This window comes from Cellvibrio sp. PSBB006, assembly GCF_002162135.1.
In the GTDB taxonomy this organism is placed as follows: domain Bacteria; phylum Pseudomonadota; class Gammaproteobacteria; order Pseudomonadales; family Cellvibrionaceae; genus Cellvibrio.
The window spans coordinates 3,728,764-3,786,434 of record NZ_CP021382.1 but is presented as its reverse complement, the minus strand read 5'-3'; the positions used below and the strand labels follow the sequence as shown (position 1 = coordinate 3,786,434).

The 57,671-nt window shown below is 51.1% G+C and carries 44 protein-coding genes; 24 read left to right on the top strand and 20 right to left on the bottom strand.

The features are described 5' to 3' along the window. Positions 1-36 precede the first annotated feature (36 nt). The 7 genes from CBR65_RS22520 to CBR65_RS15700 form a co-directional block, all read right to left on the bottom strand. Positions 37-348, bottom strand: a complete 312-nt coding sequence (locus tag CBR65_RS22520; RefSeq protein ID WP_232461451.1) for a transposase — start codon at positions 346-348, stop codon at positions 37-39. Positions 349-368: 20 nt separating this feature from the next. Further along, on the bottom strand, positions 369-1,304 hold the full coding sequence (locus CBR65_RS15730) for a transposase (protein WP_232461221.1): 936 nt from the start codon (positions 1,302-1,304) through the stop codon (positions 369-371). A 144-nt stretch (positions 1,305-1,448) separates the two neighbouring features. After that, entirely contained in the window at positions 1,449-2,579 is a 1,131-nt protein-coding gene (locus CBR65_RS15725; RefSeq protein ID WP_087467735.1) for a macro domain-containing protein, read from the bottom strand. Between the two features lie 180 nt (positions 2,580-2,759). After that, a protein-coding gene (locus CBR65_RS15720) for an IS3 family transposase (protein WP_087465107.1) occupies positions 2,760-3,916 on the bottom strand; the annotation gives its coding sequence in 2 pieces (ribosomal slippage) (positions 2,760-3,658 and positions 3,658-3,916; 1,158 coding nt in all). 67 nt (positions 3,917-3,983) lie between these two features. Next, positions 3,984-5,177, bottom strand: a complete 1,194-nt coding sequence (locus CBR65_RS15715; RefSeq protein ID WP_087467734.1) for a DarT ssDNA thymidine ADP-ribosyltransferase family protein — start codon at positions 5,175-5,177, stop codon at positions 3,984-3,986. 146 nt (positions 5,178-5,323) lie between these two features. Next, positions 5,324-6,274, bottom strand: coding sequence for a hypothetical protein (locus tag CBR65_RS15710; protein WP_087467733.1), 951 nt, complete (start codon positions 6,272-6,274; stop codon positions 5,324-5,326). Positions 6,275-6,999: 725 nt separating this feature from the next. Continuing rightward, positions 7,000-7,635, bottom strand: coding sequence for a hypothetical protein (locus CBR65_RS15700; protein WP_157672105.1), 636 nt, complete (start codon positions 7,633-7,635; stop codon positions 7,000-7,002). A 334-nt stretch (positions 7,636-7,969) separates the two neighbouring features. On the opposite strand from CBR65_RS15700, the gene CBR65_RS15695 reads away from it, so the two are divergent. Continuing rightward, positions 7,970-8,731: a tyrosine-type recombinase/integrase gene (locus CBR65_RS15695; protein WP_087467730.1), complete on the top strand. Its 762-nt coding sequence runs from the start codon at positions 7,970-7,972 to the stop codon at positions 8,729-8,731. Between the two features lie 67 nt (positions 8,732-8,798). Here CBR65_RS15695 and CBR65_RS15690 read toward each other — a convergent pair whose 3' ends face one another. Next, positions 8,799-11,132, bottom strand: a complete 2,334-nt coding sequence (locus CBR65_RS15690; protein ID WP_087467729.1) for a Tex family protein — start codon at positions 11,130-11,132, stop codon at positions 8,799-8,801. 253 nt (positions 11,133-11,385) lie between these two features. Here CBR65_RS15690 and CBR65_RS15685 point away from each other — a divergent pair, with 253 nt between their 5' ends. From CBR65_RS15685 to CBR65_RS15640, 10 genes are all read left to right on the top strand, one after another. Further along, positions 11,386-12,177, top strand: a complete 792-nt coding sequence (locus tag CBR65_RS15685) for a GIN domain-containing protein (RefSeq protein WP_157672104.1) — start codon at positions 11,386-11,388, stop codon at positions 12,175-12,177. Between the two features lie 169 nt (positions 12,178-12,346). Beyond that, positions 12,347-15,193: an insulinase family protein gene (locus CBR65_RS15680; protein WP_087467727.1), complete on the top strand. Its 2,847-nt coding sequence runs from the start codon at positions 12,347-12,349 to the stop codon at positions 15,191-15,193. 10 nt (positions 15,194-15,203) lie between these two features. After that, positions 15,204-16,376, top strand: coding sequence for an efflux RND transporter periplasmic adaptor subunit (locus CBR65_RS15675; RefSeq protein WP_087467726.1), 1,173 nt, complete (start codon positions 15,204-15,206; stop codon positions 16,374-16,376). Next, positions 16,373-19,516, top strand: a complete 3,144-nt coding sequence (locus tag CBR65_RS15670) for an efflux RND transporter permease subunit (RefSeq protein ID WP_087467725.1) — start codon at positions 16,373-16,375, stop codon at positions 19,514-19,516. The genes CBR65_RS15675 and CBR65_RS15670 overlap by 4 nt, the downstream gene beginning before the upstream one ends. Further along, the gene (locus CBR65_RS15665; RefSeq protein WP_087467724.1) at positions 19,500-19,796 is read left to right on the top strand and encodes a DUF3144 domain-containing protein; all 297 of its coding nucleotides are present in this window, start codon (positions 19,500-19,502) and stop codon (positions 19,794-19,796) included. Before CBR65_RS15670 ends, CBR65_RS15665 begins: the two co-directional genes overlap by 17 nt. A 109-nt stretch (positions 19,797-19,905) precedes the next feature. Further along, positions 19,906-21,858: a sialate O-acetylesterase gene (locus CBR65_RS15660; RefSeq protein WP_087467723.1), complete on the top strand. Its 1,953-nt coding sequence runs from the start codon at positions 19,906-19,908 to the stop codon at positions 21,856-21,858. Positions 21,859-21,911: 53 nt separating this feature from the next. Beyond that, on the top strand, positions 21,912-23,186 hold the full coding sequence (locus CBR65_RS15655; protein WP_087467722.1) for a TIGR03862 family flavoprotein: 1,275 nt from the start codon (positions 21,912-21,914) through the stop codon (positions 23,184-23,186). A gap of 185 nt (positions 23,187-23,371) precedes the next feature. Then, entirely contained in the window at positions 23,372-23,764 is a 393-nt protein-coding gene (gene rnk / locus CBR65_RS15650) for a nucleoside diphosphate kinase regulator (RefSeq protein WP_087469111.1), read from the top strand. A gap of 70 nt (positions 23,765-23,834) precedes the next feature. Next, positions 23,835-24,845: a lipid A deacylase LpxR family protein gene (locus tag CBR65_RS15645; RefSeq protein ID WP_157672103.1), complete on the top strand. Its 1,011-nt coding sequence runs from the start codon at positions 23,835-23,837 to the stop codon at positions 24,843-24,845. A gap of 89 nt (positions 24,846-24,934) precedes the next feature. Next, positions 24,935-26,227 (top strand): glycosyltransferase, encoded by a 1,293-nt coding sequence (locus CBR65_RS15640; RefSeq protein WP_232461220.1) that lies wholly within the window; start codon positions 24,935-24,937, stop codon positions 26,225-26,227. A 5-nt stretch (positions 26,228-26,232) separates the two neighbouring features. Here CBR65_RS15640 and CBR65_RS15635 read toward each other — a convergent pair whose 3' ends face one another. From CBR65_RS15635 to CBR65_RS15610, 6 genes are all read right to left on the bottom strand, one after another. Then, positions 26,233-27,051 (bottom strand): transporter substrate-binding domain-containing protein, encoded by an 819-nt coding sequence (locus CBR65_RS15635; protein ID WP_087467720.1) that lies wholly within the window; start codon positions 27,049-27,051, stop codon positions 26,233-26,235. Positions 27,052-27,287: 236 nt separating this feature from the next. Further along, complete coding sequence (locus CBR65_RS15630) at positions 27,288-27,845, bottom strand: PA14 domain-containing protein (RefSeq protein ID WP_087467719.1); 558 nt, start codon at positions 27,843-27,845, stop codon at positions 27,288-27,290. 1 nt (position 27,846) lies between these two features. Continuing rightward, a complete protein-coding gene (locus tag CBR65_RS15625; protein ID WP_087469109.1) occupies positions 27,847-29,337 on the bottom strand; it encodes a phospholipid carrier-dependent glycosyltransferase in 1,491 nt (496 codons plus the stop codon). A gap of 554 nt (positions 29,338-29,891) precedes the next feature. Next, complete coding sequence (locus CBR65_RS15620) at positions 29,892-31,841, bottom strand: choice-of-anchor I family protein (RefSeq protein ID WP_087467718.1); 1,950 nt, start codon at positions 31,839-31,841, stop codon at positions 29,892-29,894. A gap of 82 nt (positions 31,842-31,923) precedes the next feature. Continuing rightward, on the bottom strand, positions 31,924-32,361 hold the full coding sequence (locus CBR65_RS15615) for a VOC family protein (protein ID WP_087467717.1): 438 nt from the start codon (positions 32,359-32,361) through the stop codon (positions 31,924-31,926). 42 nt (positions 32,362-32,403) lie between these two features. Then, entirely contained in the window at positions 32,404-33,231 is an 828-nt protein-coding gene (locus CBR65_RS15610) for an AraC family transcriptional regulator (RefSeq protein ID WP_087467716.1), read from the bottom strand. A gap of 163 nt (positions 33,232-33,394) precedes the next feature. Here CBR65_RS15610 and CBR65_RS15605 point away from each other — a divergent pair, with 163 nt between their 5' ends. After that, on the top strand, positions 33,395-34,873 hold the full coding sequence (locus tag CBR65_RS15605) for a cellulase family glycosylhydrolase (RefSeq protein WP_087467715.1): 1,479 nt from the start codon (positions 33,395-33,397) through the stop codon (positions 34,871-34,873). A gap of 89 nt (positions 34,874-34,962) precedes the next feature. Here CBR65_RS15605 and CBR65_RS15600 read toward each other — a convergent pair whose 3' ends face one another. The 5 genes from CBR65_RS15600 to CBR65_RS15580 form a co-directional block, all read right to left on the bottom strand. Next, positions 34,963-35,889 (bottom strand): hypothetical protein, encoded by a 927-nt coding sequence (locus CBR65_RS15600; RefSeq protein WP_087467714.1) that lies wholly within the window; start codon positions 35,887-35,889, stop codon positions 34,963-34,965. A gap of 12 nt (positions 35,890-35,901) precedes the next feature. Then, positions 35,902-37,116, bottom strand: coding sequence for a hypothetical protein (locus tag CBR65_RS15595; RefSeq protein WP_087467713.1), 1,215 nt, complete (start codon positions 37,114-37,116; stop codon positions 35,902-35,904). 177 nt (positions 37,117-37,293) lie between these two features. Continuing rightward, on the bottom strand, positions 37,294-38,886 hold the full coding sequence (locus CBR65_RS15590) for a general secretion pathway protein GspF (RefSeq protein ID WP_087467712.1): 1,593 nt from the start codon (positions 38,884-38,886) through the stop codon (positions 37,294-37,296). Between the two features lie 72 nt (positions 38,887-38,958). Then, positions 38,959-41,445: a LamG domain-containing protein gene (locus tag CBR65_RS15585; RefSeq protein WP_232461219.1), complete on the bottom strand. Its 2,487-nt coding sequence runs from the start codon at positions 41,443-41,445 to the stop codon at positions 38,959-38,961. Positions 41,446-41,579: 134 nt separating this feature from the next. Further along, complete coding sequence (locus CBR65_RS15580; protein ID WP_369825667.1) at positions 41,580-42,767, bottom strand: hypothetical protein; 1,188 nt, start codon at positions 42,765-42,767, stop codon at positions 41,580-41,582. A 508-nt stretch (positions 42,768-43,275) separates the two neighbouring features. Here CBR65_RS15580 and CBR65_RS15570 point away from each other — a divergent pair. From CBR65_RS15570 to ppk1, 12 genes are all read left to right on the top strand, one after another. Continuing rightward, the gene (locus CBR65_RS15570) at positions 43,276-46,038 is read left to right on the top strand and encodes a PD40 domain-containing protein (protein WP_157672102.1); all 2,763 of its coding nucleotides are present in this window, start codon (positions 43,276-43,278) and stop codon (positions 46,036-46,038) included. Positions 46,039-46,042: 4 nt separating this feature from the next. Further along, complete coding sequence (locus tag CBR65_RS15565) at positions 46,043-46,843, top strand: SH3 domain-containing protein (protein ID WP_087467709.1); 801 nt, start codon at positions 46,043-46,045, stop codon at positions 46,841-46,843. Then, entirely contained in the window at positions 46,813-47,487 is a 675-nt protein-coding gene (locus CBR65_RS15560; protein WP_087467708.1) for an outer membrane beta-barrel domain-containing protein, read from the top strand. Before CBR65_RS15565 ends, CBR65_RS15560 begins: the two co-directional genes overlap by 31 nt. A gap of 18 nt (positions 47,488-47,505) precedes the next feature. Then, positions 47,506-47,988, top strand: coding sequence for a TlpA disulfide reductase family protein (locus CBR65_RS15555; protein ID WP_087467707.1), 483 nt, complete (start codon positions 47,506-47,508; stop codon positions 47,986-47,988). Further along, on the top strand, positions 47,985-48,224 hold the full coding sequence (locus CBR65_RS15550) for a DUF4266 domain-containing protein (RefSeq protein ID WP_087467706.1): 240 nt from the start codon (positions 47,985-47,987) through the stop codon (positions 48,222-48,224). Before CBR65_RS15555 ends, CBR65_RS15550 begins: the two co-directional genes overlap by 4 nt. Then, complete coding sequence (locus CBR65_RS15545) at positions 48,211-49,410, top strand: DUF3570 domain-containing protein (RefSeq protein ID WP_232461218.1); 1,200 nt, start codon at positions 48,211-48,213, stop codon at positions 49,408-49,410. The genes CBR65_RS15550 and CBR65_RS15545 overlap by 14 nt, the downstream gene beginning before the upstream one ends. A gap of 48 nt (positions 49,411-49,458) precedes the next feature. Beyond that, positions 49,459-49,944, top strand: a complete 486-nt coding sequence (locus tag CBR65_RS15540; protein ID WP_087467705.1) for a hypothetical protein — start codon at positions 49,459-49,461, stop codon at positions 49,942-49,944. Continuing rightward, on the top strand, positions 49,941-50,252 hold the full coding sequence (locus CBR65_RS15535; protein ID WP_157672101.1) for a hypothetical protein: 312 nt from the start codon (positions 49,941-49,943) through the stop codon (positions 50,250-50,252). The genes CBR65_RS15540 and CBR65_RS15535 overlap by 4 nt, the downstream gene beginning before the upstream one ends. A gap of 214 nt (positions 50,253-50,466) precedes the next feature. Further along, positions 50,467-51,453: a YbaY family lipoprotein gene (locus CBR65_RS15530; RefSeq protein ID WP_087467703.1), complete on the top strand. Its 987-nt coding sequence runs from the start codon at positions 50,467-50,469 to the stop codon at positions 51,451-51,453. A gap of 93 nt (positions 51,454-51,546) precedes the next feature. Beyond that, a complete protein-coding gene (locus CBR65_RS15525; RefSeq protein WP_087467702.1) occupies positions 51,547-51,858 on the top strand; it encodes a DUF4156 domain-containing protein in 312 nt (103 codons plus the stop codon). 252 nt (positions 51,859-52,110) lie between these two features. Then, positions 52,111-53,844, top strand: a complete 1,734-nt coding sequence (locus CBR65_RS15520) for an RICIN domain-containing protein (protein WP_087467701.1) — start codon at positions 52,111-52,113, stop codon at positions 53,842-53,844. Positions 53,845-54,044: 200 nt separating this feature from the next. Next, positions 54,045-56,114, top strand: a complete 2,070-nt coding sequence (gene ppk1 / locus CBR65_RS15515; RefSeq protein ID WP_232461217.1) for a polyphosphate kinase 1 — start codon at positions 54,045-54,047, stop codon at positions 56,112-56,114. Positions 56,115-56,140: 26 nt separating this feature from the next. Here ppk1 and CBR65_RS15510 read toward each other — a convergent pair whose 3' ends face one another. After that, entirely contained in the window at positions 56,141-57,652 is a 1,512-nt protein-coding gene (locus CBR65_RS15510) for a Ppx/GppA phosphatase family protein (protein ID WP_087467700.1), read from the bottom strand. Positions 57,653-57,671 lie beyond the last annotated feature (19 nt).

Sequence of the window (57,671 nt, the reverse complement as noted above, 5' to 3'; positions counted from 1 at the left end):
AAATGCGAGCGATATCTTTTCCCAAGAAGCCGTTTATCACGCTATCGCACCGTAATTCATCAGCTTTTCGATATTATGTATCACACAATAGAGTCGCCATTGCCCCTGTACTTTGGACTTTCCGCGCAAGGTAAATCGATTAAGCCCCTTGTTAGTACCAATATTAGCAAAGACAGGCTCGACCGTAGACATGCGATGTCCGTAGATCACCTTGCCATAACGGCTATCGACTCGCCGTTTCATCCAGTCCGTCGCGGTTCGACCATTGGTGTAGGTGATGGAGACTTGCCGACCATGACCTTTACGCGTATTCGCTGAGTCCGGGTTGCACATACATTCGTGTTTGATCGCGCAATGTCGGCAATCAGTCAGCTTGCCTTCAAAGAATAGTTTATGCCTGCCGTTTTGCTCGATGATCTCATTCTTGAGTCACATTTCATTGCCTTGCGGGTAGTAGCAGGCTTCAGCGTATGGTGTTCCTGACCTTCATTGAAGGCGTAGGCATCCACAATAATCTGGTGCTTCTTATCGACAGCTGCTACGCCGTTGTAACCCTGGATGGTGCCTTTACTGGTGGTCATCTTGGCCGACTCGTTGTCGGTGATATTACTCTTTACTTCTTTCGGCTTTTTCCCTTGCCCCGTCCGTGGGGTTGCTGTCTTTAGGAATTGATTGATCCTTTCAAATTCTTTCTGAAGGGTATCAGCAGCTTTTTCCAGTTGTTGCTTGCGGGCTTTCTCGTTGGGTTTTCGACCATCCAGCTTCTTATGTTCTTTAAGACAGGTGCGGATTTTACGATTGATCTTCTCTCGCTTTTGAGCCAGCTCTTCCAGGGTACCGGAATGTTCTTTGGCTGCATTGGAAGACATCTTGCAACCATCAATGGCGAATAACTCATTGCCTAACAAGCCCTGTTGATCACACACCAACAATACCTGCTCAAAGACGGATTCAATCGCATCCGGATAGTTGCTGACAAAGCTGGCGATACTGGTGAAGTGCGGCACGGTATCGCAGGACAGCGCTTTGAAGATGATGTTGTGCTCACATTGCCACTGGATCTCGCGGCTTGAGGTGATGCCTTTGGCATAGGCGTACAGAATGATCTTTAGTAGAATCGCGGGATCATAAGCTGAACGGCCACCGCCGTCGTTTGAGTATTTTTCGTGGAAAACCGACAGGTTGATATGGTTATCGATTAACTTGTGAAGGGTAAATTCAAAGGTGCCAGGCTGCAGTTGCTCTTCAAAATCAATCACCACCATCGCGCTTTGGCTGTAGTTGTATTTTTTGAAGTTTGGCATGGCAGCTATCCCTTGAAATGATGCCGAATTTTATCAAAAAGCAGCTTGTTTTCGGAGTTTTTCTACAGCTTCAACGCCCGGCTCTGCGGCAGGCAAAAGTGGAGGCGAAGCCGGAGCTTTTGCCTGTCCGACAGCAGCCGATTGTTAGGGCCTGATCTTTGCTGAGAAATCATGACCGACCAGCTTCACCGGCTCAGAATGTATACTGATTGCTGCCAAATAGTCATCGTCCTGAAGTTCTTCATACTTAACGAAATATGAATGTATCTTATTTTTTAAAATGATATTTCTTTGCTTTTCAATCCATTTAAGCCTGTTGGTTGTAAAGAAAACCGATTTACAGATAAATATACGACTGAGAACAGATGGCATATATTCTCTTTTATCGAATGCTGTGAAAGGGTCACCTACGGAAAGAATTGATATGCGCCCACTTTCCCCTTTCTTCCGCATTTTCTCGGCAGAATTATAAATACCGCTCGGCAAGAAAACCCCTGTTTCAAGTCCCTTTTTCAGAGCTAGTGTAGCCATTCGCTTATCAAATGCAGAGCCACCAAACAAAACACTATAATTATTAGCCTCGCAATAGTTTATTATCTCACTGACTACAGACTTTTCTTCCTCGCTAGGCTTTGTGCTAGAGATTATTGCAATATCAAACTCTGTAACTAAATCCCCTAACACCCAAAGATCTTTTTCTGTATAGCGCATTAATCCAACCGGATAATGCTTTTCATTTTTCCTTACAGGATATACACCCAGATTCTCAAGTTCAGATATCTTGTCAGGAGTGTTTGACAGATTTCTTCCAGCCTTCTTAGAAGCATCAGGTTCAAATACAAGAATATTGTTTGACGTTTTTTCAAGATGTTTCAGGATAAGCCGCTTAACTCTTTCCCAATCCAGTCCTCCGTGTCCACAGCCAAGAGCAGGCAATGTTATCGTCAATCCCTCTTTATTGTTTAGGTAATTATAAAGCCAGATAAGTCCCTCTTCGATATACTCATACTTAGAAGGGTTTCTCCAATGATTTTTTGTAGGGAAGTTTATAATTTCCATCCCTTTCGAAAACATATCTTCTTGTTTCCAAACAGTAGGCTTTCCAGGGGCTATTTCTTTTTCCTTACATTGCCGCACATATTCTTTGAACATCTCAGGGTATTTGTTCTTAAAAGCCAGTGCTACACCTGCGCCCATGACACCTACGCAGTTAACCGTGTTGACTCGAATATCGGCATCAAAATCAAAAAAATCCCCTTTAACAAACTCTAGCATGCGTTATTACATCCTATAGCCTCGAGAACTCTATATTTCAAAGCCTCAATTGACTGATTATGAGTCATCACCCAAATTGGATTAATTGAGTTCATATCTGCCTTAGCAATAGCAACAAGCATTTTTAGATCATTCTCATTTTGAATAACACTGTAGTGGTCAAGTAAATTTGGCCACAGTTTAAGAGATACTCGCGTATGCTCGTTCAGCCATCACTGGCGATAAACCTCCGTTGTGACTGTGCGGCCTCGTTTGACTGTAATAACCCAGCACATAATCCGTTATTGAAAATTCAGCTTCTTTAAAATTTCGATAGCCGAATGTTGGCACCCATTCGGTTTTAAAACTTCTAAAGAACCGTTCCATTGGCGCATTGTCCCAACAGTTGCCGCGACGACTCATGCTCTGCTCAATCTGATAGCGCCATAATAATTGCCGATAACTTTTGCTGGTGTAATGGCAGCCCTGGTCTGAATGAAACATTAGGCCTTTCGGTCTTCCTCTGACCTCAAATGCCATCGCTAATGCACGTTTAGTCAGCTCACTATCGGGCGACAAAGAAAGCGCCCAGCCAATCGGTCTTCGTGCAAATAAATCCAACACAATGGCAAGATAAGCCCAGCGTGTACCGATCCAAATGTAAGTCACATCACCACACCAGACTTGGTTCGGCTTGTTAACGGTAAATTGCCGATCCAATTTATTCGGAATTGCCACATGCTCCTGCTCTGCTTTTTTGTAGTTGTGCGTTGGAACCTGGCAACTAACCAGTTCCAGCTTTTTCATCAGCTTTCCCGCGCGATAACGGCTCAAGGGGATGCCTCTGGTCGTCACCATGTTTGCAACAGTTCTGGCACCCGCAGAACCGTTGCTTTCAGCATGCACAGCGCGTACTTCACTCATTAAATGAATCGTTTCGGCATCAACATCGTCCGGCCTTTTCGACCAATATCGGTAGCTGCTCCGATGAATGCCAAACGCATTGCATAAAACCTTTACGCTGTAGCTCTGCTTGAGTTCTTCAACTATCGCAAATTGTTCAGCGAGTCGGACATCAAGAGAGCGGTAGCCTTTTTTAGAATTTCATTTTCCGTTTCTATACGTTTTATTTTCTTTTCCAACTCTCTAATGCGCTGTTGCTCGGGCGTTACAGGAGCACCCTTTACGGGCTGTCCGCCTGGTGCTGCACGAAGCTGTTTAACCCATTTATCCATCGTTGATAAGCCGACGCCCATCGACTCAGATGCTTCGCGGATGGTGTAGCCTTTTTCTACGACCAATTGCGCGGCTTCATGGCGAAATTCAGGGCTAAATGTGGGTCTGGTACGTTTGCTCATTGGACACCTATTAGTTGGATGAAGTGATAATATCACTTCCAATTAGGTGGCCAAATTCACTATGCCACTACACACCAAGCAATTGCTTCTCGTCACGCCCCCTGGCAACAATATCTCCAATCAGATCATCATAGGTCACCAAAATCACTATTTTCCTTATTGATTCCTCACTAAGCCCTCCAATATCTTCAGAGAGGATTCGCTTTAGCATAGGCAAGGACTTCACCGCATGATCATTATCAGCCCGAGTCATTCCTTCTTGTCCCCATCGAGATTTTGGCCCTTTCCCTATGTCGTGCAAATACGCTGATAACAGAACAATTTCTTTATACTCTTCTGATAACTCATTATATTCACACAACTGATCGAGGCCACCTGCCACTTTTCTGCTATGCGTGCCAACATCATCGGTATGCGGCCCGTAGCTGGCTCTTAATCCATCAATATCATCAAGCTCTTTTATCGATGAAAAGTTATGTGCTATAGCATCTAATGACGCACGAATACTTTCATACTTCTTCGGGCCATTTGTGCTTTTACATATGTCTGAAATCGTCTGATCCACTTCATGCTTTAGGTATCTCGGGCCAGTTACAATTGACTGCCTGCCACCGTCATAAAAATTTATATAATAGTGATCTTCATCATATTTTAGACTAGGAGGTTGTACCGCTTTGCTTTGGAATATCTTTTCTACTTCTCCCTTTACCCACTCATTCCAGACAACTATGTAAGAGACTTCAGAAATCTGAATGCCGCCAGGCACAAGCAACTCTGCCATTTTCTGATGACGATACTCATCCGTTGGGCATCCCCACTTTTTGTCATCAATGGCGCCCCAGTTTAAAGAATCAAGCATATTTGCTGACGATAAATTGTAGAAATTTGGCGGAGTATCGGTATTTGCTGATGCGTCGGAAAATACAACACCTACTTTTTGTTCGAGAATCTCTATCGGAACTGCAAAGTATATCAGTAGGGGCTGGTCTACATTCTTCTTATTAATTACGCCGAGTTGCATGGATGTTTTTTTTGAAAAATAAAAAGGAACGTAATCGTGAACAAAATTGCCCCCAGAGCACGGCACAGGCATTGTGCTCCTTCTCCCTTGAATCCCCTGCTCAGCAATGTTCTCGTGAGATACACCCAGAACACTCTTTAAGTTTGTACACAACAAACCACTATCAATGATCGATTCTAGGTTATCGATCAAAGTAAAATGATACGCATATCTTCCTTTTAATCCCTGTGGGATACTCATAAGTTATTCCTCGAAAATCCAATGTCCGATTGGAGCCCTAACGCTTTTGTAACCGGACCGAATTGCGGAGCGGCTTTTGTGTTAAAAGCGCAGCTAACACAAAAGCCACGCAGTAATTTGGTTCCGGCTAACAAACTTGTTAGAGATTAGTCCATTACACTTCTGTAGTCCGCTCCTTCAGGAACGGCCCAGCCATATTTCTTCGCCAATACAGCTTCTTTTTCAGCATTTTCGTGATCACCCAGCTCTCGGAGTACTAGCGACAGATTTCGATGGGGAAGCGGGTTTAAAAAGTCCTTTTCAATAGATAGCTCAAAATACCTCTTTGCCCGCTTGAAATCGCGCTGAATAACGTATGAATATCCCAAAACGTTAAATGTACCAGTGTCAGCGACATCATTTTTAACAGCATCAGACAACAGTATTTCAGCTTCATCAAATTTCCTGGACTCTACTAAAACATGGCCTAACTTATTAATAACCATAGTGTTTGAGCTATCATTTTCCATCGCAATACGAAACTGCTCAACAGCCTCAACATTTCGGTTTGCAGAGTGAAGATTGAGTGCGTAGATCGAACGCATTTCAACATTTTCCGGCTCTAATAGAGTTGCTTTCTTCATATAGTTTAATGCAGTTTCTATTCTGTCACGATCTTTTGAAATTATTGACCCTAAATAGAATAGTTTCTTAAATTCACCAATGTCGTTTCCGATTTCGTCAATGTACTTTTCGATCTCCCTTTCATCTTTTAGTTTAGATATAAAGAGAAGCTTAAGAGCCATAGCTGGTCCAGGATCTGCGCTTAGAGCTTCGAGCTTTCTTATGTTCTTCCATACTTGAAGCGAATCAAATTCCTCGTAGTCTTGCTGACCTCGAACATGCCATAAAGAGAAACTATCTGGACCTGAACTTTCAACACCCAACAAATTTGCTGTTTCGTAGTATAAATCAATAGCTTCTTTAAAATCATACTTGGATTGAGTGACTAAACTATTGCTGAAGCCCCAAATCCCGATAACTATCCCGATGAACCCGAATATCCAACCTGATAAGGCGAACACTAAATTTAATTTTTTCTCGCTAGATTTTTTCATTTTTTTCTCTAACGCCCGGCTATGGCGCCGGAGTGCAGTTGGATTTTTTTGTGGTAACTACCACAAAAAAATCCAACGTAACGGAGGTCGCACATGAGCCGATTGTTATGATTGTACACGCCGACACCCATGTTCGATCTCATATATATTTTCTTTGGCCATTTCAGCCGGGTTGCTCGAAAGCGCTTCGAAATTACACGACAGCCTCAGATCGGGAGCCCAAGAGGGAGTTCTAATGTGCGAGACATACCCCCACTTTTTTAATCCAGACGGGCTTACTACACACAAGTTGAAAAAAGCAATTCCATCAAGGGGCACAGCCCACCTTATAAGAGACCACTCATAAGTTGGCGCAAAAACGAAGTTACCGGTTAAATCGGTAACTGCTTCGATAGCCTCGTTGCTAGAACAAGCATCACTTACGTCGTATGCGAGATAGACAGCGTAACCACTTAACCCACCTGTACCGGAGTGAATATTTCCCTCAATCTTCGGTGTATCTATATTCTTCGTTGGGAATGGCACGCAAGCTGTTAAAGATCCCAAGGTAAATATCAAAATAACCTTACGTGCGTATCGGTACATGCGGTCCTCAAAAATCATAACGCCGTGTACAACGGCAGTTTTTAATTCGTGGTTTTGTGGGTTACTTTTGCGCAGCAAAACCACAAAGCCGCGAATTAAAAACTGTCCAGCGCACGAAGTGCGCGAGTTGATACACTTTGTTATGCTTTGTTCTTCTTGTTATATTCCACGAGAAATAATGATGAGCTCTTTTCTTTTCCAGAAAAAACGCTTACAAGTGAATCCATGAAAGAAATATGCCCCATATCCATGACCGATATTACGTAATTTCTTAATCTAAGATACCTACGTATATCTAACTCATATAATTTTCTCATGGATGAATCAACTTGAATCCACGCCGAGCTAAGCTCCAAATTATTTGAAATATATTTCTGGATTAATTTTTTGGCCTCTTCTTGCTTATTCTCTTTTATAAGGGCGTCATGATGCATGATGGTTTGCAACAGTATTGCCGTTACAGTTTTTTCAGATAATATAGAGCTGACCTTTTCAGTGTAGAGCCTAACATCATGATCGCACTCAAGGCTAATAGTGTTAGAAAGTTCATTTGCTCTAACTTTAGATTGCTCACGGATTTGAATAGCAAGAAACACTATAGATATAGTTGTTAAAATTGTTCCAAGCACTCCACCAAAAAAATCCCCCATTTTTGCCCAGTCATCATGACTCTCCCACAGCCCAAAGCCAAATTTTTTAACATATAGTGCTATTGGCGCAATAACTATGGCTAGCAGTGCGATAGAGATGATAATTTTTAAGATTCTATATTTCATATGTATTTGCATAACATTTGTATATCGCGCATGCGCGTTTTCCACCTCACATTTTTCATCAAGAAATTGCAGTAAGCACCTAATATACTTATATAAAATCTTGATCTTTCGAGAATCGCCAAGGACGGAAACGCGCATGCGCGTTATAACACCATCTATTGCGCGTTATCTCTCTGGGAGAGGATCTTAAGTGTCTGACTATAATAGTCTTTTCCAGAAACACAAGAAGATTAACGCGCATTCGGTAACGGCTAAACGCGCATAGATTTGAATCCAACATGAATATACTGTATAAAAACACAGTTATTGGTAATTTCTACAAGGAGAGTCAGGCATGGCCAAAAGCCCTTTTATAGAGCAGCTGCGCGGCGAGATGCGCCTACGTGGTTACAGCATCCGAACAGAAAAAACTTATCTTTTCTGGATCAAGCAATATATCCTCTATAACAATAAACGGCATCCCGCTGAATTAGCGGCTTCGGAGGTGAAAGCTTTTTTAACCTGGCTGGCGACTCATCGCCATGTTGCCGTCAACACCCAAAAAGTTGCTCTGAATGCTCTGGTTTTTATGTACCATAAAGTACTCAAGCAAGAACTTGGGGAGATGGATTTCAGCTTGGCGCGTAAGCAGCGCCATTTGCCTTGCGTTCTAGCTAAAGTCGAGATTGCCGCTATTCTCAAGGAACTCAGCGACCGTGACCGTCTCATTATATCTATCCTTTATGGCAGCGGACTGCGTGTTACCGAATGCTTGCGCCTGAGAATTCAAGATATTGATCTTAATCGATTGAGTCTTACCGTTCGAGATGGCAAAGCCAACAAAGACCGGCAGACACTTCTAAGCCCTTCCCTGGTACCTGCATTACAACTGGCTATCCAGAACTCTACTCAGCTACAACAAAGTGACAATAAACGTGTTAACTGTCATACGTTTCGCCATTCCTTTGCCACGCACTTGCTACAGGACGGCTATGACATTCGAAGTGTTCAGGAACTGCTCAGCCACAACGATGTGAAAACGACTCAAATTTATACTCACGTTATTAGCCAACATTATGCAGGAACTCGTAGCCCGCTTGATCAGCTCTATTGCTAGCTTTACGCTAATAAAAAAGCCGCACATTCCTGTGCGGCTTCTTAATTTCCATCAAGCAACAATCCAATTATTTTTTCTTCATCGCCTGCTGCAAAAGCGCGCCCATACTGCCCATAGCCGGGGCGGGTGCCGGATTGTTGCGTTGCGCATTGCGCTGCTGGTTCTGTGATGCGCGATACCCACCCTTACCGCCTTTGCTGTTACCTTCTACTTTTTCACCCGGTGTATCATCCAAACGCAATGACAACGCAATGCGTTTACGCGGCACATCAACCTCCATCACTTTGGCTTTTACGATGTCACCGGCTTTAACAACTTCGCGCGGGTCTTTAACGAAGGTGTTGGATAACGCGGAGATGTGTACCAGACCATCCTGGTGCACGCCGATGTCCACGAACGCGCCGAAGTTGGTGACGTTGGTGACAGTGCCTTCGAGGATCATGCCGGGGATCAAATCGGTAATTTCTTCCACGCCTTCCTGGAATTGCGCGGTTTTAAATTCCGGGCGCGGGTCGCGGCCGGGTTTGTCGAGTTCTTTGAGGATGTCGGTAATGGTCGGCAAGCCGAATTTTTCATCCACGTATTCAGCAGGTTTTACACCGCGCAGGAAGGTGGAGTCGCCGATAACGCCGCGAATATCGCGGCCATGTTTTGCGGCAATTTTTTCCACCACAGTGTAGGACTCGGGGTGAACCGCTGAGGCGTCCAGCGGATTTTCACCACCGGCAACACGCAAAAAGCCTGCGGCTTGTTCAAAGGTTTTTTCGCCAAAGCGCGGGACTTTTTTCAGTGCAGCGCGGGAGGTGAAGGCGCCGTTCTGATTGCGGAATTCCACAATGTTGTTAGCAAGCGTTGAATTCAAACCGGATACGCGCGCGAGCAAGGCGGCGGAGGCGGTGTTGACCTCTACACCGACGGCGTTCACACAGTCTTCTACTACCGCGTCGAGCGAGCGCGCCAGTTGCGATTGGGATACGTCGTGTTGGTATTGACCCACGCCGATAGATTTGGGATCAATCTTTACCAATTCGGCCAGCGGATCTTGCAGCCGGCGTGCGATAGAAATCGCACCGCGAATGGTTACGTCCAGATCCGGAAATTCTTTTGCGGCAAATTCCGAGGCGGAATAGATTGATGCTCCCGCTTCATTCACTACCACACTGGTAGCGTGAATATCGCTGTGCGTCTTTAACACATCTTTCACAAACTTTTCGGTTTCGCGCGAGGCGGTGCCGTTACCAATGGCGATCAAACCGACGTTGTGCTTTTTGCATAACGCCACTAACACTTTTTCTGATTCAGCAATTTTGTTGAACGGAGGTGTGGGGAAAATCGCGCAATGATCAACAACTTTGCCAGTTGCGTCGACGACTGCCACTTTTACGCCGGTGCGCATACCAGGGTCGAGGCCGATGGTGGCTTTTTGCCCTGCCGGTGCAGCGAGCAGCAAATCTTTTAAATTCGATGCAAATACTTTGATCGCATCCTCTTCGGCCTTCTCGCGCAGTTCGCCGAGCAAATCAGTTTCCAGGTGCGTTAATAATTTGACTCGCCAGGTCCAGCGCACGACTTCAGCCAACCAGGTGTCGGCAGCGCGGCCCTGGTCGCGGATTTGCCAATGTTCACCCACCATGGTTTCGCAGGGATGACCCACGCGATTTTCTTCGTCGCCCACTTTGATGGCGATGGTCAATACGCCTTCGTTGCGACCACGGAACATGGCGAGGGCGCGATGCGAGGGCGTGCTTTTAAGCGGTTCATCGTGTTCAAAATAGTCGCGGAATTTTTGCACTTCCTGCGAAGTATCAGCTTCTTTGCCAGTAGCGACTCGCGCGCTGATGGTGGCTTCCTGTTGCAGGAAGTTACGCAGCTTGCCGAGCAGTTCGGCGTCCTCACTGAATTTTTCCATGAGGATATATTTGGCTCCGTCGAGCGCGGCTTTGGCGTCGTCAATCTTGTGCTCGGCGTTGAGGTACTTGACCGCTTCGGCTTCGGGATTCAGCGTCGGGTCGGCCAGCAGGGCCTCAGCCAGGGGTTCGAGGCCGGCTTCTTTGGCGATCTGGCCTTTGGTGCGGCGCTTGGGTTTGTAGGGCAGGTATAAGTCTTCGAGGCGGTTTTTGGTATCGGCTTGCAGGATGTCGCGCTCCAGTTCGGGCGTCAGTTTTTCCTGTTCGGTAATGCTCTTGAGGATTGCGGCGCGTCGCTCTTCCAGTTCGCGCAGGTAGCGCAGCCGTTCTTCCAGGGTACGCATCTGGGTGTCATCCAGCCCGCCAGTCACTTCTTTACGGTAACGGGAGATAAAAGGAACGGTGGCGCCTTCATCCAGCAGCGCGACGGCGGCGCTGACTTGCTGTTCGTTGACGCTTAATTCTTCGGCAATGCGTTGGGAGATACTGTTCATAGCGGGTAACTCTTAACTTATTAACGGAGCAAACCTGATTAACGGAGCCTGATGTACACCGGCGTGTGAGGTGCATTATCCGCAAAACGGCGGTCCAGACCAGTCTTGTATTTGCCGGGCAAGTGTGCGTTTGGGCCGGCTTCACAGCAGCGCTAGAGATTCCTGCGAAAGCTGAATCCAAAAGGCGCGCATCTGCATCCAAGGAAGTATGGCCATCGTTTTACGCCCTCTTACTTTACTGACGGAGCATGACATGAATACCTTCAAATTGATCGCGCTATTGCTGTTGTTGTCGCAACCGCTGCTGGCCAGCGCCGACGACAAGTCCACGCGGGCATTTGCGCTGGACAATATCACTCACATCGACCTGCGCGGTTCCGGTCAGATGCTGTTGACCCGGGGCGACCAGGAAGCGCTGGTCATCACCGCTACCGATAAGATGATGAAGAACGTGGAGATTCACCAAAAGGACGGCACCCTTTACCTGAATAACCGTTCGAACGGTTGGAACTGGTTCGATTGGGACAACAGCGAGGAGGTCACCTTTGCCATAACCCTCAAGCAACTGGAGCGTTTGACGCTGACGGGCGCCGCACAGGTAAAAAGCACTGACTGGACGGGCGACCGTTTACATATCGAGGTCACGGGCGCGGGCCATATCAATGTCGGCACCTTACATATCAATAAGCTCACCATGAACCTGACCGGCGCGAGCCATGTGAATATTGACCAACTGCGCGGTGAAGAGCTGCGTGCGGAGCTGACCGGTGCCTCTCATCTTTCATTTAAACAAGCCGGTGAGGTCGATAGCCAGCAGGCTACCCTGGCCGGTGCCAGCCATTACAATGCGGCCCCGCTGAAGACGCGTGCAACCCGCGTGACCGTGGCCGGCGCATCCAACGCCGATGTCTATGCCACCGAAACGCTGGAGATAGAGGCGGCCGGTGCGTCGAATGTCGGTTACTACGGCACTACGCGGGCCAAAACCAGTGTCAGTGGTATCAGCAATGCCAAGTATCGCGGTGAAGCGCCGGATGCCGACTAAACAGCACCCGCCGATGATTTATCCCTCAAACACCGCGTATCCCGTTTGACCGCACGTCGTATTTGCCGCTAACCTTCTCCGCGATTAACTGGCGGCCGCTCCGAGGAACCGGAGTGGCCGCCGGCGTGTCTGTAAAGCCTCCCGCCGTTATCAGATAAAGGACCTCCGCATGCGTCATTTCTCGCTCACACTGTTGTTGACTTTGTTACTCACCGGGTTCGGCCTGACGGCCTGTGAACACGTCGGAACAACAACACCGGCAGATGTTCAGCAGCCGGTTGCCGAGACGGTTATCCGCAAAAGCCCCAACGATGATCGTCGCTACGCAGTGATGACCTTGCCGAATCAGTTACAGGCGGTGTTGGTGTCTGACCCGAGCGTGGAAGTGACGGCGGTGTCCATGGGTGTGGGTGTGGGCAGTTATCAGGACCCGGATGCACATCCGGGGCTGGCGCATTATCTGGAGCACATGCTGTTCCTCGGCACTGAGAAATATCCGGAACCCAACAGCTTTCAAAAATTTGTCGACCAGAATGCGGGTATCTGGAATGCGTTTACGGCGGCAGACCACACCAATTATTTTTTCCAGATAAATGCCGGCAAGATTGATCAGGCGCTGGATTACTTCAGTGATTACTTCAAAAAGCCGACCTTTGATCCGCAGTACAGTGATAAAGAGCGTAACGCTGTTGCCAGCGAATGGTCGTCGGGCCGCTCGCAGGATAACTGGATCATGTACCGTCTCAACGGCATTACCGCCAATCCCGAACACCCGGCGGCGCGCTTTAATGTCGGCAACCTGGAAACCCTGACCGATAAACCGGGCTCGCGTTTACAGGATGCCTTGCTTGCGTTTTATGACCGCTACTATTCAGCCAACAACATGAAACTCACCATTGTGGGCCGCCAGTCATTGGATGAATTAAAAGCGCTGACAGAGAAACATTTCGCGAGCATTCCCAATAAAAATATCCAGCCGCCAGTTGTTACCACACCGGGTATTACTCCGGCGCAAATGGGCAAGACAATTCATTACCAATCACTCAAAGACACCAAACAATTACTGGTGGAATTTCCCATCGCCGATAACTCGGCCCAGTGGCGCCTCAAGCCTAATGAATTCATCAATAATTTAATTACCTCAGAAGAAGAAGGTACGCTCGGCGAAGTGCTACGCCGGGACGGTTTGGCCAATGCAGTGTACGGTTATGTCGTGCCGGATAATTACGGTCCCGACGGCTTCCTGCGCGTGATCGTAGAAATGACCGATAAAGGCATGAAGCAGCGCGATACTATTGTCGCCTCGGTGTTTGCCTATATCGACCTGATTAAACAGGAAGGGATTGAGGAGCGTTACTTTCAGGAATTGAAAGCCATGCGCGAAAAAGATTTCGCCAGTCAGGCGAAAGCGCAACCGGTTCAGCAAGCCATTGAACTGTCGCGTCAGCAATTTGATTATCCGGTTGAGCACTTGCTGGATGCCAATTACGTCTATGAACGTTTTGACGAAGCCGCTGTTCGCCAGGTGCTGGAACAATTACAACCACAACGGTCGCGCATCTGGTATGTCAGCAAGACTGAAAAAGCCGAGCAAACCATTCCGTTCTATGAAGGCCGCTACGCCATGCGCGATACCACGGCGGCAGAGTTTGAACGCTGGCAAACCTTGGGCGAGAACATGCATTTTAAACTGCCGCCGGAGAATCAATTATTTTCCGATGAAACCGCCGAGATTGTTACCGCCGTTTACGATCACCCGACTTTGATCATGGAGCAGCCCGGCGCGGAAGTCTGGCTGATGCATGCGCAACATTATCGCGAAGACAAGGCCATGCTGGACCTCAACCTGAATGTCACTTTCGCGCTGGACAGCACGCGCAATATTGTGCTCGCGTCGCTGCTGAATGATGTCTTCGCGTTGCAAACCACTACCCTGCGCGATCGCGCCGGTCGGGCCGGGCTGGATATCACCATCGATCTGACGCCGGAAAAAAGCCAGATGATTCGCATCACCGGTTATAGCAGCCAACAACCAACACTGTTCACCGACCTGATTGATCACTTTGCGCAATTGAAGATCAACGAACAGGATTTTACGCAGGTACTGGATCGTTACCGGCTGGAGCGCATCAACGCGCGTAAGGCAGCACCGACACAACAATTGTTTAATCATATGTGGCGCTTGCTGTATGTCGCCAACTGGACCGACGAAGAATTATTGGCGGCGGCCAACCAGCTGACCCGTGCGGATCTGGTGGCCTATCACCAGCGCGTATTGCAGGAAAATTTATTGCGCGGTTATGCCTTCGGTAATTTTACCGAGGAGACGGTAAAAACCATCGCGCAATATGCGATGCAACAATTTAACAGCCAACGTCTGCCGCAAGAGCGTTTTATCCTGCCGATGATTACGCCCAACCCGCAGGTGGCGATTAATTTCCGCGAAGCCATTGACCAGACGGATAACGCGCTCCTGTCGGGCATTATCGGTACCGAAAAATCCGTTGAGCAACATGCGCAACTGGTATTGTTGAACGGTATTTTTTCCAATGAATTTTTTACCCAGCTACGCACCAATGAACAATTGGGTTACACCGTTGGCAGCGCGCCGATTAATGTCGATGACTACCCGATGTTCGCGCTGTATGTGCAGAGCACCAATACTGATTTGCCAGACATCAAGGCGCGGATGGATCGCTTTCGCGAGGAATTTTTTACCCAACTGCAAGCGCTGGACGAGGCGACGCTGGAGCAAATGAAACAGGCGGAGATTGCGCAGCTCACGCAAAAACCTACCGACTTCACCAGCGAAGCTCGCGAACATTTATATGACTTCAAATTCGGTCACCTGGATTTTGCACGCAAGGAAAAAATGGTGGCGGCGTTAAGCAAAGCCACCAAGGCCGATATTCTGCAAACCTATGAAACGCTGTTGCTGCAACAGCAGGGCATGCCGGTGCTGATTCAATTAAAAGGCACGCATTTTATTAACAGTGCCTTCGTTAAAAAACCTTAGGACATTCTCTATGGGCGCCAGACACCGATGGCAATCTATTCCCCTGGCTGCCAAATTACTGGTTATCGGCGTCGCGATTATTGCGGCGCTGGTACTGCTCAAACCGCGCCCTGAACCTCGCCCCTTTGTCGCGCAGCCGCTGCCGGAGGTGGCCGTGGTGTTGGCTCAACCGCACACCACCACGCTGAATGTCAACGCACAGGGCACGGTCATGCCGCGCCGCCAGATTGATGTCATCAGCCAGGTCAGCGGGCGCATTACCCAGGTGGCGCCAGCCTTTGTCGACGGCGGTTTTTTTGCCGCCGATGATTGGCTGGTACAGGTTGATGAACGGGATTATCAATATGCCTTGATACAAGCGGAAGCCAATGTGGCGGATGCGCAACGCGCACTGACCAGCGAGCGCGGCCTGGCTCGCCAGGCGCAACGGGAATGGCGCGACCTCGGCAATGACGATGCCAATGATTTGTTCCTGCGCAAACCGCAGATCGCTGCTGCCGAAGCATTACTGGCTGCCGCACGCGCGCAACGGGATCAGGCAAAACTTAATCTTGAACGCACCCGCATCACCGCGCCGTTTAACGGGCGCATCAGTGAAACCTTTGTTGATCTCGGGCAATTTGTAACCGCCGGCACGCGCATCGCCTCGGTGTACGATGCCGCCGTGGCCGAAGTGCGCATTGCGCTCACGGATTTGCAGGCCTTATTGATCGACTTGCCCGTGAATAATCATCCCGCTGCAATTCCGGTCACGCTGACCGGCACCATTGCCGGCACAGAATATCAGTGGCAAGGGCAGATGACGCGTACCGATGCGAGCCTTGATCCGCAGTCTCGTATGTATCAGGTGGTCGTGGAGATTCGCGAGCCGTTTAATCGCGAACATCATCCGGCACCGATGTTGATGGGTATGTATGTTGAAACCGAAATTACCGGCAAACCCATCGACAATATTATTCGCCTGCCCAAAACGGCGGTGTTTCGGCGCGATCAGATTTATACGCTGGATGCCGAAAATCGCGTGCACCTGAAAACCGTGCAAGTGCTGCGCAGCGATGAACAATTTGTGTGGCTGAGAGGTGATATTGCCGAGGGCGAAGCCGTGGTACTCGAACGCCAGGGTTATCTCAGCCCCGGCATCAGCGTTACCATAAAAGATCAACCGCCTGAGGTCGCACCGTGAATCGTTTGATTCAATGGTTTGTTGAAAACCGGGTCGCGGCCAACCTGCTGATGCTGTTTATCTTTATCGGTGGTTTCGCCAGCCTTGGCCATCTGGATAAAGAAGTCTTTCCGATGGTCGCGCGCAATATCATCGAAGTGGAGATGAATTATCCCGGCGCGGGCCCCACCGAAGTTGAAGAACAAATTGCGATTCGGATTGAAGAAGCCATCGCCGATCTTGACGGCATCTATGAGATGACGTCCCGCTCACGTCAGGGCCGCGCACTGGTTACCATTGAAGTGACCGAAGGTTACGACCCGCAACAAATCCTTAACGATATAAAAACCCGCGTCGATGCCATCAATACCTTTCCACCGGATGTCGAGCGGCCGATTACGCGTCGGCAGTTACGTCGCAGCCCCTTGATGAGTCTCGCCTTGTACGGCGATGTGGATGAAGCAGCGCTGAAAGAAACCGGTTGGCGCGTACGCAATGAACTGGCCTTGTTACCCGGCATATCACTGGTGCAACTCAACGGCACGCGGCCGTACGAAATGAGTATTGAAGTCAGCGAAGCTACCCTGCGCCAGCATCAATTAACCTTTGATGCCATCGCTCAGGCAATTCGCGGTGCTTCATTAAATTTACCGGCTGGGGTGATCAAGACGCCGGATGGTGATATTCAAATCCAGACCCGCGCCCAGGCAGACAGCGCTGAGGAATTCGGTCGCATTCCGGTGTTGACCCGCGCCGATGGCAGCAAATTATTGCTGCGCGATATCGCCGACATTCGCGATGGATTTTCCGATCAGGATATCGTGGCACAATTCAACGGCAAACGCGCCGTGTTTCTGGAATTATCCATCACCGAAAACCCCGACATCATCGCCGCCACCGCCGAAGTTGAAGCCTATCTGGCGCAGGCCAAACATACACTACCCGCTGGCATTCAACTGGAAGTCTGGCGGGATATGTCCAAACTGTTTGAAGGGCGTTTGAATTTATTACTCAGCAATGCCTTCAGCGGTTTGATCCTGGTATTTATTATCCTGATGTTGTTTCTGCGCCCGTTGTTGGCCATCTGGGTGTGCGTCGGAATCGCCACGGCGTTTGCCGGCGCTATCTGGTTGTTACCGTACCTGGGTGTGAGCATCAATATGATTTCGCTGTTTGCCTTTTTATTGGTGCTCGGCATTGTGGTGGACGATGCGATCATCGTCGGCGAAAGTATTTACACTCGCCAGCAACATGGCATTCGCGGTAACGCCAGCGCAGCCAGTGGTGCAAAACTGGTGAGCGTGCCGGTCTTTTTTGCGGTTATCAGCACCATGATTTTCTTTGTGCCCATGCTGTCTGTGCCGGGCACCATGGGTTCCATCTCTTACCCGATACCGGTGGTGGTGATCCTGTGTTTATTTTTCTCGCTGGTGGAATCACTGCTGATCCTGCCCGCGCATCTCGCGCACATGAAATCCGAAAGCCCCAGTCGGTTTGCGGCACTGCGCTGGTTGGCGCAGCAGCGTCAGTGGTTGGGCAATAAGCTGGATTATGTTGCGGGCACACTGTATCAACCGGCATTGCGGCGCATGCTGGCTTATAAAGGCGCAGTACTGGTTGGATTTGCGCTAGCCTTCGCCATCACGCTCGCGCTGTTTGCCGCCGGCTGGTTGCGCAGCAGTTTTATGCCGCATGTGCCGGGCGATTCTGTGGAAGCGCGCGTGGTGTTGCCGGAAGGTACATCTTTTTACGAAACGCGCCGCATCATGCAAAAAGTACAAGACGCTGCCTTAACGCTGCGCGACGATGAACAATTGCTCGCCGACAACGAGGATCAACCATTTATCCAGGGCATCCAGACCTGGGCTTACGGCGTGAATATTTATGTGGCCATCGCGCTACAGGATGCAGAGCAACGGCAGGTCTCGATCATTGATGTCAATCAACGCTGGCGTGAGTTAATCGGTGCAATTCCCGAAGCAAAAGAATTCCGTCTCGACTTCACGGTAAATTCAGTGGATGACGATATTCGTTTGAATATGAGTATCAGCAGTAATGATTTGAAAGAACAGCAACGAGCCACTGAAGCCGTGCGCGCCGAGCTGGAAAAATATGTGGAAGTCTTTGATTTACGCACCAGCCTCGAAGCCTCGCGCCCGGAGATTGATCTGCGCTTAAAACCCAACGCGGAAATGCTCGGCGTGGATTTGAATCTGATCGCGCGACAAGTACGCCAGGCATTTTATGGTGAAGAAGCACAGCGAATTCCACGCGGCATTGAAGATGTGCGCGTATTGGTGCGCTACCCGGAAGCAGATCGACAAACCCTGGAACAATTGGATCAAATGCGTATTCGCACCGCTAACGGCGCCGAGATTCCGCTCACCGAAGTGGCAGAGATTGTGTTTGTGCCGGGCTACACCGTGATTGATCGCCGCGATCGCAAACGCAGCATCGCTATTACGGCCAACGTGCAGGAGACCGGTGAACCCAATGCAATCGTCGCTGATCTGCTTGCACGCCATCTGCCGCGATGGCAGCGGGAATTTCCCGGCTTTACCTTGCGCCCGGACGGCACCATGCGCGATCAAGCCGACTTTATGGCGTCGGTGAAGAAAAATTTTATGCTGGCGGTATTATTTATTTATGGTTTGATGGCGATCAGTTTTCGTTCCTACTGGCAACCGTTATTAATCCTCACCGCCATTCCGTTCGGTTTTATGGGCGCCGTCTTCGGACATATGATTATGGGGCGTGAAGTGAGCATGTTATCCATGCTGGGTTTCGTGGCCTGTGCCGGCGTCGTCGTGAACGATAATCTGGTGTTGCTGGATCGTATCAATCAATTGCGCCAGCAAGGACTCGCTGTTATGGACGCGGTGGTGCAGGGCGGGCGCGATCGGTTTCGCGCTATCTTACTGACATCTGTGACGACATTTATCGGCCTGGTTCCCATCATGGCTGAGCAAAGTGTACAGGCGCGCTTCCTGATTCCCATGGTAATCTCGCTCGCCTTTGGTGTGCTTTTTGCCACACTGGTCACCTTGATTTTAGTACCGAGTTTATATGTTACTGCCGAAGCCATAGGCCATCGCTGGCTGAACTGGCGACGAACATTTTCTCCTGACGTTGTAGAGGATCAACATGACCAATCGCGATGAAGAATTATTCTGGAATCTGGTAGATCAATTTATTCAACAAGCCAACACCGCCTGCGAGGAGATTGATCCGGGTGTGGTGAGTGCCTCATTACTGAATGCGGCTGCCCGTTTCAATGCCTTTGTAGTCGCCACATCCTCGCTGGACCGCAAGGAATATATTGAAGAAATGGATAGCTCGCTCAATTATCTCACCGGTCGTTATCGCGAAATCCTGCGCGATAATCTTGAAGATTATCGCGAGCACTATAAGGAATATATTCGTGCGGACGAAAAGGAATAACTTGCGGCGAGAATCACGCGGGCACCCAACTGGTATACAAGTATTGTTTTTCTGGCTATAGTCTAGAAACTATCTACCCCCTGATCATACCGCGTGAGATGAGGTGCCTATGTCCGAGATAATAATAACTACTGTAAAACGTTTAACCTGTTTTGCATTCCTGAGCCTGGTGTTTATCGCCCCTGTCAATGCCGATGTGCGACTGCCCCGCCTGTTGAGCGATGGCGCCATCCTGCAACGCGATAAACCCCTGACGATCTGGGGCTGGGCCGATGAGGGCGAGCAAATCACGCTGCGCTTTGCGCAACAGGAACGCCGCACCCGGGCCAAAGACGGCCGCTGGGAAGTCAGCTTTCCCGCTATGAAAGCGGGCGGGCCTTATGAATTAACCATTCAGGCCAACAACACGCTGCAAGTAAAGGATATCTGGCTCGGTGATTTGTGGATCGCCGCCGGACAATCGAATATGGAGTTGCCCCTGCGGCGCGTGCATTATCGTTATCCCACCGTGATTGCCGAAACCCGATTGCCCAAGGTGCGTGAATTTTCCGTGCCGGTGGCTTATGCGTTTGATAAACCGCGCGAGGATTACACTCAAGGCCAATGGAAAACCGCCACACCTGATAATCTGGCCGGTTTTTCAGCGGTAGGTTTCTTCTTTGCGCGGGACCTGCATCAGGAATACGGCGTGCCCATCGGCATCCTCAGCATTGCAGTCGGTGGTTCACCGGTGGAAGCCTGGATGAGTGAAGCGGCATTGCAGGATTATCCGGAATATCTTAAAGCCGCAAATAAATTCAAAGACGATGCCGTGTTGCAAAAAACCATCGCGCAGGATAAAGCCAACAGCGATGCCTGGTATGCGAAAACCAATACAGAAGACGCCGGCCTGAACGCAAAACCGGTTTGGTCAGCGACGGAAGCTAAAACTAACGATTGGAAAAAATTCCAGGTGCCGGGCTTTGTAAAAGAACAAGGCATTGAATTTACCAACGGCATCATCTGGTTCAAAAAAACCGTTACGCTGACAGAGCAACAAGCACAACAAGCCGCACGTTTATGGTTAGGTGCGATTGTGGATGGCGATCAGGTTTATCTCAATGGCCAATTGATTGGCCAAACCGGCTATCAATACCCTCCACGCATTTATGATGTGCCCGAAGGTTTATTAAAGGCAGGCAATAACGAAATACGCGTGCGCGTGACCAGCTATTCCGGCAAACCCGGTTTTGTGAAAGATAAAGATTACGCGTTGAAACTGGCCAAGGAACAGATTGATCTGAGCGGTGACTGGTTTTACAAGATCGGTATGCACGCGGATGCGATGCTGCCCTCCACCACCATTCATTACCAGCCCACCAGTTTATTCAAAGCAAAACTCGCCCCTGCCTTTCCGTTTAATATCAAAGGTGCCATCTGGTTTCAGGGTGAATCCAATGTGACACGTTGGCGCGAATACGAGAATTTGTTTGCCGGCATGATTGGCGATTGGCGCGCGCATTTTGATCAGGGCAATTTCCCCTTCTTGTTTGTGCAACTGGCCAATTTTATGGAACCCAACACATCACCCGGCGACAGCGAGTGGGCGCAGCTGCGTGAAGCACAACGCAAAACGCTGGCAGTACCCAAAACCGCCATGGCCGTCGCGATTGATGTCGGCGAATGGAATGATATTCACCCCTTGAATAAACAAGCCGTGGGCGAACGCCTGGCGTTGGCCGCACGACAACTGGCCTATGGTGAAAAGAAATTGCTGGCCTCCGGCCCACAGGTGAAATCCGTCAAACGTAAAGGCAAGACACTGGTGATTCGCTTTGACCATGTCGGTAAAGGTTTGAAGGTTCAGGGAGATGCATTACAGGAAATCGCGATTGCCGGAAAAGACCAGGTATTTGTCTGGGCCAAGTCCAAACTTGATGGCAATCAATTGATCGTATGGCATGACGATATTACCGAGCCCGTGTGGGTACGTTATGCCTGGGCCGATAACCCTGCCGATGCAAATCTGTATAATAGCGCGGACCTTCCAGCATCGCCCTTCCAGGTCAGCATCAAACAGTAATGCTTGATATTTTCTGGTTCGCCGATGTTGTCTTTTGATATCGGTGAACCAGATTGACAACAAATTCCCAGAACCCTCCTCGCCAGGTTGCCATTATCGGTGGCGGTCCCGCCGGTTTAATGGCGGCTGACATCATTGCCGACGCAGGCTTCGCCGTTTCAATTTACGATGCGATGCCGTCATTAGGGCGTAAATTTTTATTGGCCGGCGTGGGCGGCATGAACATCACCCACGCTGAAGATCCAGCGATATTTCTGACTCGCTACGGTACAGCCACCACAGAGCTCACACCTATCATCCAGCAATTTGATGCACAGGCATTGCGCCAGTGGGTGCATGACCTGGGTATTGAAACCTTTGTGGGCACATCGGGGCGCGTCTTCCCCACCGGTATGAAGGCTGCGCCTCTGTTGCGCGCCTGGTTGCACCGTTTGCGCGAACGCGGCGTTAAATTTTTTCCGCGTCATCATTGGTTGGGCTGGACGGAAAAAGGGGAATTGCATTTTCAACATCATTCACCTTCCCATGCTGACGAAGACATTCTCCTGTCGCCCGATGCCTGTGTATTGGCATTGGGTGGCGCCAGCTGGCCGCGTCTCGGTTCCGATGGCGCCTGGGTTCCCTGGTTGCGTGAGCGGCATATTGCTATCGCGGACTTGCAACCGAGCAATTGCGGTTTTGAAGTGGACTGGAGTGATTTTTTTCGCGAGAAGTGCGCCGGCCAACCCTTAAATACCATCAGCTTATCCATTCGTGATACTAACGGTCAGCTGCACCAGCAACGGGGCGAGGCGACGCTCACCCACCATGGCATAGAAGGCAACGTCGTGTATGCGCTGTCAGCGATATTGCGTGAAAATATTCATCGCATTGGATACACGGATGTCGCTATCGATTTGCTGCCTGATCTCACCGAAAGCAAGATTACCACGCTCTTAAAAAAACCAAGAGGCAAAGAGTCGATCAGTAATTTTTTGCGCAAACAATTAAAACTGCCGCCGATAAAAAGCCAACTCCTGCGCGAGTTGGCATCAGCAAATGTCTGGCAGGATAACGCGTTGTTGGCGAAGGCGATCAAACAGCTGTCCGTCAGACTCGTGCGCACGCGACCATTAAGCGAAGCCATCAGCAGTGCCGGAGGCATTTGCTTTTCCGCGTTGAATGATCAGCTAATGCTTAAAAATATGCCCGGCATTTTCTGCGCCGGAGAGATGCTGGATTGGGAAGCGCCTACTGGTGGCTACCTGTTAACCGGTTGTTTTGCCACGGGCCGTCAGGCTGGTTTGGGCGTCGTCGAGTGGTTAGCGCACACGCCAGAATGCGCATGATTTTTTACATTTTTTTATGAACTTTTTGAAAGTGTTTGTTACGCCACATAGCCATTTCGATGCTATTGCCGTTTTATTTCCGCTGACCTATTATCGATCCTGCCCTTCTTTCTAATAATTCCAACAACAACTTAACGGTAACCATCCGGTCCCTGGACCGGCGATCAACCATGTTCGAGGTTTTTATGGCAAGCGAATCACCTATAGTCATCACCGAGCGGGATTTCGAACAACTGGAAGCCTTGCTCAATTCTTTACCGAAATACAATCACTCCGGCGCGTGCCGGCTGATGGGCGGATTGCAACGGGCCGATGTCGTAGCCTGCGACAAGCTGGCACCCAACACTGTCACCATGCATTCGCGGGTTACCTTTACTGTGCTGTCCACTGGAGAAACCTTTACCTACACACTGGTTTACCCGCAGGATACTGACGGCTGCGCCGATAAAATATCCGTTCTGGCGCCGATGGGCAGCGCGTTACTCGGCATGTCTGTCGGACAGGAAATTGAATGGTTTATTTCTACCACCAAAACCATTCGTGTCCGCATTGATGCGGTGAAATATCCTGAACAGTAATTGTTGCGACCTGGTGTAGCTTTTCCAGATATTGATATCAGGTCCGGAATTGGTATCAGGAAATCCATAATTGATTTTTAAGCGTAGGGAATTCATGCGCGGTATTTTTATTGTCATCCAACTTGTTGCTATGCAACTGTGTGGTTTTCTCGCGGTGGCTCCCGCGCGTGCGGAGGTTGATTGGGCTTCCATCATCTGGCACAACGATATCTTTGCCAATAAAGATGGCGGTGGTTATACCAATGGGTTGTACCTTTCCTGGTATGACTTGTCCAACGAAGGCGAAGAAAAACTCAAGCCGCCCTTGCTGACCCTGCCATTGGCCTGGATGCAAGATGATAAAGCACCCCTGGCTTATGCCGCCCACACCCTGGGTCAGGCCATGGTGACACCGCGTGATATCTCCAAAGAAATTCCCGACCCGAACGATGCACCCTATGCCGGTTTATTATTTTTTCGTTCATCCTATATTGTTGTGGACGACAATTTTGCCGATGCGGTCAGTCTGTTGATCGGGGTGCTGGGGCCCGCCTCCGGCGCTGAAAAGACTCAACGTTTAATTCATAAAATTACCGATTCAACCGAACCCAAAGGCTGGGATTCCCAATTAGGCAACGAGCCCATCGGCCAGATTTCCCGCACCGGCGTGTGGCGTTTCGCCAGCCATGAAACCAGCCCGGTCGATATGGTTTTGCTGGCCAATATCAGCCTGGGCAATCTTGAATCTTCCGCCGGTGGCGGACTGATTCTGCGCGCCGGCACCGGGCTGCAAAAAAGTTTTTCCACCGCCGCATTGCTGACCGGCAGGATCAGTAACCCCATGGCCATTGATGGCGGTTGGTACATGTATGCCGGCGTGACAGCCGACTATGTCCACAACCAGATCTTCATCAACGGCAACACCTTTCGCGACAGCCCCTCAGCAAATTTACGCCACGAGCAATATGGCCTTTACGGCGGCATTTCCTACTCCTGGGACAATGTGAGCATGAGCCTTTCTTATCAGGAAGGCAGCGCTCTGGATACCAACGCTACGGCACGGGAAGAGTTCGGCGCGTTGACCCTGGCCTGGCGCTTGTGAGATTCATTTAACAGGCACGGTTAATCGGGCAGAGCAGCCGTTAATTCCCTATAATAACCGGCACCTTGGTTAAACCTGCGTGCACTGTTGTGATAAAAAATATTCTGATCATCGGTTATGTCTGGCCCGAGCCCAACTCATCGGCGGCCGGCTCACGTATGCTGCAATTGATTAACGCTTTTCTGCAACAATCCTGGCGTGTCACCTTTGCCTCGGCAGCCAATCTTTCTGAACACCGCATTGATCTCCCCGCTCTGGGCGTGAAAGAAAAAATCATCGCACTGAATTGCTCAAGTTTTGATGAATACCTGAACGAATTACAACCCGATGTGGTGATGTTTGATCGTTTCTTTACTGAGGAACAATTTGGTTGGCGGGTGGCAAATACCTGCCCGAACGCCCTGCGGGTTTTGAACACCGAAGATTTACACAGCCTGCGCAACGTACGCCAGCAATTATTGAAAACCCGGCAGCAATCCGCTGCTATGGAAGCCGAAAAATATCAGTTGTACCCGCCGGTTAACACGACGGAAACACTTTACGGATTAATGGCTTCCGATGATATGGCACAACGGGAGATTGCCGCGATCTACCGTTGCGACATAACCTTGATTATTTCGCGTTTTGAATATCAACTATTGCAACAGGCTTTCTCCGTACCGGAAGCGCTGCTGCACTATTGCCCGTTCTTGCTCCCGCCTGCAATATCAATCCAGCCAACATTCGCGCAGCGTCAGGATTTTATTACTATCGGCAATTTTCGCCACGAGCCCAACTGGGATGCTGTGCTCTGTTTAAAACACCAGGTTTGGCCGCGTCTTCGTGCGCAACTCCCGCAAGCACAACTGCATATCTACGGTGCTTATCCACCGCCCAAAGCAACGGCATTACACAACCCCAAACAGGGATTCCTGGTGCGCGGCTGGGCCGACGATGCACACGAGATAATGCAAAACGCGCGGGTGTGCCTTGCGCCTTTGCGGTTTGGTGCGGGTCTTAAAGGAAAACTGATTGATGCCATACAGTGCGGCACCCCGAGTGTGACAACCACGATAGGTGCCGAAGGAATTGATGCGGCGGAAAAGTGGCCGGGATTTATTGCCGATGAACGTGAACAGTTTGTCACCGCCGCCGTAAATTTGTACGAGTCGCCCGGGTTGTGGCAAGTCGCCCAGGATCGCTGCGCGGATACGCTACAACAATTTTCTGCCACCACCTTAACGCCCTTCCTGATAAATAAACTGGAAGCAACTGTCGACAAACTGGCGACTCATCGGCGTCATAATTTTATCGGCGCCATGCTGCAACATCATCAACATAAAAGCACGCAATATATGTCGCTGTGGATCGAAGCCAAGACCAGACATGTACGGCAGGATTAACAGGATTACGGTAATTTAGGCGTGGCGATATTCGGTTGTTCCAGGTCGAAGATGCGACGCTCCTTGTTGGACAGTTCTTCATAGCCTCGTTTGAAACTCGGAACACTAAAAAACAATTCGTGATAACTGCCATCTTCAATGGCCAGTTGCAAGCCGCGTTCTATGCGTTCAGCCAGTTTTTTATCGCGCGGATTAACAAAGAAATAGATCGGCGCCGGGTAATAAAACATCAGGCTTTCCTCAATCACCAGATCCTTATCTGCATGGACCTGCTGCTCATCCCAGATTTCATAAAGCCCGCGCGGAAAATAATCGAACCGTTTGCCCGCCAGCATGGTAAACAACAGATCGTAATGAGCTGAAGTGACCACAGGCAGATCGCTGTCTTGCATCACTTTGGTATCGGGCCAGTTGGACACCGAGCCAGCACGGAAGCGGCGTAATTCATCCAGAGATTGAATAGCCTTGAATTTCTCGCGGTCTTTTTGGCGAATCAGAAAAATACGGTAGCTGTTCAACCCCTGCAACAGAGACACGCGAATGGGTAACAGTTCCCGCTCGCGATCCTCATCGGGACTGGTCCACAGCACATTGATCGAGCGACCGAATTTTAATTCAGAGATGATACGGGCAGAGGTAAAGTTGTTGCGAAAATAACTGATTTCGTAAGGCCCGTGGGTAGCGGCTGTTTTGTCGAGAACCAGGGCCAGCAGCTTCGGAAAATACGTCTGGTGGCTCGGCGCATTGGCTTTAATAAATGGCAGGACAATCTGTTGTACTTCTGTCGGTTGGCTGCCCAAAGCCGAACAACTGGCAGCCAGCATTATGCCGACTATGAGCCGTCGGAACTGTTGCGTTCTATGGAATAATTTCCATAACGATAACATTGCATAAATACCTGTGAAGAATCTATTCGACTGTCACGCGGGCGATACAGTGAGTATAGATTAAGTCTGGACCGGCGCCATTACCCAGCCATAGCGCCGACCGCGAAACCTCCCAAATATTCATTAAATGGTGGAATCTATGGATTCTTCCGTTTCCTGCTCCTGCGCCGCTATCAAAACCGCATATATTTCGAGTCATCCCCAAAATAATAGGTCTTGCTATCGGTGTTATGCAGATATTGCACGGTCAAACCCGACTGCCCATACCCCTGGAAATAAGAGAACCGGAATGTGTGCTTTCCTTCGCTTAAGGTCACCGGACAACTCTGCATGGAGAAGGGGCGATCGCGCTGGAATTCACACAGTGGTTTATCGTCAATCGCGGCAGTAAAACCGTCATCGCTGGCGATATTAAAGCGATATTGTCCCGCTACTTTAACCGTGAACTCATGCTCAACATCCACAAAGAATTGATCGTGATAGCCGATATCACCCAGCTTGTCATGGCGGAAGCGACTTTTGTTGTACAGGTTCAGGTTATCTACCATCACCTCTTTGGTAAATTCCACATCGCGCGGCTGATTGATGCTGGTGATTTGCGCACGGTTTTTGATGATGGTTAATTTAATAACCGGATCAACATAAACCGGGGTGATGCGCCACAGGATAACCAGCGTTACCACCGCTAACAGGATCGACAGGGCTGTATTTTTATTCATTGTCAGTTTCATCTTATCTCACCACATTCAATTGCCAGAAGCTGAACCAGTTGCGCAGCACAAATTCATCTTCAGTCATCTGGAAGCCGTAGGTAAACGGCGAGAAGAAGGCGAATACCCCAATAACCAGCAGAACAAAAACACCCAGGTTAATCATCGTGTGGCGATGGTTCGCGATCACTTCATCGCGGAAGATATAGGTGAACACCATCGCCAGATTGAGCGAGCCGAACACCAATGGCACCAGGTAGTGATAGAGGTACATCACCCGTTCAATTTGCAAGATGGCAATCATGTAACACAGATACAGCGCGGTGAACGCACAGATCCAGTAGAACAGCGGCTCGTCTTTGACTTTGTTGCCATAGACGAACTTGCTGGTGAGCAAACCGACCGAGAGAATGACGCCGAGCAATACTGAAAACCATACGATCGGATTGCAGATAATCTGCATGTAACGCACTTGTACTTTACCGTCGATGGTGTCTTTGTCCCAACGGTAATTGATGCTCTTTTTACCGATCGGCCAGCCCGATGCGTGGCTGCCGTTTTCGCCGGGCTTGCACACATCGAGGCGCGGTACGCCATCGGCATATTCCGAAATATAACGCCAGTTATCTTTCATACCCACCACAAACGCGGAAGGCGTGAAGGTTTCACCTTTGCGAATGTAATTGAGATACTCCGGCGAGGCTTTGTAGGTACGGTTGTTGACCACTTCAGTCCCCATCCCGATATGGATGTAGAAGATACCGAAGAACACCAGCAGTAGCGGCGCAATACCCGCAGGCACCGTCAGCCCGAGGCGTTTGGCCAACGCCAGCCAGTTAAGCTGTTTGATGTTTTGCCATTGATCGGCGCCCCACAACATGACAAACAACAGCAACAAAATCGCGCCGTTAAGTTTTACTGCAATGGCCAACCCGATCAGCACACCGAGAATCGCGTAATGCGGCAAGCGGATCGGTTTACCGCTGGTGATGACGTGCACCATGTAATAGATCGCCCCCAGGATAAAAAACATCTGGATGCCTTCAAGCATGACCGAGCGCGAATGAATCACCATGGCGTTGTCAAAAATCACCAGCGCTGTAAACGCCGCCGCCACCCATTTGCGCCGCGTAATCCGGTGCACAATGCCGTAAAAAAACAACACGGAAAATGCCATGAGGAAAGTGGAGGGCAAACGAAAACCGGTGTAGCGCATACCCGCAGGCGCGGCATCGCCGGTGAGGTAATCCGTTTCGTTAAGTGCACGCTTGTCGATATTTTTATTGGCACCAACCAGTGTTTCGCCCACCGCCATCAACATCTTGCCCAGCGGTGGATGCGGCTCCATATACATCACGCCGTCGATGTGCTTTTGCGCCGAGGCGATATGATAATTTTCATCCCAGAACATGGCTTTGGGATTGCCATAGAGGGTGCCGTAAATAATCAGGGAAATAATGAGGATGCCAGCGGGAACCAGGTAGTCGCCGTATTTTTTGAGGATGTCTTGCATACGCGGTTTCTTGTTGTCAGTTAAAGTTTTGTCAGCCTTCCGGTGCAATGCGGGTGCATTGCCATCAATGAAATGGCTGGTTAAGTGCGCGTCGGATACCACTGTTTTTATTTTGGCCCGCGATCATAACACTTGCTTCGCGGGCTTTTGAGCAAAAAGTACACATCGACTGTCGGGATCGTGATGACGATCTCATGGGTAAGCCTTGGTTATTTTTCTGCTTGAGCGGTTATATCGGGTGTACAAGGAGGCTGATTTTGCCTTGTTCAGGCGAGACAGGCAAATGAAGTGGTGAAAGTACACTAACTGTTTCGAAAGGATTGTTTAGCACCGTTTCAGCGTACTAATAAAATTGACGCTGGCACAATGCGAGTTTGGCGTTAGGCCTTTTGTTTCGAAACCTTCAAGTCAGGGATGACTTGAAGGAGCTACAGGGATGTATTCATGCGTTTTCGAAACAAAAGGCCTAATGACAAACGACTACGAAGCACTGCTTTTTAGGGGTTCGCTGTTTGGAGGGATTGCGTTGGCAACCCCCCTCTCAGGTGCCACGATTATTCAGCCGCAAAATGCTCTTCAATCTCGTAAATGGCGGTGGTACCGCTGACTTCATTACCGACGATCAGCAAAGGTGTGCCATTGGGTGAATCGGCGGCGCTGACAAACACCAAGCCTTCCGGGCCCAGGTCACCCACTTCGGCCAATACTGTGCTCGGATCTTCGGTAGTCCAGTCTTCGCGGCTGTTCAGGTAATCCATAAATACGGGAGCTTCCGGGTTGGAGATGTCGTACACCAGGATGCCGCCCATACGCTCCAGGCCGACAAATACAAAGGTTTTGTCGCCCAGTTTGCCGATGGTCAGGCCTTCCGGCTCCGGGCCTTTGGCGTCGCTGCGGGAGTCCATTGCGTCGCCTTCGTCGTGACCGGTGTTGAAGTAGTCAGCGCAGGGGATGTCGCGTGCTGAGCCGAGCATGCAGTCTTCGCCAGCGAGGAATTGTTCGATTTGATCACCGGAATCCCATACTTGTTCGCCATCGGCATCCCAGATGGAGAAGGAGCGGCCGCCATAGGAGTAAAGTGCGTCGTACATCAGTCGGTCGCCTGCCGGGTCCAGTTCACCGCTGGTGTTGAACATGAGCGGTGCGCCGGTTTCGTCGGTGCGGTAGCCCATGGTCCAGGTGATGTTGAGGCGGCCGAGTATGTCGTCTTCGCGACAGTCGCCCGGGTCACCGGCAACCGCGTTACAGTATGCAAAGGTTTCAGGGTTTAATAAGGCGCCGGCTGCCATATCAAACAGCTGTGGAGGCAGGTCGTCACCGTCACGGCGCTCGAAACCATCGCTGTGAACCAGATGCTTAACGCGGAATTCTTCAACAAATCCCTGTTTGTCATCCCCGGCCCAGTAGGCGTCATTGTCTTCACCCCAGGCGCGGGCGTCACCTTCGTTGGCGGTTACCAGGTAAGTGGCACCCTCCACCTCGTAGGCAGCCATAGCATCGGGTAGGTAGAGGCCGCGCACACCGGCAAAAGTGTCAATATTGATCACGCCGTCTTCATCGTTGGTGTCCATGCCATTGCCATCAACGCCGTGATCCTTGAAGCCCAGAGGCAGGATTTCGGTAACGGTGGCTGTTGCGATATCGATCTTCGCCAAGGCGTTGTTTTCCTGCAAGGTAGCCCAGGCGGTGCTGCTATCGGCGGAGATAGCGATGTATTCCGGCTCCAGGTCTTGCGCCACAGTGGCCTCGGGGCCGTAGATGCGCACACCGGCGGCGCGCAGCTCAGCGGCCTGGTCATTGAAGTCGGCGAAGTCAGCGGTGGTGGCAACCGGGTTTTCGATATCGGTCACATCAATCACGCTGATGGAGCCGTCGGGGTCATCTTGATAATTGTCGCTCGGTTCGCCTTCGTTGGCCACCAGCACGTAATTGCCGTCGGGCGTGAAAGTGAGCATATCCGGTAGCGCTCCCACCGTGACATGACTGATTTCAGTCAGGTCGTCTGCACGGTAAAAAGCCACGTAACCCGGGTCGGTTTTCACCGCCGCTTCAACGGCCAAAGCCACAATGCCATTGCGCACGGCGATGCTATTAACCACCGCACCAGCCGCGATACTGTTCGCATCCAAGGCGCCCACGCTGACAGGCATTGCCGGTGCGCTCATGTCCAACACTTCGGCTACGCCTTGCTGGGCATTGACGATAAAAGCGCGCTGGCTGGCCGGGTCGTAGGCCGGGATTTCAGCGGCTGCTTCATCGAACTCGCCGCTGCTGTAGCGACCGAGATAATTCAGGGAAATTTTTTCCAGCACGGGTACGCTGGAGCTTGAGCTGCTGGTTTCAGAGCTTGAACTGCTCGGTTCAGAACTTGAGCTGCTCGGGACGCTGGAGGACGAGAGACTTGAACTGGAGCTGGAGTCGTTATCATCATTGTCGTCGCCGCCACAAGCGGTCAGCATGGCAGCGAGCGAGAGGGTCAACAGAAACGTTATTGGTGTTTTCATCGCGGTTTCTCCGATCTGGGATTCGCCGCGAGTCTATGACCGGGATGTTACAACTTCGTGATGTTTTGGATGACAGAAGCAATCATGACGCAAACATCGCGTCGTAACGTCGCTGCATTTCTTCCGGCGTAACTTTCTCAATGCTGTGGCCAACATTCCAGCGATGGCCAAAAGGATCGCGAAACACGCCGCTACGCTCCCCGTAAAATTCATCCTGCGGCTCACGCTCCAGGGTCGCACCAGCGGCAACCGCCGCCGCAACCAGAGCATCGGCATCGTCCACATGCAGATGCAAGGTTACCGGTGTGGCGCCGATAGTCCGCGCACTCAAGATGCTGCATTCAGGATATTCCTCGCTCAACATCAAAATGGTGCCATTAAAATCCAGCTCTACATGCCCCACACGGCCACTGGGTTCGGTCAGACGAAACAGCTCCTTCACGCCGAATACCTTGCCATAAAATTCCACGGCGGCGGACGCATCGTGCACATGCAAGTAGGGAAACAGTTCATGAATCATCGGAAATTCTCCTCAGCTAAAAAGTGCAGTTTGCTGTGTTCTTCAATCACGATCTTGAAGAAAGTTGACCTGTAGATGGTGGGTGAACTGTGGTGCCAGGTGCCGGTAGGCGAGAGGTGTTACGCCGGTGAGGGCACGAAACTCGCGCTGCAGGTGGGCCTGATCAGCAAACCCGGCTGCCAGCGCCAGTTCAGCCAATGCCGTATCGCGCGGCGCGGCGAGCACATGTTGGAGCCGCCGAACACGGCAATAAGCTTTGGAAGAAAGACCGGTGGCACGTTTGAATAGCGCATTGAAATAGCGATGACTGTAACCGCTCTCCCGAACCACTTCGGTTACTGTAGCGCCTTGGGCAAAACGACCAAGCCCGAATGAGATTGCCGGGTGCATTACACCGGAAACTGACAAAGAATAACCCGGCAATCGTGCCAACATGACTGTCTCCAATACACGTAGTTGCTGTTCCGGGGTCGGGGCTGCGAGTAAACGCTCCCATAATTGCTCGGCGTGATGTCCCCATACCGCATCCAGGTTCGTATGACGCTCAGCCAGAGTGTCTGCCGGCACACCAAATAATGGCTCCGCCGCACCCGGGTAAAACTGCACGCCCACGGAATACACTGCATCACCCATCCATTTGCCATAAAACGTGGTTCGCGGGCCGCCGATAACCGCCGATGAAAAACCTTCGCTCGCGGGGCGGCCTTCATTAACCAGGCGCAAGGGCGCTCCGCGCAACCGAAAAACCAGATGCATGTCGCCCGTGGGCAAGACGTGCTCACAGGCCGGGCGGGTCGCGGCCTGGCAGGATAACCACAGGCGCTTTACGAAAGGTCGCAATGCCAAACAGGGAAGACGCGAATAATGCATAACCTGAAATCCACAGATCAGTTAGCGAGTGCACCGGTTTTACACTTCTTTCAGCAGCAGTGGTAGGCCTTTGCGAGGATGAATGCTAAGCTTTCGCATGAAACCGGTTACACACGTTTTACATTCGCTACCACGAAAAGCCTCATCATAATAAGGACCACTCATGACCCTCCTGCGTTTATTAGCCTTTGTGTTGGGCACAGCCCTCACCTTACCCGCATTGGCGTTCGAGCATTTTATTACCCGCGATGGCCACCGCTTGCTGGATGGCGCGCAAGAATTCCGCTTTGCCGGTATTCACGCACCCGAATTACACCGTATAGAAGATGACGCCCGGGGCCCCTGCAAAGCTGACCCGCGCGGCTGGGGCCAGTACTTTCAATGGCCCACTGCCGAAGAGCAGGAAAATTGGATCAAATCTCTGGTTTACACCGGCCACAAAGCGATGCGGGTTTATGTGCTCTCGGTAGAAACCGCGCATGATGCCGCCTGTGAACGGGAAACCCACATTCTTAAACCCACAACACCCAATGGCATGCCGCGTTTGAATGAGACCGCCATGGTGCATTACGACCGTATGATCGCGCTCGCCGACAAGCACGGTCTGCGGTTGATCTTACCGTTTGTCGACCATTGGAAATGGTGGGGTGGGCGAGAGCAACTGGCCGCGTTTTACGGCGAGCCCGAAACCGCCTTGCACGATATCAATAGCAAAACCTTTGCGGCTTATTTGCACATTGTCGAGCAGGTTATTACACGTAAGAACACGATTACCGGGCGCGAATACCGCAACGAAAAAGCCATCATGGCGTGGGAAACCGGCAACGAACTAAAAGAATCCACTGAACCTTTTTTGAAGAAAACCGCCGAACTGATTAAGTCGCTGGATAAAAATCATCTGGTGATTGACGGCACCTACCTGACCGTTAATAAATTTGCGCTGGAAGATCCTAACATCGACATTATCTCCAACCACTTCTATACCACCAACGGCAACAACAACCCCGATCAGGTCTTAAAAGATTTAAAAGCAATCGATGGAAAAAAAGTCTATCTGATCGGCGAATTCGGATTGCGCGATGCAAAAGGACTGAACGACATCATGCAAGCCGCCGTGCACACTCAACACAAGGGCGCGCGCGCCGCCGGTGCATTTATCTGGGGATTTCGCGGCCATCGCCACAACGGCGGTTTTTATTGGCATAAGGAATACACCGGCCACTACAGCTATCATCTGCCCGGTTTCCCGGAAGGTGAACCCAATGAAGAGCAAGCGGTTGTCGACCTGGTACGCAAAGCCCAGGCGCAAATGAACGGCCAATCCAAAGCGCCGCCGTTGCCAATACCGGAAGCGCCAGTACTGCGTGATATTGAAGACCCCACCAAAGCTATCACCTGGATGGGCTCTCCCGTCGGCCGTTTTTATCGAATTGAACGCGCCACCGCATCCAAAGGCCCATGGAAAGTGATTGGCGATAATATTTCTGACGGCATTCAGGAATTTAATCCAAGCACTGATGTGTTGTTTAAAGATGATGGAAAGTTGAAAAAAGGTAAGACTTATTATTATCGTGTTATTGCGAAGAATGAGAGTGGGGAGTCAGCGGCTTCTAATGTGATGTCGGTGAAGGTTGTGCCCTAAACGTTTTAACGAAATGTTCCTGTCGAGCCTGCTGAAGGTTAGTTCAGCAGGCTGATGTTTTAAATGCGCACCATGCCAAGCAAAACCGTTTATGGTTGCTCCGCTTGCGGCAATATTCTCTCCTCAGGTTCGCCGTCAAAAATTCTTATCAACAAATCAGGATTCTGTTTAATAGTGTCGGTTGCTGATTGTTCAAGCCACACCTTACCAACAACATTTTCAAGCGGATTGTTTGACACATAATCCAATTTGAAACTTTCCACCATCGGCTCGAACTTGCTAAATGCATGTCCTCTCCTGAATTCCAAAGGCGGCACATTATCATTGTGACTGTATGTCAAAGACGCTTCCAGATACACGTTTTCGGTCACTGGAATTGCATAAACAACTATCAGCTCTCCCCGGGGCGCAGCAATGGAGTAAGCCGTCCATTTTTGCTGGTTAAATATGGCATCCCGTTGCAATGCGGCAACCTCGTCACCAATCATCACTGCAAAGCTTGAGTGATACGAAATATCCAGGCCGGCATCTTCTTCAATTGCTTCATTTAAGGGTTCGTATCGTTGCATAAAGCTATCATGCAACATCATCATAAAATCGAGCCTGTTAGAAATTTCGTAAGGCCTTTGATGCACAAGATGTTGCGTATTTGAAAAACTTCGCTGAACAGACAAATCAAACATGACCGTCCCCAGCTCCTTACCAAACCAACCCGGCTCTTTAATATCCCACCAACGCCGAACCAGGTTTCCATATTCAGGATTATCAAATTTAGAGAAATCTGAAATATCCAAAGTCTCTACCATATCATCAGCAGGCATATCTTTACTGAAGTCTTCCGGCATTGAGAAATGAAAGACATTACCTGATAAATTAATCTGACGAGGGTATAGTTTATTTTTTTCTGCCTGGGCAGAGCTGGAAAATATACTGGTTAGCATGGATAACATAATAAGCACCAGAATGATTTTATTTTCTATTGAATGAGTTCTTTTGACGATATTTAACATCAACATATCACTACCGATTCATGGCAAATAGTTTGGCGTTGATTTTTTATTGATGCTCGTTTCTATTTTGTTAAATACCTTCTGGATACCATTACGCCCCTTGCCCGGACCATTGTCCATATTATGGCGCCAGGACTCCTGACTTTGCATTAAAGTATGTGGGCTTTGTGACACCGAGCCGGACATTACATGGTTACTGTATAGCACTGAGCCAAGAATTTTCCGTGGATTGAGTGTATTCATTCCAATTATATTGGGCACCATGTCGTAATCGTTGCTCCGAATAGCCAGCACTTTGACGCCAGCGCGAGAAAATAATGGCTTGGATCGCAGATTATTGTTGGCATTGCCATGAAAGACAATGCTGTGTTTGTCGAGCAGCTTGCCTTTGTCCTGCGCGCGCAAGCCGTTTAATCGCCATTTGTTGAACATCCAACTGCTGGAGCCATTTAACAAATAGCGCACAGCTTCGGCAAAAATTACGCCACCCTGACTGTGGGCGATCCATTGAGTTTTGTTATCCTGCGCTTGAGTATCGGCGAGCACTTTGGCGAAGTGGCGGGTAACCGCCGTGGTGATACCCATCTTGTCACGAAAAGATTCCCAGGTGTCACCGATACCCCCGACACTGGGATTATGAAATAAGGTGTATTCCTGCAAATTTTTGAATTCGTATTCGAGATGTGCACCCATCAGCCACGTAGCCTTGGTCAGGTTATTAGATTGCCCGTTGACCGCAGCATATGTCGTACTGACCTTGTCTATCTTCGTTTTAATTTGCCACACACCTTGACCGTTCCGTTTGACGTGATAAAGAGATGCTTGCTCCAGACGGTCACGCTGCTTCTGTAGTTTATCTATCAATTGAATGTTGTAGACAAGCACTTCGCCACTGGCGATTCGATAATCAACGCGATAAGCATTGTTTTCCAACTTGAAGGTGCTAATACTGCCTTTCAAAATACTGGCAGATGTGGAGCGGGGAATAGCGCGTAATTGTCTAAGCAGGTCATCAAGGCTTTGATAGTCTGATGTTTTACTTTCGCGAGCAAGTATAAACCCTGCATATCCTGTCAGCGTCACTTTGTAGCCCGCAGGATTTTGCGTTTTATCAATAGTGCTTATGAATTTTTTGTTTGTTTGAGAATTCAACATCGCCGCATGCTGGGGCGATGTCTGCACGGCGCCGTGCTTTAATAATAATTGGGTGTGTATATCCTGGCTGGTATCCATAAATTAATCCTTTAACAAATACTACCTTCCGCTATCCCGGCGGTCCTTTTTACGTGGCACGAATGATGAACGAATACGCGCGCGATTTCAATTCTCAATCAAATACTATTGAATTTTTTCTCACTGAAAAATTTGCCCCGCTTACGCAGGGCAAATAAAAAACATTATCTGGTGCGGTTAGGTTACCGGCGTCGATATGGTGCCATTACATATCGGCTGAAACGCGGTGAGACGATCCATCATAGCTGCGCTGCCTAAACCATGCGTGGGGAATAGCAGCGGAAACTGGCCTTGCTCGTTGTGCAGTGCCATGTAATTTAATATCACCATTTCTACCAGCAAATTCACATTATTGGCGACCGGGCTTGAGGCGGTTTCAACATCGCCACTGGCACGCATGTAGCCGATCTGTTGATGCTGCGCCTGTTCAGCGGCAGTACCACCGATTAATGCCGGACGACCCGCTGGGTTGTATACCAAAAAGAATGAAGACGCCGTTTGTTGATCATCGCCAGTCCAGACACCTTTGCCGCGGCCTTCTTCCGACATATCCAACATGCCATTACTGAATACCGAGCCATCACTGAACACGTAAATCATCAGGGGCACACCTTTTCGAGCGGCGTATTCCAGACACGCGCCAATGCAACGACCAGCACGCAGGTCGCGCTGTTCGCCCGTGGAGCGGTCACCCGTATGGTAATCGTAACCACCCATGGTGACGGTGCCAGCACCGGCGTAGCCTTCTACCACCAACTTCATTACCGAGGCGGTTTTGCGGAATTCACCGTCGCCATCGAACTCTGCATCACTGAAGACCCCGGTAGGGCCGACGATATCCGGATCAGCTTCGGGGTTGATGGCCGAGGGATCACCAAAGCGATCGGCCAGGTCAGCACTTTTGACATAGCCGCAGCGCATCATTTCTTTCAGGACAGCATCTTTCGCACCAGTCCCTGTATCAACATGGTTCAGCTTGCTGTTACTTAATCGATAGATGGATTCCATCACCGAAACGGTATCTTCCTGGCTGAGCAAACCGACCAGATCACCTACATCCACCAGGCCGGTCACGTCGCGCGGATTATCGACTTTAGTCGGCCGCACTTCGGGATTGATCATCATCGCCGGTGCCATGGAATTACCACCGGAATCACCGGCGCGGGAACCGATCAATGCCAGCAGCGATCCGTTTGAGCCGGCGCGATTGATACCGTACATAGGGTTGTGAGGGTTGTTGCCGGTATCGTTTTCAGAGCGCGCCGGAATCACCGCACCATTGGTTGCCGGCGCTGCGGCGACTGCTTTCTCAAGAATGCCGCGTAGCATTTGGCTATCGGAATGGAACGCAAGGCCGAGATCAGTATTGATGAAGTCACCGACCGATGCATTGGGCACCATCTCTGCTGGTAAACCTTGTTTGCTGTAACCACTGGCGGTGAGAAAATCCAGCTGGCCGTTTTGCTTGCCTACCAGCACGTTGGAGCCGGCGATGTTGGCGCCGCCAGCCAGATCAAAACAAATAAAGGGGATCTTACCTGCACCTTGTGCAGCGATACCGCAAGCATCACGAGCTGCCGAGACATCAGCAGAAAGCGCCGCTTCAGCTTTGCGCGGATTGGCGAACAAACTGAACACCGAGCCGCCGAGAACCGTACCGAAACCTGCTTTAAAGCCCTGCGCAATCAATTCACGCCGGGACACCGGCCGCCGGTGGCTGTTGAGGAGCAACGGCGCATCGGGGTGGAGTGGAGGTCTGCGTTTAGCCATGGTATTTCCTTCGCTACTGGGTATCGTAGTCGTTGTGTCGTAATCGTTTATAAGCCTGAAGGCTGAGCCTCGTTATTGGAGCAGCATCACAGCGCCGCCGAATGCCGCCGCGCAGGTTGCCATCACCACGTCCGTGGTGCCGGTACTGCCCGCTGTCATTCGATCAATCAGCTGATTTAACTCCAACCGCAATTCATCCGGGTCAGCCTGAACATCCAACCTGGTGCCCTCAATTTCGTGGGCCAATAATTTTTCAAGCAAGGGTTCAATAACCTGTTCGCGACCCGTAACAGTGAAAGCTGCACCCGGTGCTGCACCGAAGTTAAAGCCGGGGAAGAAGCTGGTCCGGCGACTGGCGTCATTAACCAGCGCATTGCAATAAGACACAGTCAGCTGCGTCACCCCCATCTGGTGGGCGGCGAGGAAGCCTTCCATATTGGGAACCGTGGGTAACTGTTGCTGCACATTGGTATACGTTGTCGCCACGGCAGCGGTAGTAGCCGGTACCGTTGTCAGGGTGGACAAGGTGGCATTGATTTCCGCAAAGGTACGCAGGCCAATCACAGCCTGGCCTTCTACGTCAGACGGCGCTACCGGCGAAGGTACGCTGGGTTCTGGGCGCTCATAACTGTGGGTGCCGATGCGATCAAAGGTCAGGAAAAACTCATCCAGATCCGGGCCGCGTTTGGCTTCGACAACCGTTCCCAAGGTCGACAGTACTTGCCGTCCTTCAACCATTTGATCTTGCCGTAATTCGGTATTCAGGTTGGCAAACACTTGCCCCACCATCACCTCGGCACCATTGATGCCGATGCGGATACCTTCAAGATCAACACCACCATTCATTTGAGCGGTCGTACCGGTTTCCGGGTCAGCCAGGATGGTGAAGAACGGCTGGTTAAACAGGTAGCCAAAATCATCAAACTGCTGTACTTCAAACACGATAAAGCTGAGCGGCACATCGATGAGTTCGGAAATGTTGAACAGCAACAGGTAGCGCGCGCCCACGCCCACTTCGAAATTTTTCACGATGTCTTCCGCCGCCATGGCCCGATTGTGAATACCGAGGAAGCGAATGCTGCCTTGCCACATACGGTTGTTCGAGGTCTCGTTACCTACGACCAACGCATAACTATCGTTCCAATCAGCCAACACAGCGCCCGGGGTCGGATCTTCATCGCCGGTATATTCACCGTTGACATAGATGCGGCGACCATTCACGGGATCAAAGGTAGCCACCACATGCTGCAATGTGGCTTGCAGACGCTCGTCATTATCGGCAGTGGCCAACTCAACCAAGCCATTGGCATCGCTCAGATTGGTGCGATTCATAAAGCTGTAGTTGTAGTTGTATTGCCCGAGGGTGAAGTTACGCTCGGTCGCCGTACCCGAGAGACTGACAATGCGTGCAGGATTATTATCGTTGTCGCCTTGGGCCACGTTATCGGGAATAACCCAGGCTTCGATACTGTATTCCCCGGCACCGCGAATCAGGTTGTAAATCTTGCGGCTGCTGCCCGCTGATGCCTGGGCTTTGCCGCCATCATTAAAGCGAACACCCCAGGCGCTGCTCCAGCCCACATTACCGAACAGGTTCAAGTTGGTGGCTGGCTCCACGCCGCTGGTGTCGTATGCGATGGTGCCGGTGCCGGTTTTAAATTCGTATTTGGCGATAAGGTCGGTATCGATACGACCGCCGCTACTGACGACGAACGCATCAGCCAGACCAACCGCTTTACTCATGATCAGGTTTTCATCCACCACCGTCGGCTCGATGGTGTCAGCAAACGCCTGGATAGCGTCGCGCATGGCTGCGGCACTGGCTGCACAATCGTTATCCCAGCAGTTATGGAAATCGGTCCCCAGGCGCTGCACGAAGCGCGAGGCACCGGGGTTATCGAGCCGCATCCGCGCCTTGGCGGCTTCATATGCAACTGCAACATCGGTGCTGCTGAAGTAAGGTTGTTGACGGGTGAGAGCACCCTCGGCATGGCAACTGCCGCAATATTGGGTCAACAAGGGATAAACAGTATCTTCGAAGGCATCAGGTGAATCAGGGAAACTCTTGCTGTCACTGACATCGCGCTCTTCAGGCGGGGTCAGCACGATGGAGTTGGCTTCCGTCCCGCTGTTTTCCGCCCATGCAGCAATCCAGGTGGTAATGATATCGCCGCACACAACCGGATCAGCTTCCCAGCAGTTGTGGCCACCGACTACCCGGGTCACCAGGCGCGACATGGATGGGTTGCCCAAATCCACTAAACCGCTATCAATCACCGCAGCATAAGCAAGGTTGATGTCATCCCCGCGAGCAAACGTCGGTTGCTGACCGTTATCACCGTGACAACTGCCACAGCGATCTGGCGGCGCTATATTGACCCACAAACGTGTCTGGAACTTGAGCACATCGTCAGTGGCAGCCGGGTTTGTACCTTTATAAACGAAGTCATCGTCTGTTCCACCGTTATTGGGTGGGGGCTCCGTCACAGTATCGGCACCGCTGCCCGAACCACCACAACCCGCCAATGCCAGCAAGGTGGTGAAAAGCAGCGAGAGCACAAGCAGCCCTGGGCGGTATTGACCGCGAGAGTTGAAGTTTGGTTGGCTCATTGTGTCCACGGTAATTACCTGATGTTTTTAATCTTGGGCCGGTTGCTTACAGCACCGGCATTCCCACGTCTGGTGGCTCTGGATCAGGGCCCTTTGCAATAATCAGCAGTTTCAATAAATACCTGTTTCAGGTTGTAGTTGCTGCTGGCAAAGCTATCAGTAATAGCGTCAAGCTCCGCGCGATCCGCAGTATCGGCAGGACGGCGCAGACAGACATTGCGAAATACTTTTTCTACCTGGCAATGGGCAAATGCCCGGCTGTGAGCCAGCTCCATGCCCATGGTTTTCGCGCCATTACCGGCACCGGACAGGCTGGCATCCCAACCCAGTGCAGCGTTCTGGCCTTTACGCCAATAGTTCTGCCACTGGTCATCCGGCGTGACAAAGCCATAGCGGAAAGTCGAGGAGTTAATGCGGTATTTCTTTTCTACCCGGCTATTGGTATCCGGGTCGATATCCGCTTCGGTGTTGTAGTGAATACTGCCGTTGAGGCCTTCCGGGTCGGCATCGATATCGAATTCATAGTCGTAATAAGCAAAGGCCTGGGCCATAGGGTCCATGCCGTTGTGGCAGCCGATGCAACTGTTCAGGAAGACCCGGCTATCACCGCCGGGACTGCGGCTGACATCCTGGCGAATACGGTCCGGCACCAGTGAGGTGTCATGCACTTGCTCCAGGTCGCGACAGAGATGGTTCATCAGGGTGAAACGAAACATGGCGCGGTTGGTGCCGGCAATAAAGAAGGCCTTGGCCGCTGCGCGGGTAGTCAGTACCCCGGAAGTGGCGTTGGCTGGCAAACCGTTAACCGAAGATTGGGTACGGCGAATTAAGGTGTTCTTTAAACTGTGGCCCGCCGTTTCCAGCGCTTCGTAGTGGTTATTGTTGTTATTGGCGTAGGCGGGCAAGCCACCTGCGTTGCTGGTATAGAGGACGTCGTCATAGAGAATCTTGCGGAAGTCATCTTCATCGCGCACCAGGCCGATAAAGGTGGCGGTGTAATCATTCAATGGGGCGAAGACGGTTTGTTCGCGATTGGTCCAGGGCGTGGCCATATTCTTGAGGGTAACGCTGTAGAAGGCTTCGTTATCCATCGCCACTTCGACGGCACCGGCCACGTCATTGGTGTTGATAAGGTTGGCCATCTGCAAGAGTACGGCCTCTGAGGGTGGCACCCCGGCAATGCGGTTGTGAATTTGCAACGCCTGTTCCCGAGGACCGGCCATAGCGATGGACGCGAGTAGGGAAACGAGCAATAGGGCACCGGACATCATTCGGCGATGCACAGAAGGACGCCATCCGGCAGGTCTGCCAGATGAAAAAAAGGCTTGTGTGGTCACGGCTGCTCCAGATTTTTGTTCTGCCTCGACTGAAAAATCAGTCTAGCAGGCTAATTGTTCGCCACTGATTATATGTCGCCGAACGGTATAAACCTGTGGCTCGCTTGCATCCACATTGTCGACCGGTTCACAGATTCGTTAATACGCGCCACCCTCAGCGCTGCTCCGCCATCGACGAAACAGCCAGATGCATAGAATTCAGCTATTTTTAGAAGCCAGCTTGTTAGAAGCCTGTTCGCAGGTATTTGGCAATGGATGCGAAAGCGTGACCAGATCGAGAGATTGGCGCCAAGGCTTAACTGAGAATGTGGCTCCCGTGCGGCGATATCCCATTCAGGCGCCAGCGTCCACCGGACATCGGCCGGCAATAACGACTTGCGGCAATTGACTGCCATGATTGAGCTATCATCCCCAACCCGTTTCTTGTGCAGGGCAAAACGCCATGATCCACCATCTCCGTTCATCGCTCATACACAGCTCGCCTCTGTGGCTTGTCTGCTTGTTGGTCACCGCCTGTGGCGGCGGAGGTGGCGGCAGTGAGGGCGGCGGCCAAAGTCCGGACCCGGTCACGCTCGATTTGCCGGTTGCGTTTATTGATCGCCCCTTGCCGACCGATGAAGACGATCCGGAAACCTTGCTGCCACTGGATATTCTCGACCCGGCCGCCTTTAACCCCGGCGCTGAAATTTTTGTAAAACCTCGTGCTACGGCGCTGGCCGCCGCAGAAAACATCACCCACGAGGCCTTTATCGCCACCGATGAGTTCGATCCCGAAGCACCCAATTACGATGCAAAAGACCTGAGCATCCACCCCGACGGCGACCGTTTATTGTTCGCTCTGCGCGCGCCGGAGATTCCCAACGCCGATGATGACGAACAGCCCAAGTGGGATATCTGGGAATACCATCTCGTGGATAAAGTGCTGCGCCGGGTCATTACCTCCAACATCATTGCCGAAGCCGGTCATGACGTCAGCCCACGCTACCTGCCGGACGACCGCATCGTGTTCAGTTCCACCCGCCAGACCCGCAGTCGTGGCATGTTGCTGGATGACAACAAGCCCCAGTACACCGCCCAGGAAGAAGGTAACGATGGGCCCGCCTTTGTCCTGCATGTGATGGATAATGATGGCACCAACATTCAGCAGATCACCTACAACCAGAGCCACGACCTGCAACCCACAGTGCTGGATAACGGGCGCATCCTGTTTGTCCGCTGGGACCAGGCCGGGCGCAATAACCTGAGCCTTTATACCGTCAACCCGGACGGTACCGATCTGCAATATCACTATGGCTTTAACAGCCTCAACACCACCCCCCGCGATGAATCCCTGACCTTGTTCCGCCCGCAGGAGATGTCCGACCGTCGTATAGCCGCCATCTTTAAGCGTCGCAGCGAATTCCTCGGCGGTGACATGGTGGTGATTGATACGGAGAATTTTGTTGAAAACGAAGTGCCCATCAACGGCAGCGGCGGCGAAGCGCAAGAGCGGATTTACCATCTGGACATCATTACCGATGACGAGCGCTCACGTAATGGCGTGTTCAGCTCTCTACACCCGCTGTTCGACGGCACCAATCGCCTGCTGGTGAGCTGGAGCCAATGCCGGATGCAAGTGATCGACACCGGGCGGCTGGTGCCCTGCACCGACGAGTGGTGGGAAAATGAAGAAACTGAAATCGCACCGCCGTTGTTCGGCATCTGGATTTACAACATGGCTGACGACACCCAGCAACCGGTGGTGCTCGGCGAAGAAGGGCGGATGTTCACCGAGGCGGTTATCCTGGAACCGCGCGCGGCACAAACCTATATCGCGCCCACCACAACAAACTCCGATCTGGGCACCCTGCATATTCCCAGCGTGTACGACGGTAATCTCGCTGATGTTAACCCCGACACCCTGAACCTCGGCACACTGGCCAACCCCGCACAAACGGCTGCCGCTGACAGGCCGGCACGCTTTCTGCGCATCGTCAAGGCCGTGTCCATAGCCGATGACGACGTGCTTGATGAACAGGAAGACACGGTGTACGGCAATCGCTTCAATCAGAATACCGGCCTGCGCGAGATCATCGGTTATACCCCGGTAGAGCCGGACGGCTCGGTGCTGGTGCAGGTGCCTGCGGATATCGCCTTTACCATTGAAGTGCTTGATGGCGAAGGTCGGCGCATCAGCAACAACGCCACCTACTGGATGCAGTTGCGCCCCGGCGAGCGCCGCGAATGCAATGGCTGCCTCAACACCAGCGCCACTCAACCGGTGAGCCGCGCGGATATCGTGCCGGACTCCATCAACCCCGGCGCCGCTGGCGGTGTGGCGTTTCCGGGCACACAGCGCTTTGATCAGTTCGGTACACCGGAAACACCGCAGCCCGGCGAAACCATGGCCGAGTTTGCAGCGCGCACCTATTTCGCAGCGCCTGGGCCGCAGGTCGGCGACCCGGATGTCTATGTCGCCGGCGAATTGCGTGAGCCCACCGTGGATCTCCTCTTTGTCGATGAGTGGACCGATCCCGCACTGGCACCCGGCCGCCCGCGCGACGATGCTTTTGCCTACCGTTACCTGGATCTGGTGCCCGGCGACTCGGAGCAATCCACGCTCAAGGCACCGCTCAAGAACAAAGGTTGCATGGACAACTGGAACAGCACCTGCCGCATCGTGATCAATTACGAAAACCATATCCAGCATTTGTGGGAGCGCGAGCGCACATCAGCTAACGTTGTTGATGAGCTGGGCAACCTCCGTCCCTTTAACTGCATCGGTTGTCACGCTGGCAGCACAACCATTGCCGATGTCACCAACGAGAATCTGACTGGCGCCATTCAACTCAACCTGACGCGCGCACCACGCCAGAATACCGAGATGGTCTCCTATTTCGAGTTATTGAATGCACGCCCAGGCCGGGAAGTGGACGAGGTGGGTAACGTCGTCACCGTGCCGGAATTTTTGCTGGATGCCGAAGGCCTACCGTTGGTAGACGAAGAGGGCAACCCGATTCCCGACCCGGAATACTTTGAAACCCCGGCCAGCATCGCGCGCGGCAACTCGCGTGGCAGCGGGCGTTTCTTTGATCGCTTCAGAGAGAATGGCAGCCATTCTGGCTTTTTGAACAATAGTGAGTTAAAACTGCTACGGGAGTGGATCGATCTCGGCGCCCGCTATTACCAAAACCCATTTGACTCGGCAGACCCAATTCAAGAATAAAACGATGATAAACGCTGTATCGCTATCCCTTTGGGACTTCTGCTCCGCGTTACACCGCCGCCGCCTCAAAGGCATCGGCGGTTTGTTGTTTCTGTGTGTCGGATTGTGCCTGAGCCCCGGCACCTGGGCTGACGATGATCCGCAAGTTACCGTTAACGATGCCTTCATCAATGTGCACAACGGTCCCGGTCGGGGTTATCCGGTGTTCCATGTTGTGGAGCGCGGTGAAACCATTACGTTACTGAAAAGCCGCACGGACTGGATCAAGATCAAAACCTATCGCGGCAAGACCGGCTGGGTGCGCCGCAGCGACTTGCAGTTCACACTCGGCCCCGATGGCCAACCACCCGAATTCGCCGATTCAAAACAAGAAGATTACCTCACCGACCGCTTTGAGCTGGGTGTGGCTCTGGGGGATTTTGACGGGGCGGATTCATTGACAGGCACACTGGGCTATCGCTTTACCGAGAATCTCACCGCCGAACTGCGGGTGGCGCAAAACACGGGGCAGTTTTCCGACAGCCAGATTCTCGCCGTCGCACTCTTGCATCAGCCCTTTCCCGAATGGCGAATCTCACCCTTTTTCAGCCTCGGCACCGGCGAAATCAAAACCCTGCCGAGCGCCACCCTGGTAGAGCCGGAGGATCGCAAAGACACGCTGATCCAGGCCAGCCTCGGTAGTTATATCCACTTGACCGGCCGCTTTTTCATGCGCGTTGAATACACCAACCACATGATCCTGACCAGCCGCAACGACAATGAAGAGGTCAATGAATGGAAAGTCGGTTTCAACATCTTTTTCTGATACGTACAGCAGCACTGTGCGTGGGATGCCTCTTGTGGGCCGGTGCACCTTTGAGCCTGGCGCAGGGCGCTGATGATGAGGACGAACTGGGCCAGATTATCTCGCCGGATATCGAGCGTCGCACCATCAAGGAAGAAATGATCGACAGTGAGAATTTTGAGTTCGGAGCATTCTACGGTTTGCTGGGCATTGAAGACTTCGGTACCAATGACGTGGTCGGGGTCACCATGGCCTACCACATCACCGAAGATTTTTTTGCCGAGGCAACTTACGGCATGAGTCGTTTGCAAAAAACCAGTTATGAATTGCTCAGCGGCGGTGTGGAGCTGCTCACCGATGAAGAGCGCGATCTCACCTATTACAACCTGTCGCTGGGTTACAACCTGTTTCCCGGCCAGATCCAGATCAGTGATAAATGGGCCTTTAACACGCGCATTTACTTAATCGCCGGTGCCGGCAATACGCAGTTCGCGTCCAAGGATTATTTCACCTATAACTTTGGAGCCGGTCTGCGTTTCTTCGCCACCGACTGGGTATCCTTCGATTTGAGCATGCGCGACCATGTGTTCACCCATGAGTTGTTCGGCGAGAGCAAGGAAACCCATAACCTCGAAGGCCGCATCGGCCTGTCACTCTTTTTCTAAATTCGCAGGAGTCGTTTTATGAAGTTATCTCTGCCCGGTTTAAGTGTTATTTTTCTGCTGGCTTTTGCCACATTCACCCACGCCGCCCCCGCCCCGGACTTCACGCTAAAAAGCGAAAGCGGCGAGAACGTGCGCCTGGCCGAACAGCGCGGCAAGGTGGTGATGCTGAATTTCTGGGCGTCCTGGTGCGGTCCCTGCCGTACCGAAATGCCCTTGCTGGATGACATGTACAAACGCTACAACAAAGCCGGTTTTGAACTCTATGGCGTGAACGTTGAGCAGGACACCGCTGCCGCCAAAAAATTGATTGAAGATCTGGGTGTGAGCCTGCCAGTGCTTTACGACCCCGACAGTAAAGTGAGCAAGCTCTACAAAGTGGACGCTATGCCCACTACCGTGGTAATCGATAAAAAAGGCGAAGTGCGTTTCGTGAATCGCGGTTACAAAGCCGGCGACGAAAATAAATACCGCGACCAGATTCGGGAGCTGATCCGCGAATGACTCCCACAGCACCTAAAGCCATTCGTGCCCTTTTGTTGATCGGCGTATTCAGCTTGTGCGCCTGCGGGCGCATTGAACCCTGGGTCAAACCTTATGAGCGGCAAAACATTGCTGATCCGCTGATGAGTTTTGATCGCGATCCGGTTTCCAGCGGTTATTTGCATCACGTATACGATGCACGGGAAGCAGCACGGGGTGGCGATGGTGGTGCGGGAGGCGGCTGTGGCTGTAATTAACAGCATGCGTATTTACCGGCTTTTATTATGCTTTGCACTGCTTTCATGTGTCAGTAGTGCACGTGCCGATGTCCTGCCCGACGAACGCATCGATATCATGTACCACAGCTACGAAGGCGGCGGCACGCAGATCGATGGCCCCGCGATTCTGGTACGCAAAAACCTAGGCAATTCGGTGTCGATTTCCGGCCAGTATTATGTAGATAGCATCAGCGGCGCCTCCATTGATGTGGTCGCCGCGCGCGGCGCGGACGTGGAATCCGGCGCGAGCCCCTACGCCGAAGAACGCAAGCAAAAAGATTTAGGGCTGGTCTATCTGCACGACCGTACTACATTTAACCTGGGCTATTCCACCAGTAAAGAAAATGATTTCGACTCAACCACCTACAGTTTCAGTGTCAGCCAGACATTCTTTGGCGACCTGACCACCGTCAGCCTCAACACCAGTTTTGGTGATGACATTATCAGCCGTAATGATCGACCGGAATTCGGCGAACGCGATGCAGAACGCCGTCGCTACAGCATTAATGTCTCACAGATTCTTACTAAAAATCTGATTGCTGCACTGAGCGTGGAAAGTGCTGTTGATGAAGGCTACCTTCAAAATCCCTATCGCGTGATGCGTTTTTGCAACGATGGTGATGGCGTAAATTCCGTATGCAGTTCACGCAGCGAAGCAGAAGAAAAATATCCCAATACCCACAATAGCGATGCTTTCGGCGTGCGCGCCATTTATTATTTACCCTATCGCGCCGCCATTCGTGCCGATTACCGGGAGTTCTCCGATAGCTGGGGCATCGAAGCCAGCAACTACGAAGTGCGTTACACCCATCCCTACAAAGAGTGGCTGTTCGAATTAAAATACCGCGCCTACGAACAGACCGAAGCCGACTTCTACAGTGACCTCTTTCCCTACGCCAATTATCAAAACTTTATGGGCCGCGACAAGGAACTCAGCCCTCTCACCACCACCACCTTCGGGCTCGGCGTTACCTACCAATTACCAGCGGGATTTGTCCCTTGGTTTGATAAAAGCACCGTGAATTTGTACTGGGATCGCATCCAGTTCGATTACGAAGATTTCCGCAATGTACTCGCGCGTGAGGAGGGTATGCAGTTTGGCCAGGAGCCTTTATACAACTTCGATGCAGATGTAATCCGACTGTATTGGTCGTTCTGGTATTGATAATTTATCTAGTCAGATTTTAGGCAACAGTACAAGGAGATAAAAACAGTGACGGAGTTAAAGCAATATAAATGCCTGACTGATTTGGAAAAGATCATCTCTGAAATAAAAAAACTACGAGCCAGACCAGCAATCAGAGGAAAGCATCCAACATTATATGAAGATAGAGCGGACGGAAAATACCGTACAGTAATGGGTATCCGCATATGTGATTACAAGTTTAATACTGATGAAACCTGGATTTTGCCAGACTCCCAAATGGGATTGTCATTCTCTTCCTCGTGGGAGAATCTAAAATTTGTACTTGGTATGCAGGCAAAAAGAGCAAAGAAAAAGCCTATCGACGTATTTTGGATTCTTTCCGAAGCAGATATACCAAGCGGCCTTGAATTTATAGAGGATGAAAAGAATAGCGGCCATTATTTTTTGGCAGTAACAAAAACTGAGGGCATGAGTATTGAAGAGCTAACTCGTAAATTGGAGATGGTTTCTTACCGTATGTCTGTCATAAGAAATGGGGGGAAGTGCATATGATTAAATTCTCTCGATATCCTCATATCAATGAACTTTTAATGCACTATGCAGAGCAAGAAAAAAGGGATGATGTTAAAAGCCTATTACAGGATGGTGTAAAAGGCGAGGACGATGCCGAGGTTCTCAGTCGATTTGTATGGCGGGTGGCAGAGCTGATTAATAATGACGAGGAAAATGCCGTTGAAGTCTTGGGTAGTATTGATAACACAGAAATGCTTCCAGATCTGAGTTACGAAATTTCCGCTTACATGAAGACCGTTGGTTACTATTCGGTTTGGCAAAGAGTATCAGATCAAGAAATTCAATAATTGCGTTAAATTGAGAACCGAAACCATGCAGTAGCCAAGAGAGCCAAGATCTACATGCTTAATACTCAAGTGTAAGCATTAAACAGACAGCTCCTTTTATACACGAATTTGCTATCCCTATCCCCTATTTAAGTGAAACGAAGTAAAGTACCTCCAGTCCAAAAACCAAACCCGGACTGTGAGTCGCTTCAAGGCGTTTCAAAAAGGTAACCTCATGAATAACTCAAGGATCAAGGGGCAGCTGCTCGCCACCTTTCTGCTGATCACCGCCGCGCTTGCTGGTTGTACCAATACCATCACCGGCGATATCTATTATCGCGAGCGTATCGCCCTGCCGCCGGATGCGCGCGTCAGCGTGGCGCTTGAGGATGTCAGTCGCGCTGATACGCCAGCCACCACCATCAGCAAGACTGAGTTCACGCCCGAAACCCAGGTGCCTATTCCATTTTCCCTGACGTACAAAACCTCCGATATCAACAACAACCATCGTTATGCGTTACGCGCGCAGATTCGCTCGGCGGACAATCAATTGCTGTGGGCGACGGTGGAGCATTATGGCGTGCTTACGCAGGACAGCCCGAAAGATCGCGTTTCTTTACAGGTTGCGCGCGCTGACCAAACCAGCGTCACCAACCAATCCAGCGACGATGCCCGGCGTCTCGCCTACGAGTGCGACCAGCTGTTGGCGTTGGTGGTGGTCAATGCCAATACGGCGATGATTCATGTCAATGGGGCAGATCTGCAATTGCAGCAGGCACCGGCGGCTTCGGGCGCGCGCTACACCAACGAACGGGCGGAGTTCTGGAGCAAGGGCGACGAAGCGACTATCACACTGGATGGCGAAACCTTTACCAACTGCCGCAATAAACCCGAGCAGTTACCTTGGGCAGAGGCCAAAGCGCGCGGTATCGATTTCCGTGCGACCGGCAACGAGCCGGGCTGGCTGTTAGAGCTGGATGCTGACTTGCAGATTGAGTTCGTGGGCGACTACGGCAACTATCGCGTGATTACTCCGGTACCGGTACCGGATCTGGATTCGGCGCAACGAAGCAGTTACCACGCTGTCACCGAAAGCCATGACCTGTTGCTGACTATCGAAACCAAGCCCTGTCAGGACAGTATGAGTGGTATGCAATTCAGCCAGGAAGTGCGCATTTTGCTGGATGGCAGGGCCTATAACGGGTGCGGCAAGTCGCTTTAAATTGGCTTTTTCGCTGGCAAGCGCTATCGTGTGCAGCGTTTTGACACCGGTATCCAACCGGTAATTACACAACCTATAAGAGGAGGTTTTTGCATGAGAACATTATTACTTGTATTGGCTATCGCCACCCTGAGCAGCGCGTGTACCTGGGTAAAGGTAAGCGATGACGGCACTGGTGTAGCGGTGGCGAATATGGCTAACGTGCGCAACTGCGAGAAACTGCGCAACGTTAACGTCAAGGTAAAAGCCAGCGTGGGTCCCATTGACCGCAACGCCGACAAGGTAGCAACCGAGCTAGCCAACCTGGCGCGCAATGAAGCTGCGAGTTTCGGTGGCGATACGGTCGTCCCGACGTCTGAGATCGAAAACGGCAGCCAAACCTTCGCCGTTTACAAATGTAAGTAATCTATCCTGCCCATGGATGGGCATGCATTTTCCCACTCCCGCACCCGTACTAACCATCACTCATCGCCAATTAAAAACATTTGCACGACAAGGTTCGGCTAAGCCTTCGCTCAACGAACGTTCCCAAAAAATATTTAGCGTTCTATAACCCCCACCCGAACGACGCCCACGCTTTCATCGCCATAGACTTTCCTCACCGCCGACCCGGCGCGTACCTCACTCCCACAATAACGTCTAACTGGAGCAACACTTATGTCTATCCTGGCCCGACTACACCGTTTTTTTGCAAGATCACACCGCCGCTTTTACAGCGCAATCCTGTTAATACTGACGCTCTTTTCAGTCTCAGCCCACAGCCAATATGTGCATACCCAAGGCACCCGCATCCTCGACGGCAATGGCAATGAAATTTATTTCACTGGCATGAACCTGGGGAACTGGTTGCTGTGGGAAGGTTATTTGATGATGGGCGATTTCAACTATAGAACCCATACGCAATTTCTCAATAGCCTCGGCAGCGCGCTGGGCGGCATGGCTAACGCGCGGGAATTTGAACACCAATGGCGCCTGAATTACGTCAATGAACACGCCATTGCTGAATTGGCTGGCTTGGGTTTTAACTCCGTGCGCGTGCCCTTTCACTACAACATGTTCTGGCAAAACGGCCAACTCAGCGATCACGGTTTTCAGTATTTTGATCGGTTGATTGAGTACTGCCGCACCCACGGTATTTATATCCTGCTGGATATGCACGCTGCGCCCGGTTACCAGAATCCCGGCGACCACAGTGACAATATGAACTCCAACTCCAGCCAACCGCGGGATTCCGTGAAATTCTGGGATGGCAACAATATCCAGATCGCCAGCCAGGTGTGGCGCCATATCGCCAACCGCTACAAGAACGAACCCATGATCTGGGGTTATGACTTGATCAACGAACCGGTGCTGCCGCCAGGCCGCGAATATGAGCTGCTGCCGTCGCTGATCCAATTGCGCAACGCGATTCGCTCGGTAGATAACAACCACATCATCGTGGCCGAAGGTGGCTGGTGGGCGTCGCAATTGCAGGTGCTTGACTGGACTGATCCTGCGACGCAAGCAGCTACGGGGGTAACAACTCGCTGGGACAACAACCTCGTCTATGAAACGCATCACTATGTCTTCGGCAATGCCGGCGCGCTGGCTGATATGTACACCCGCGATGACATCACCAATCGGCTGAACATCCCGCTGATCCTCGGCGAGTATGGCGAAGACACCAACGAGATCATTCGCACGGCAACGGATTGGTCGATCAACAACATCGCCGGTCATTTCCCCTGGTCGTTTAAAAAGATGTCCCATGACCGCACGCTCTGGACAGTGCAGCCCAATAACATCTACAACCAGGTGAAAAACTTCATCAACAACGGCGGTACGCCGCCGGCCGGTGCCTATCAGGGCATGCTGGATTTCGCGCGCAACAATATTGCCAACGGCAGCGCTGGCATTCAGTGGCACCAGGGGTTTTACGATGCCGTAAAACACAACGGAGCCACTAACCCTGGCGGTCCTGGAGACGGTGCAATTACCAACGGGATTTACGAGATCATCAATGTGGGTAGCGGCAAGAGCCTGGATGTGCAGGATGTCTCCACCAGCAACGGCGCGAATGTGCAGCTCTGGACCCGCACTGGGGCCAACAATCAGCGCTGGCAAATCACGGCACTGGGGAATAATGAATATCGTATTGAAGCGGTTCACAGCGGGCGGGCGCTGGATGTGGCGAATGTGTCCGCCGAAAATGGCGCGAATATTCATTTATGGAGCTATGGCGGCGGAGCCAACCAACGCTGGCGTATTGAGTCGGTGGGTGATGTTTACCGCATTCTGTCAGTACTGAGCGGGAAATCACTGGATGTGGAAGGCAATTCCACCGCCGATGGCGCCAACATCCAGCAGTGGGATTATTTCGGCGGCGGCAATCAACTCTGGCAGCTTAACTGACCTATCCCAAGCCAGGGACGGCTTCTTTTTTTAGGGCCTGTTCACACCATGATCTGGCGCTGCGTTACGCTTCCTTAACTCTGCTATCTTTAAAATACCCTGCTGTCTTAAAACTGTCACACTCCCGTCATAATCTGAGGCGCAAAAAGCTGCTTCTCATAAAGGCCGTTTGTCGTAAAAGCTACTTATCATAGGGGTACATGGTGTCCAACGCTTTCTTTAATCGCGAACTGAGCTTGCTGGAGTTCAACAAACGCGTGTTGTATCAAGCTTACAACCAATCCCTGCCTTTATTGGAACGCCTGCGTTTTCTGTGCATCTTTTCCACCAACCTCGATGAGTTTTTTGAGGTACGTGTCGGCGGCCTGGTGGAGATGATCGAACTCAACGCACAAACGCCGCCCGGGCCGGATGGTCTCAGCCAGGCCCAAACCCTAGGTGAAATTTCCGAGCGGGCTCACCGCCTGGTTGAAGAGCAGTATCGCATCCTGAATCAGGCCATCCTTCCCGCCATGCGCGAGAATGGCATTCGCGTGTTGCGCCGCGACGAATGGAACAGTCAGCAGGTGAAATACCTGAAAAGTTACTTTGAAACCGATGTGCTGCCGGTGCTCAGCCCCATCGGACTCGACCCGGCGCACCCTTTTCCGCGCATCCTGAATAAAAGCCTGAATTTTATCGTCAAGCTCGATGGCAAAGATGCGTTCGGGCGCAACTCCGGACGCGCGATTGTACAGGTGCCTCGGTCGCTGTCACATATCATCGAGTTACCACCGGAGCTGGCTGGCGAAGGCCGTGAATTTATTTTTCTCTCATCGATCATCCATTATTTTATGGCCGAGATTTTTGTCGGCATGACGGTGATCGATAGCTACCAATTTCGCCTCACGCGCAACTCGGATATTTTTCTCGATGAAGAAGAAACTGAAGACTTGCTGCGCGCGGTGCAAGGTGAACTGGCTTACCGGCAGTACGGCGATGAAGTGCGCCTTGAATTAACCGACACCTGCCCTGCGGAACTGGAACAGTTTTTATTGCATCGCTGCGAAATCAAAGAGCGCGATCTGTACCGTATTAACGGACCGGTAAACCTGAATCGCTTCAGCGATTTATTTGATCTGGTGAAAGACAGCCGCTTTTTCTTTACACCGTTTGTACAGGCGATGCCGAAATTTCCCAAGCGCTCCAACAGCTATTTTGAATCTTTACAAAAGCAGGACATTCTCTTGCACCATCCGTTTGATTCGTTTCAGGGCGTGGTGGATTTTTTGCGCGAAGCCGCCGCTGACCCACATGTACTGGCAATCAAACAAACCTTGTATCGCACCGGCTCCAATTCTCCCGTCGTTGATGCCCTGGTAGCTGCTGCTAAAAACGGCAAGGAAGTCACGGCGATTATCGAATTGCGCGCGCGCTTTGATGAAGAACAAAACGTTGCACTGGCGGAACGCTTGCAGCGTTACGGTATTCACGTGATTTACGGCGTAGTAGGTTACAAAACCCACGCCAAGATGCTATTGGTGGCGCGCCGCGAACAAAACAGCAAGGTTCGTTACTACGTGCATATGGGCACCGGAAACTATCACCCCAAAACCAGCATGATCTACACCGACTATGGTTTGATGACCAGCGACAAGGAAATCGGTGATGATGTATATCGCATCTTTTTGCAGCTCAGCAGTATGGGTAAAGCGTCCAAGATGGACGCGTTGATGTACGCCCCCTTTACGTTACACAAGGGATTGGTCAGACGCATTCGCACCGAACGGGAAAATGCCGAGCAGGGAAAACCGGGTCGTATCATCGCCAAGATGAATTCACTTTACGACGAAGAATTGGTTAACGAACTTTATGCCGCCTCGCAGGCCGGTGTACAGATTGATTTGATTGTGCGCGGCATCTGTCAATTGCGGCCTGGTGTCGAAGGCCTGTCAGAAAATATTCGGGTGCGCTCCATCATCGGACGTTTCCTGGAACACAGCCGCGTATTTTATTTCGAAAACGGTGGCAACCCTGAATTGCTCTGCTCCAGCGCAGACTGGATGAGTCGCAACATGTTTCATCGCGTGGAAACCTGTTTTCCCATCAAGAGTAAAAAAATCCGCGACCGCATTATCGAAGATTTAACATTGTATCTCGCGGACAACACCCACGCCTGGATACTACAGGAAAATGGCAATTACGTTATCACCGAACCACAGGAAGGCGAGGATCTCGTTGACGTGCAGGCCATACTGCTGGACCGCTGGACTACACCCGTTATCAAATAGCCAGTCATTAAATAACAGCGTCTCGGCTAATCGCCATTCGCGATGACATCCAGAAGATAACCAATTTCTTCGAGATGTTGAGCTTCGCTTTCGAGATCAGCGTGCGTCAGCGTGTTGGCTTCAAGCCAGACAGAAGGCAGGGTAAGTTTTAATTTGTGATTATTGGCACGGAGTTTAATTGGCAGGCGACCTTCTTTTTTGCGGCCGCGGTGAAAGATAATCGCCAAACGCAACAGGATCGCCACCTGTAACAACGCCGTATTTTCCAATGGAAATTGTTTGATCGGAAAACGTTTGCGGTGCGCCAACACCAGCGCTGCCAATTGCTTTTGCTCCGCGCGCGAGCAGCCGGCCATATCAACGTGCTCAACAATATAAGCACTGTGTTTGTGGTAATCGCTGTGCGCGATATCCAAACCGACAGGATAAAGTCGCGCAGACCAGCGCAGAAGTTTACCGGCTTCATCGACATTCAGCCCCCAGGTATCACTTACCTGATCCAGCAACATCAGCGCAGTCTTTTCGATGCGCTCGGCTTTCTCCAGATTCACATGAAAACGTTTGGCCAAGGCATCCACGCTGGCCTGACGAATATCGTGATCTTCCAGACGGCCTTTCAGGTCATAGAGTAAACCTTCACGCAGCGCCCAATCTGCTGCGGTCATCTGATCCAGCTGCAGACTTTCAAAGAGCGCGCTCAACACAATCACGCCGCCGAGGAAAACCGCCTGGCGATCATCAGATAAACCGGTGATCTTTAAATCAGTGTTGCCGTGCTGGCGATACATCTGCACGATGATATCGAGGCTTGTTTTTTTGATGGTGCCATCGCTCCAGCCCATGCTCTGGCACACCTTAGCCACCGCCTTGATGGTACCGGACGCACCGAGCACTTCCTGCCAGCCTTGCTCGACAAACAGATCATTCACCGGCTCCAATTCCTGCAAACAGGCAATGCGCGCTTTCTTGATGGCTTTGTCGGTCACTTTACCGTCAAAGAAAAATTGTTTGGCGATGGCAACGCAACCCATACTCAAACTTTCTTTCAACAGGGGCGCCATGCCCTGACCCAAAATAATTTCGGTGCTACCGCCGCCGATATCAACCACCATGCGTTTACCTTCGCCGGGCGCAATGCAATGCGCTACACCCAGGTAAACCAGACGCGCTTCTTCATCGCCGGAGATAATCTCCACCGGATGCCCCAGGCGAGCTTGTGCTTCCTGGAGAAATTGACGCGAATCGGTAATGCTGCGCAGGGTTTTGGTGCCGACGATACGGACACTGCGCGAGGGATATTCACGCAGGCATTCACCGAAGCGCTCAAGGCATGCCATGGCTTTTTCGCGCGCGTCTTCACTCAAACTGCCATCGGCCTGCAACCCCCAACCGAGCCGTACGGGCTCGCGCAGGCGATCGAGCAGAATCAACTGATCGTTGTCCCAGCGGGCGATAATCATGTGAAAACTGTTGGAGCCAAGATCAATGGCAGCGATGTGACTGGCGTGAGCGGTTTCTTTACGGGAGAGATTGAACATGACATCGACACCGGATTGC

What these genes read in the sequence shown, in the direction of transcription:
- CBR65_RS15570 (WP_157672102.1), top strand. Translation starts at nt 43,276, where the DNA reads ATGATCCACCATCTCCGTTCATCGCTCATACACAGCTCGCCTCTGTGG.
- CBR65_RS15725 (WP_087467735.1), bottom strand. Translation starts at nt 2,579, where the DNA reads ATGCTAGAGTTTGTTAAAGGGGATTTTTTTGATTTTGATGCCGATATT.
- CBR65_RS15555 (WP_087467707.1), top strand. Translation starts at nt 47,506, where the DNA reads ATGAAGTTATCTCTGCCCGGTTTAAGTGTTATTTTTCTGCTGGCTTTT.
- CBR65_RS15610 (WP_087467716.1), bottom strand. Translation starts at nt 33,231, where the DNA reads ATGCATTATTCGCGTCTTCCCTGTTTGGCATTGCGACCTTTCGTAAAG.
- CBR65_RS15525 (WP_087467702.1), top strand. Translation starts at nt 51,547, where the DNA reads ATGAGAACATTATTACTTGTATTGGCTATCGCCACCCTGAGCAGCGCG.
- CBR65_RS15605 (WP_087467715.1), top strand. Translation starts at nt 33,395, where the DNA reads ATGACCCTCCTGCGTTTATTAGCCTTTGTGTTGGGCACAGCCCTCACC.
- CBR65_RS15625 (WP_087469109.1), bottom strand. Translation starts at nt 29,337, where the DNA reads ATGCAAGACATCCTCAAAAAATACGGCGACTACCTGGTTCCCGCTGGC.
- CBR65_RS15535 (WP_157672101.1), top strand. Translation starts at nt 49,941, where the DNA reads ATGATTAAATTCTCTCGATATCCTCATATCAATGAACTTTTAATGCAC.
- CBR65_RS15530 (WP_087467703.1), top strand. Translation starts at nt 50,467, where the DNA reads ATGAATAACTCAAGGATCAAGGGGCAGCTGCTCGCCACCTTTCTGCTG.
- CBR65_RS15700 (WP_157672105.1), bottom strand. Translation starts at nt 7,635, where the DNA reads ATGAAATATAGAATCTTAAAAATTATCATCTCTATCGCACTGCTAGCC.
- CBR65_RS15710 (WP_087467733.1), bottom strand. Translation starts at nt 6,274, where the DNA reads ATGAAAAAATCTAGCGAGAAAAAATTAAATTTAGTGTTCGCCTTATCA.
- CBR65_RS15600 (WP_087467714.1), bottom strand. Translation starts at nt 35,889, where the DNA reads ATGTTGATGTTAAATATCGTCAAAAGAACTCATTCAATAGAAAATAAA.
- CBR65_RS15695 (WP_087467730.1), top strand. Translation starts at nt 7,970, where the DNA reads ATGGCCAAAAGCCCTTTTATAGAGCAGCTGCGCGGCGAGATGCGCCTA.
- CBR65_RS15660 (WP_087467723.1), top strand. Translation starts at nt 19,906, where the DNA reads ATGTCCGAGATAATAATAACTACTGTAAAACGTTTAACCTGTTTTGCA.
- CBR65_RS15620 (WP_087467718.1), bottom strand. Translation starts at nt 31,841, where the DNA reads ATGAAAACACCAATAACGTTTCTGTTGACCCTCTCGCTCGCTGCCATG.
- CBR65_RS15685 (WP_157672104.1), top strand. Translation starts at nt 11,386, where the DNA reads ATGAATACCTTCAAATTGATCGCGCTATTGCTGTTGTTGTCGCAACCG.
- rnk (WP_087469111.1), top strand. Translation starts at nt 23,372, where the DNA reads ATGGCAAGCGAATCACCTATAGTCATCACCGAGCGGGATTTCGAACAA.
- CBR65_RS15730 (WP_232461221.1), bottom strand. Translation starts at nt 1,304, where the DNA reads ATGCCAAACTTCAAAAAATACAACTACAGCCAAAGCGCGATGGTGGTG.
- CBR65_RS15635 (WP_087467720.1), bottom strand. Translation starts at nt 27,051, where the DNA reads ATGCTGGCTGCCAGTTGTTCGGCTTTGGGCAGCCAACCGACAGAAGTA.
- CBR65_RS15715 (WP_087467734.1), bottom strand. Translation starts at nt 5,177, where the DNA reads ATGAGTATCCCACAGGGATTAAAAGGAAGATATGCGTATCATTTTACT.
- CBR65_RS15510 (WP_087467700.1), bottom strand. Translation starts at nt 57,652, where the DNA reads ATGTTCAATCTCTCCCGTAAAGAAACCGCTCACGCCAGTCACATCGCT.
- CBR65_RS15520 (WP_087467701.1), top strand. Translation starts at nt 52,111, where the DNA reads ATGTCTATCCTGGCCCGACTACACCGTTTTTTTGCAAGATCACACCGC.
- CBR65_RS15580 (WP_369825667.1), bottom strand. Translation starts at nt 42,767, where the DNA reads ATGATGTCCGGTGCCCTATTGCTCGTTTCCCTACTCGCGTCCATCGCT.
- CBR65_RS15615 (WP_087467717.1), bottom strand. Translation starts at nt 32,361, where the DNA reads ATGATTCATGAACTGTTTCCCTACTTGCATGTGCACGATGCGTCCGCC.
- CBR65_RS15675 (WP_087467726.1), top strand. Translation starts at nt 15,204, where the DNA reads ATGGGCGCCAGACACCGATGGCAATCTATTCCCCTGGCTGCCAAATTA.
- CBR65_RS15565 (WP_087467709.1), top strand. Translation starts at nt 46,043, where the DNA reads ATGATAAACGCTGTATCGCTATCCCTTTGGGACTTCTGCTCCGCGTTA.
- CBR65_RS15630 (WP_087467719.1), bottom strand. Translation starts at nt 27,845, where the DNA reads ATGAAACTGACAATGAATAAAAATACAGCCCTGTCGATCCTGTTAGCG.
- CBR65_RS15590 (WP_087467712.1), bottom strand. Translation starts at nt 38,886, where the DNA reads ATGGCTAAACGCAGACCTCCACTCCACCCCGATGCGCCGTTGCTCCTC.
- ppk1 (WP_232461217.1), top strand. Translation starts at nt 54,045, where the DNA reads ATGGTGTCCAACGCTTTCTTTAATCGCGAACTGAGCTTGCTGGAGTTC.
- CBR65_RS15680 (WP_087467727.1), top strand. Translation starts at nt 12,347, where the DNA reads ATGCGTCATTTCTCGCTCACACTGTTGTTGACTTTGTTACTCACCGGG.
- CBR65_RS15690 (WP_087467729.1), bottom strand. Translation starts at nt 11,132, where the DNA reads ATGAACAGTATCTCCCAACGCATTGCCGAAGAATTAAGCGTCAACGAA.
- CBR65_RS15560 (WP_087467708.1), top strand. Translation starts at nt 46,813, where the DNA reads ATGGAAAGTCGGTTTCAACATCTTTTTCTGATACGTACAGCAGCACTG.
- CBR65_RS15550 (WP_087467706.1), top strand. Translation starts at nt 47,985, where the DNA reads ATGACTCCCACAGCACCTAAAGCCATTCGTGCCCTTTTGTTGATCGGC.
- CBR65_RS15595 (WP_087467713.1), bottom strand. Translation starts at nt 37,116, where the DNA reads ATGGATACCAGCCAGGATATACACACCCAATTATTATTAAAGCACGGC.
- CBR65_RS15665 (WP_087467724.1), top strand. Translation starts at nt 19,500, where the DNA reads ATGACCAATCGCGATGAAGAATTATTCTGGAATCTGGTAGATCAATTT.